Source organism: Streptomyces sp. NPDC059443 (genome assembly GCF_042750105.1).
Taxonomy (GTDB): Bacteria; Actinomycetota; Actinomycetes; order Streptomycetales; family Streptomycetaceae; genus Streptomyces.
Window position 1 is genome coordinate 108,027 of sequence record NZ_JBHYVM010000013.1, and the last position, 54,348, is coordinate 162,374.

57 protein-coding genes and 5 pseudogenes (2 of these 62 running past the window's edge) are annotated in these 54,348 nt (G+C 68.1%); 35 read left to right on the plus strand and 27 right to left on the minus strand.

Translation table 11 applies throughout. From position 1 onward, the window contains the following. Positions 1 to 267 carry the 5' portion of a sensor histidine kinase gene (locus tag ACFXDJ_RS15385; RefSeq protein ID WP_384659257.1) on the minus strand. The gene continues 948 nt to the left of window position 1, outside the view, so only the first 267 of its 1,215 coding nucleotides appear in the window; the start codon lies at positions 265 to 267; the stop codon falls past the left edge of the window. A 498-nt stretch (positions 268 to 765) separates the two neighbouring features. Between ACFXDJ_RS15385 and ACFXDJ_RS15390 the strand changes: the two genes are divergently transcribed. From ACFXDJ_RS15390 to ACFXDJ_RS15415, 6 genes are all read left to right on the plus strand, one after another. After that, positions 766 to 1,509, plus strand: coding sequence for a response regulator transcription factor (locus ACFXDJ_RS15390; protein WP_384849195.1), 744 nt, complete (start codon positions 766 to 768; stop codon positions 1,507 to 1,509). 373 nt (positions 1,510 to 1,882) lie between these two features. Then, entirely contained in the window at positions 1,883 to 3,397 is a 1,515-nt protein-coding gene (locus ACFXDJ_RS15395; protein WP_384659263.1) for a peptide MFS transporter, read from the plus strand. A gap of 148 nt (positions 3,398 to 3,545) precedes the next feature. Then, positions 3,546 to 4,862, plus strand: a complete 1,317-nt coding sequence (locus ACFXDJ_RS15400; protein WP_384659266.1) for a peptidoglycan-binding protein — start codon at positions 3,546 to 3,548, stop codon at positions 4,860 to 4,862. Positions 4,863 to 4,873: 11 nt separating this feature from the next. Continuing rightward, positions 4,874 to 5,086: a hypothetical protein gene (locus ACFXDJ_RS15405; RefSeq protein WP_384659268.1), complete on the plus strand. Its 213-nt coding sequence runs from the start codon at positions 4,874 to 4,876 to the stop codon at positions 5,084 to 5,086. Positions 5,087 to 5,278: 192 nt separating this feature from the next. Next, the gene (locus ACFXDJ_RS15410) at positions 5,279 to 7,069 is read left to right on the plus strand and encodes a galactose oxidase-like domain-containing protein (RefSeq protein ID WP_384659271.1); all 1,791 of its coding nucleotides are present in this window, start codon (positions 5,279 to 5,281) and stop codon (positions 7,067 to 7,069) included. 464 nt (positions 7,070 to 7,533) lie between these two features. Beyond that, on the plus strand, positions 7,534 to 8,223 hold the full coding sequence (locus ACFXDJ_RS15415; RefSeq protein ID WP_384849198.1) for a response regulator: 690 nt from the start codon (positions 7,534 to 7,536) through the stop codon (positions 8,221 to 8,223). Between the two features lie 29 nt (positions 8,224 to 8,252). Here the strand turns inward: ACFXDJ_RS15415 and ACFXDJ_RS15420 are convergent, their stop codons facing one another. From ACFXDJ_RS15420 to ACFXDJ_RS15435, 4 genes are all read right to left on the minus strand, one after another. Beyond that, entirely contained in the window at positions 8,253 to 9,764 is a 1,512-nt protein-coding gene (locus ACFXDJ_RS15420) for an SDR family NAD(P)-dependent oxidoreductase (protein WP_384656467.1), read from the minus strand. A gap of 152 nt (positions 9,765 to 9,916) precedes the next feature. After that, positions 9,917 to 10,636, minus strand: coding sequence for a WbqC family protein (locus ACFXDJ_RS15425; RefSeq protein WP_384656465.1), 720 nt, complete (start codon positions 10,634 to 10,636; stop codon positions 9,917 to 9,919). A gap of 12 nt (positions 10,637 to 10,648) precedes the next feature. Further along, positions 10,649 to 11,380 (minus strand): PIG-L deacetylase family protein, encoded by a 732-nt coding sequence (locus tag ACFXDJ_RS15430; protein ID WP_384656462.1) that lies wholly within the window; start codon positions 11,378 to 11,380, stop codon positions 10,649 to 10,651. 67 nt (positions 11,381 to 11,447) lie between these two features. Next, positions 11,448 to 13,424, minus strand: a complete 1,977-nt coding sequence (locus tag ACFXDJ_RS15435) for a glycosyltransferase (RefSeq protein WP_384656459.1) — start codon at positions 13,422 to 13,424, stop codon at positions 11,448 to 11,450. 280 nt (positions 13,425 to 13,704) lie between these two features. Here ACFXDJ_RS15435 and ACFXDJ_RS15440 point away from each other — a divergent pair, with 280 nt between their 5' ends. From ACFXDJ_RS15440 to ACFXDJ_RS15465, 6 genes are all read left to right on the plus strand, one after another. Beyond that, entirely contained in the window at positions 13,705 to 15,840 is a 2,136-nt protein-coding gene (locus ACFXDJ_RS15440) for a hypothetical protein (protein WP_384656457.1), read from the plus strand. Positions 15,841 to 15,901: 61 nt separating this feature from the next. Beyond that, entirely contained in the window at positions 15,902 to 16,060 is a 159-nt protein-coding gene (locus ACFXDJ_RS15445) for a hypothetical protein (RefSeq protein WP_384656455.1), read from the plus strand. A 200-nt stretch (positions 16,061 to 16,260) separates the two neighbouring features. Beyond that, the gene (locus tag ACFXDJ_RS15450) at positions 16,261 to 16,749 is read left to right on the plus strand and encodes a hypothetical protein (protein WP_384656453.1); all 489 of its coding nucleotides are present in this window, start codon (positions 16,261 to 16,263) and stop codon (positions 16,747 to 16,749) included. A gap of 42 nt (positions 16,750 to 16,791) precedes the next feature. Continuing rightward, positions 16,792 to 17,487 (plus strand): hypothetical protein, encoded by a 696-nt coding sequence (locus tag ACFXDJ_RS15455; protein WP_384656450.1) that lies wholly within the window; start codon positions 16,792 to 16,794, stop codon positions 17,485 to 17,487. Continuing rightward, a complete protein-coding gene (locus ACFXDJ_RS15460) occupies positions 17,487 to 18,464 on the plus strand; it encodes a hypothetical protein (protein ID WP_384656447.1) in 978 nt (325 codons plus the stop codon). Before ACFXDJ_RS15455 ends, ACFXDJ_RS15460 begins: the two co-directional genes overlap by 1 nt. Before the next feature lie 144 nt (positions 18,465 to 18,608). Further along, the gene (locus ACFXDJ_RS15465) at positions 18,609 to 19,052 is read left to right on the plus strand and encodes a hypothetical protein (RefSeq protein ID WP_384656445.1); all 444 of its coding nucleotides are present in this window, start codon (positions 18,609 to 18,611) and stop codon (positions 19,050 to 19,052) included. Between the two features lie 26 nt (positions 19,053 to 19,078). Here ACFXDJ_RS15465 and ACFXDJ_RS15470 read toward each other — a convergent pair whose 3' ends face one another. The 4 genes from ACFXDJ_RS15470 to ACFXDJ_RS15485 all read right to left on the minus strand — a co-directional run bounded on the left by ACFXDJ_RS15470 (position 19,079) and on the right by ACFXDJ_RS15485 (position 21,798). Further along, the gene (locus ACFXDJ_RS15470) at positions 19,079 to 19,747 is read right to left on the minus strand and encodes a DUF6518 family protein (protein WP_384656442.1); all 669 of its coding nucleotides are present in this window, start codon (positions 19,745 to 19,747) and stop codon (positions 19,079 to 19,081) included. Positions 19,748 to 19,884: 137 nt separating this feature from the next. After that, the gene (locus tag ACFXDJ_RS15475) at positions 19,885 to 20,325 is read right to left on the minus strand and encodes a lactococcin 972 family bacteriocin (protein WP_384656440.1); all 441 of its coding nucleotides are present in this window, start codon (positions 20,323 to 20,325) and stop codon (positions 19,885 to 19,887) included. Positions 20,326 to 20,512: 187 nt separating this feature from the next. Beyond that, positions 20,513 to 20,866: a ribosomal protein L7/L12 gene (locus ACFXDJ_RS15480; RefSeq protein WP_384849201.1), complete on the minus strand. Its 354-nt coding sequence runs from the start codon at positions 20,864 to 20,866 to the stop codon at positions 20,513 to 20,515. Between the two features lie 72 nt (positions 20,867 to 20,938). Beyond that, positions 20,939 to 21,798 (minus strand): IS5 family transposase gene (locus ACFXDJ_RS15485; protein ID WP_384656436.1). Its coding sequence is split into 2 segments (ribosomal slippage): positions 20,939 to 21,447 and positions 21,447 to 21,798, totalling 861 coding nucleotides; the frame shifts between segments, so codons are not numbered across the junction. Here ACFXDJ_RS15485 and ACFXDJ_RS15490 point away from each other — a divergent pair. Continuing rightward, positions 21,797 to 22,027, plus strand: coding sequence for a DUF6354 family protein (locus ACFXDJ_RS15490; protein ID WP_384656434.1), 231 nt, complete (start codon positions 21,797 to 21,799; stop codon positions 22,025 to 22,027). The two genes, ACFXDJ_RS15485 and ACFXDJ_RS15490, sit on opposite strands and share 2 nt — an antisense overlap. 80 nt (positions 22,028 to 22,107) lie before the next feature. Beyond that, complete coding sequence (locus ACFXDJ_RS15495; protein ID WP_384656432.1) at positions 22,108 to 22,236, plus strand: hypothetical protein; 129 nt, start codon at positions 22,108 to 22,110, stop codon at positions 22,234 to 22,236. A gap of 242 nt (positions 22,237 to 22,478) precedes the next feature. Here ACFXDJ_RS15495 and ACFXDJ_RS15500 read toward each other — a convergent pair whose 3' ends face one another. Both ACFXDJ_RS15500 and ACFXDJ_RS15505 read right to left on the minus strand, forming a co-directional pair. Continuing rightward, positions 22,479 to 24,800: an ABC transporter permease gene (locus ACFXDJ_RS15500; RefSeq protein WP_384849204.1), complete on the minus strand. Its 2,322-nt coding sequence runs from the start codon at positions 24,798 to 24,800 to the stop codon at positions 22,479 to 22,481. Positions 24,801 to 24,984: 184 nt separating this feature from the next. Next, positions 24,985 to 25,731, minus strand: a complete 747-nt coding sequence (locus ACFXDJ_RS15505) for an ABC transporter ATP-binding protein (RefSeq protein ID WP_384656426.1) — start codon at positions 25,729 to 25,731, stop codon at positions 24,985 to 24,987. Positions 25,732 to 25,873: 142 nt separating this feature from the next. On the opposite strand from ACFXDJ_RS15505, the gene ACFXDJ_RS15510 reads away from it, so the two are divergent. Continuing rightward, positions 25,874 to 27,085: a sensor histidine kinase gene (locus tag ACFXDJ_RS15510; protein WP_384849207.1), complete on the plus strand. Its 1,212-nt coding sequence runs from the start codon at positions 25,874 to 25,876 to the stop codon at positions 27,083 to 27,085. Then, positions 27,082 to 27,765 carry a response regulator gene (locus ACFXDJ_RS15515; RefSeq protein ID WP_384655424.1) on the plus strand — a complete coding sequence of 228 codons (684 nt, stop codon included), beginning with the start codon at positions 27,082 to 27,084 and terminating at the stop codon, positions 27,763 to 27,765. The genes ACFXDJ_RS15510 and ACFXDJ_RS15515 overlap by 4 nt, the downstream gene beginning before the upstream one ends. Positions 27,766 to 27,835: 70 nt before the next feature. Here the strand turns inward: ACFXDJ_RS15515 and ACFXDJ_RS15520 are convergent, their stop codons facing one another. The 5 genes from ACFXDJ_RS15520 to ACFXDJ_RS15540 form a co-directional block, all read right to left on the minus strand. Beyond that, on the minus strand, positions 27,836 to 28,744 hold the full coding sequence (locus tag ACFXDJ_RS15520) for a GlxA family transcriptional regulator (protein ID WP_384655421.1): 909 nt from the start codon (positions 28,742 to 28,744) through the stop codon (positions 27,836 to 27,838). A gap of 7 nt (positions 28,745 to 28,751) precedes the next feature. Continuing rightward, a complete protein-coding gene (locus ACFXDJ_RS15525) occupies positions 28,752 to 29,351 on the minus strand; it encodes a cysteine hydrolase family protein (protein ID WP_384655419.1) in 600 nt (199 codons plus the stop codon). Between the two features lie 212 nt (positions 29,352 to 29,563). Beyond that, positions 29,564 to 29,698, minus strand: a complete 135-nt coding sequence (locus tag ACFXDJ_RS15530) for an LPXTG cell wall anchor domain-containing protein (protein WP_384655416.1) — start codon at positions 29,696 to 29,698, stop codon at positions 29,564 to 29,566. Between the two features lie 262 nt (positions 29,699 to 29,960). Then, positions 29,961 to 30,101, minus strand: coding sequence for a hypothetical protein (locus ACFXDJ_RS15535; RefSeq protein WP_384655413.1), 141 nt, complete (start codon positions 30,099 to 30,101; stop codon positions 29,961 to 29,963). 138 nt (positions 30,102 to 30,239) lie between these two features. Beyond that, positions 30,240 to 30,968, minus strand: coding sequence for a terpene cyclase (locus ACFXDJ_RS15540; protein ID WP_384655410.1), 729 nt, complete (start codon positions 30,966 to 30,968; stop codon positions 30,240 to 30,242). A gap of 194 nt (positions 30,969 to 31,162) precedes the next feature. Between ACFXDJ_RS15540 and ACFXDJ_RS15545 the strand changes: the two genes are divergently transcribed. Beyond that, positions 31,163 to 31,582, plus strand: coding sequence for a DUF5959 family protein (locus ACFXDJ_RS15545; protein WP_384655407.1), 420 nt, complete (start codon positions 31,163 to 31,165; stop codon positions 31,580 to 31,582). Between the two features lie 32 nt (positions 31,583 to 31,614). Here the strand turns inward: ACFXDJ_RS15545 and ACFXDJ_RS15550 are convergent. Beyond that, a pseudogene (locus ACFXDJ_RS15550) lies at positions 31,615 to 31,761 on the minus strand (ATP-binding protein); the annotation flags it as partial. Positions 31,762 to 31,906: 145 nt separating this feature from the next. Between ACFXDJ_RS15550 and ACFXDJ_RS15555 the strand changes: the two are divergent. The 5 genes from ACFXDJ_RS15555 to ACFXDJ_RS15575 all read left to right on the plus strand — a co-directional run bounded on the left by ACFXDJ_RS15555 (position 31,907) and on the right by ACFXDJ_RS15575 (position 35,892). Then, positions 31,907 to 32,971 carry a tyrosine-type recombinase/integrase gene (locus tag ACFXDJ_RS15555; protein WP_384655404.1) on the plus strand — a complete coding sequence of 355 codons (1,065 nt, stop codon included), beginning with the start codon at positions 31,907 to 31,909 and terminating at the stop codon, positions 32,969 to 32,971. Then, positions 32,968 to 33,282, plus strand: coding sequence for a helix-turn-helix transcriptional regulator (locus tag ACFXDJ_RS15560; RefSeq protein ID WP_116156759.1), 315 nt, complete (start codon positions 32,968 to 32,970; stop codon positions 33,280 to 33,282). Before ACFXDJ_RS15555 ends, ACFXDJ_RS15560 begins: the two co-directional genes overlap by 4 nt. Positions 33,283 to 33,861: 579 nt before the next feature. Continuing rightward, complete coding sequence (locus tag ACFXDJ_RS15565) at positions 33,862 to 34,932, plus strand: tyrosine-type recombinase/integrase (protein ID WP_384849210.1); 1,071 nt, start codon at positions 33,862 to 33,864, stop codon at positions 34,930 to 34,932. 32 nt (positions 34,933 to 34,964) lie between these two features. Continuing rightward, positions 34,965 to 35,429, plus strand: a complete 465-nt coding sequence (locus tag ACFXDJ_RS15570) for a DUF6228 family protein (protein ID WP_362373593.1) — start codon at positions 34,965 to 34,967, stop codon at positions 35,427 to 35,429. A 1-nt stretch (position 35,430) separates the two neighbouring features. Further along, a complete protein-coding gene (locus tag ACFXDJ_RS15575; RefSeq protein WP_384849226.1) occupies positions 35,431 to 35,892 on the plus strand; it encodes a hypothetical protein in 462 nt (153 codons plus the stop codon). Positions 35,893 to 35,959: 67 nt separating this feature from the next. Here the strand turns inward: ACFXDJ_RS15575 and ACFXDJ_RS15580 are convergent. The 3 genes and pseudogenes from ACFXDJ_RS15580 to ACFXDJ_RS15590 form a co-directional block, all read right to left on the minus strand. Then, positions 35,960 to 36,058 (minus strand): annotated as a pseudogene (locus tag ACFXDJ_RS15580) (AAA family ATPase); the annotation flags it as partial. A 115-nt stretch (positions 36,059 to 36,173) separates the two neighbouring features. Further along, a complete protein-coding gene (locus ACFXDJ_RS15585) occupies positions 36,174 to 36,404 on the minus strand; it encodes a hypothetical protein (protein WP_384655395.1) in 231 nt (76 codons plus the stop codon). A gap of 29 nt (positions 36,405 to 36,433) precedes the next feature. Then, positions 36,434 to 36,640, minus strand: coding sequence for a group II intron maturase-specific domain-containing protein (locus ACFXDJ_RS15590; RefSeq protein ID WP_384655393.1), 207 nt, complete (start codon positions 36,638 to 36,640; stop codon positions 36,434 to 36,436). A gap of 600 nt (positions 36,641 to 37,240) precedes the next feature. Here ACFXDJ_RS15590 and ACFXDJ_RS15595 point away from each other — a divergent pair. After that, positions 37,241 to 37,537: a hypothetical protein gene (locus tag ACFXDJ_RS15595; RefSeq protein WP_384849213.1), complete on the plus strand. Its 297-nt coding sequence runs from the start codon at positions 37,241 to 37,243 to the stop codon at positions 37,535 to 37,537. 310 nt (positions 37,538 to 37,847) lie between these two features. Continuing rightward, positions 37,848 to 38,825 carry a ricin-type beta-trefoil lectin domain protein gene (locus tag ACFXDJ_RS15600; RefSeq protein WP_384655386.1) on the plus strand — a complete coding sequence of 326 codons (978 nt, stop codon included), beginning with the start codon at positions 37,848 to 37,850 and terminating at the stop codon, positions 38,823 to 38,825. 252 nt (positions 38,826 to 39,077) lie between these two features. Here ACFXDJ_RS15600 and ACFXDJ_RS15605 read toward each other — a convergent pair. The 3 genes and pseudogenes from ACFXDJ_RS15605 to ACFXDJ_RS15615 all read right to left on the minus strand — a co-directional run. Then, positions 39,078 to 39,299 (minus strand): annotated as a pseudogene (locus ACFXDJ_RS15605) (DUF6233 domain-containing protein); the annotation flags it as partial. A 757-nt stretch (positions 39,300 to 40,056) separates the two neighbouring features. After that, positions 40,057 to 40,791 carry a translation initiation factor IF-2 gene (locus ACFXDJ_RS15610; protein WP_384655383.1) on the minus strand — a complete coding sequence of 245 codons (735 nt, stop codon included), beginning with the start codon at positions 40,789 to 40,791 and terminating at the stop codon, positions 40,057 to 40,059. A 741-nt stretch (positions 40,792 to 41,532) separates the two neighbouring features. Beyond that, the gene (locus ACFXDJ_RS15615; protein WP_384655380.1) at positions 41,533 to 42,684 is read right to left on the minus strand and encodes a HEAT repeat domain-containing protein; all 1,152 of its coding nucleotides are present in this window, start codon (positions 42,682 to 42,684) and stop codon (positions 41,533 to 41,535) included. A gap of 182 nt (positions 42,685 to 42,866) precedes the next feature. Between ACFXDJ_RS15615 and ACFXDJ_RS15620 the strand changes: the two genes are divergently transcribed. The 6 genes and pseudogenes from ACFXDJ_RS15620 to ACFXDJ_RS15645 all read left to right on the plus strand — a co-directional run bounded on the left by ACFXDJ_RS15620 (position 42,867) and on the right by ACFXDJ_RS15645 (position 46,413). Continuing rightward, positions 42,867 to 43,145, plus strand: a complete 279-nt coding sequence (locus ACFXDJ_RS15620) for a DUF6959 family protein (protein WP_384655378.1) — start codon at positions 42,867 to 42,869, stop codon at positions 43,143 to 43,145. A 41-nt stretch (positions 43,146 to 43,186) separates the two neighbouring features. Continuing rightward, on the plus strand, positions 43,187 to 44,620 hold the full coding sequence (locus tag ACFXDJ_RS15625) for an ISL3 family transposase (protein WP_384655375.1): 1,434 nt from the start codon (positions 43,187 to 43,189) through the stop codon (positions 44,618 to 44,620). Beyond that, positions 44,551 to 44,775: a transposase gene (locus tag ACFXDJ_RS15630; RefSeq protein ID WP_384655372.1), complete on the plus strand. Its 225-nt coding sequence runs from the start codon at positions 44,551 to 44,553 to the stop codon at positions 44,773 to 44,775. The genes ACFXDJ_RS15625 and ACFXDJ_RS15630 overlap by 70 nt, the downstream gene beginning before the upstream one ends. A 208-nt stretch (positions 44,776 to 44,983) precedes the next feature. Further along, a pseudogene (locus ACFXDJ_RS15635) lies at positions 44,984 to 45,079 on the plus strand (DUF6225 family protein); the annotation flags it as partial. Between the two features lie 266 nt (positions 45,080 to 45,345). Then, positions 45,346 to 45,597: a hypothetical protein gene (locus tag ACFXDJ_RS15640; RefSeq protein ID WP_384655428.1), complete on the plus strand. Its 252-nt coding sequence runs from the start codon at positions 45,346 to 45,348 to the stop codon at positions 45,595 to 45,597. Between the two features lie 174 nt (positions 45,598 to 45,771). After that, entirely contained in the window at positions 45,772 to 46,413 is a 642-nt protein-coding gene (locus ACFXDJ_RS15645) for a histidine phosphatase family protein (RefSeq protein ID WP_384655369.1), read from the plus strand. 6 nt (positions 46,414 to 46,419) lie between these two features. Here ACFXDJ_RS15645 and ACFXDJ_RS15650 read toward each other — a convergent pair whose 3' ends face one another. After that, positions 46,420 to 46,593, minus strand: a complete 174-nt coding sequence (locus tag ACFXDJ_RS15650) for a hypothetical protein (RefSeq protein WP_384849216.1) — start codon at positions 46,591 to 46,593, stop codon at positions 46,420 to 46,422. Between the two features lie 554 nt (positions 46,594 to 47,147). Here ACFXDJ_RS15650 and ACFXDJ_RS15655 point away from each other — a divergent pair. Beyond that, entirely contained in the window at positions 47,148 to 48,266 is a 1,119-nt protein-coding gene (locus ACFXDJ_RS15655) for a hypothetical protein (protein ID WP_384655364.1), read from the plus strand. Between the two features lie 169 nt (positions 48,267 to 48,435). Then, the gene (locus ACFXDJ_RS15660) at positions 48,436 to 48,900 is read left to right on the plus strand and encodes a barstar family protein (protein ID WP_384661667.1); all 465 of its coding nucleotides are present in this window, start codon (positions 48,436 to 48,438) and stop codon (positions 48,898 to 48,900) included. Between the two features lie 7 nt (positions 48,901 to 48,907). Here the strand turns inward: ACFXDJ_RS15660 and ACFXDJ_RS15665 are convergent. After that, positions 48,908 to 49,473 (minus strand): annotated as a pseudogene (locus ACFXDJ_RS15665) (IS5 family transposase); the annotation flags it as partial. A gap of 110 nt (positions 49,474 to 49,583) precedes the next feature. Between ACFXDJ_RS15665 and ACFXDJ_RS15670 the strand changes: the two are divergent. From ACFXDJ_RS15670 to ACFXDJ_RS15680, 3 genes are all read left to right on the plus strand, one after another. After that, on the plus strand, positions 49,584 to 49,796 hold the full coding sequence (locus ACFXDJ_RS15670; protein WP_384661670.1) for a hypothetical protein: 213 nt from the start codon (positions 49,584 to 49,586) through the stop codon (positions 49,794 to 49,796). Between the two features lie 189 nt (positions 49,797 to 49,985). After that, complete coding sequence (locus ACFXDJ_RS15675; protein WP_384661672.1) at positions 49,986 to 50,480, plus strand: RICIN domain-containing protein; 495 nt, start codon at positions 49,986 to 49,988, stop codon at positions 50,478 to 50,480. 942 nt (positions 50,481 to 51,422) lie between these two features. After that, the gene (locus ACFXDJ_RS15680) at positions 51,423 to 52,973 is read left to right on the plus strand and encodes a hypothetical protein (RefSeq protein ID WP_384661674.1); all 1,551 of its coding nucleotides are present in this window, start codon (positions 51,423 to 51,425) and stop codon (positions 52,971 to 52,973) included. A gap of 49 nt (positions 52,974 to 53,022) precedes the next feature. On the opposite strand, the gene ACFXDJ_RS15685 is transcribed toward ACFXDJ_RS15680, so the two are convergent. Both ACFXDJ_RS15685 and ACFXDJ_RS15690 read right to left on the minus strand, forming a co-directional pair. After that, positions 53,023 to 53,766, minus strand: a complete 744-nt coding sequence (locus ACFXDJ_RS15685; protein WP_384661677.1) for a hypothetical protein — start codon at positions 53,764 to 53,766, stop codon at positions 53,023 to 53,025. Positions 53,767 to 53,945: 179 nt separating this feature from the next. Continuing rightward, positions 53,946 to 54,348: the 3' end of a TniB family NTP-binding protein gene (locus ACFXDJ_RS15690; protein ID WP_384661679.1), read on the minus strand. 542 nt of this gene lie beyond the right edge of the window; 403 of the gene's 945 nt are visible here — the last part of the coding sequence; its start codon lies beyond the right edge, outside the window — the gene reads right to left on this strand; its stop codon occupies positions 53,946 to 53,948.

Below are 54,348 nucleotides of genomic sequence, written 5' to 3' on the forward strand. Positions count from 1 at the left end.
GATCAAGCCGCCCGCGGCGAGGAAGGCGACCAGGAGAGGCGCCTGGCGACGCCACAGGAAGCCGGCGGAAACGACGAGGGCGACCACGATTCCCGGGACGGCGCTGCGGATCAGTCCGGTTTCGGGATCAAGGGCGCTGCTCGTCGATCCGACCGCCACCAGGCCCACGATCAGCAGGTCGGCACGCAGCAGCCACGTGCGTCCGACAGGGGTCTTGAGGTTGGCGTAGCAGCGCTCGAAGGGGTCCGGAGAGGCGAGGGCGGTCACAGAGATCCTTGATCGATTCGGCCTGTTCCATCAGAAGAGCGGCAAACCCTACCAGAAAGGACTAGACCAGTTGGTGTCGGGCGTCACATTCGGGGCCGAAAGTACGAGGCCTGCCCGGCCGGCGTATGCCCGCCGCCCCGCGTGCAGGGGGCACGCCCGGCATTCACCTTCGTCGACAACGGAGCAACGAAAGCGGACCGAAACTCCTGGTAATTCACTTTCGACGACACAAGTGTCACCGAAGGTCCCCGATCGGCCGGGCCTTGTTCAGTTGCGCACCAAACCCGCTTTAACCTGTCCTCTCCAATACATGAATCCAGCTTGCAAGAGAATCTTTCGTGCCTGCTGGGACTGGCCGCCCGCGAACCCAAGGGGTTGACCGCTATGCCTTCCTCCCAATGTATCCGAGACGCCGGTCCGAGCCACGTGCCAGCAGCCCGCAAGGTCAGTCGGTTCGCAGGGATGGCGAGTGCCAATTCGGTCCGCAGCCCCTTGCGAATGGGTGAAAGGCGCCCCAGGGCCGTCCGTGTTCTGCTGATCCAAAACAATGCCCCCCTCGCGCATGCGCTGCGAACGGGGCTGGAGCCCGAAGGGTTCCATATTGAACCAGCCTTCGACGGGCGCTCGGGGCTGCGGCGTGCACTGGACGGCGACTACGACCTCATCGTGCTCGATGTTCTGCTGCACGGGCTGTCCGGCTACGAGATGTGCTCCCGGATCCGTGCGGCGGGCCGGACCACCCCCATGCTGATACTCAGCGCCAAGAACGGCGAGCACGACATCGCCCGGGGCCTGGAGAGCGGCGCCGACGACTACCTCGTCACCCCGTTCGCGTTCGTCGTGCTCGTCGCTCGGCTGCGGGCTCTGATGCGTAGGAGCGGGCAGCATGCGCCGGCCGGGTGGCTGGTAGGCGATCTGCGCGGGGACCCCGCCTCCATGAGGGTGTGGCGGGGCGAGATTGAGGTCGAATTGACGGCCAAGGAGTTCAGCGTTTTGGCATGTCTGGCCGAGAAGCCCGGCCGGGTCGTCACCAAGCCCGAGATCATCGATCGGATCTGGGAGAAGAGCTCGGGACGACATCCGAACGTGGTCGAGGTCTACGTCAGCTCTCTGCGTCGCAAGATCGACGCCCCCGTCCGCCAGACGAGCATCGTCACGGTCCGGGGCGCAGGCTACAAGCTCGTCTCCAGGAAGCAGGCCGTCGCGCGCTACACGGCTACGTCCGTTTCCGCCCCGTCCTGACGCTTCCGCATCACTGTCGAGCAGGGGCAGGTGGGTGGGCAAGGTAATGCCGGGGCAGTCTGGAGATTTCGCGATAACCAGTGGCGCAGTCGCGAGTGAATGCGCCCGAGCTGTCCCGTAAAGGATTTAGGAAGCTGAAGGCGGCCTCGGCAGGTCGTGAGGATTCCTGAAGGGGCCTACAGGATCCGAGGCCTTTTTTCTTCCTCAGATATACGTTTCGATGCGAGATCACCGATCTACGGCTGAGGCTCTGCGGATCCAGAGTGGCCACAGGAGCAATATGCCGGGATGCGGTAAGAGCCAATGCGCATGGATTTCCGGGGCGCTGCCTCCGGAAGCCGGTGGACGACCGCCAACCCAGCAAGGAAAGAGCATGACGTCACACCTGACTCAGGACCCGGTCCGAACCCCTCCGAAGACCTTCCTCGGTCACCCCCGTGGCCTGGCCACTCTGTTCATGGCCGAGATGTGGGAGCGCTTCTCCTACTACGGGATGCGTGCGCTCCTCGTCGTCTACTTGATGTCGGGCGGCATCGACGCCGCGACCGGCAGCCAGGGCGGCGGCCTCGCCTTCACGACGGCCACGGCCACGGCGATCTACTCCGTATACGTGGCCATGGTGTACCTGATGGCCGTGCCCGGCGGCTGGTTCGGCGACCGTGTCTGGGGCGCCCGCAAGACGGTCGCCATCGCGGGCGGCGTCATCATGGCGGGCCACTTCGCGCTCGCCGTGCCCGGTCAGGTGATGTTCTTCGTCGGTCTGGCTCTGGTCGCGGCCGGTTCGGGTCTGTTGAAGGCCAACATCTCCACGATGGTCGGCCACCTCTACGACGGTCCCGCCGACCCGCGCCGTGACAGTGGCTTCACCCTCTTCTACGTCGGCATCAACCTCGGTGCCTTCGTCGCACCGTTCGTCGTCGGCACCGTCGGCCAGAGCGTCAACTGGCACTTGGGCTTCGCCCTCGCCGGCGGCGGCATGGCGCTGGGCCTGCTCCAGTTCCTGCTGGGAACCAAGCACCTGAGCCCCACCAGCAGTCTGGTCCCGAACCCGCTGTCGGCGCGGGAGCGCAAGGCGATCGTCATCAAGGTCGTCGTTGCCGTCGGCTTCACTGCGGTGTTCTACGCGGTCATCGGCTTCACCGGCGCCTTCACCCTGGACTGGGCGCTCGTGCCCCTGTCCCTCGCCGGTCTGCTGATCCCGGTCGGCGTCCTGGCCCGCATCAAGCGCGACAAGGACCTCTCGGCCCCCGAGCAGTCGAAAATGAACGGATACATCTGGTTCTTCGCGGCCGCGGCAGCCTTCTGGATGATCTACGACCAGGGCGGTTCCACCCTGGCGGCCTTCGCAGAGAAGAAGACCGCCAACACGGTCTACGGTTTCGACTTCCTCTCGACGTGGTTCCAGTCGCTGAACCCGCTCTTCGTGATGTCGCTGGCCCCGGTCTTCGCCTGGCTGTGGATCTGGCTGGCGCGCAAGGGCCAAGAGCCGACGACCGCGGTGAAGTTCGCGATGGCCCTGGTCCTGGTCGGAGGCTCGTTCTTCGTATTCGTCGTCCCGATGGGCATGGCGCAGGGCGGCGACAAGGTCAGCCCGATGTGGCTCGTCTCGATCTACATGATCCAGACGATCGCCGAACTCTGCCTCTCCCCGGTGGGGCTATCCGTCACCACCAAGATGGCCCCGCAGAAGTACGCGAGCCGGATGATGGGCGTCTGGTTCCTCACGGTCACCGCCGGCGACTGCGCCGCCAGTCTGCTGTCGATCGCTGGAGTCGACCTGAACGGGACCGGGATCATCGCGGACCAGGCCTTCCTGGCCTCGCTCGCGGGCTTCGCGCTCTACATGTACCGCAAGAACGTGCAGAGGATGACGGGCGAAATCCACTGACGTGACGGTGCCTGGGCCCCGTGGACCACCGGGCCCGCTCGGGGCCTGCCGGACCGGACCCACCAGCAGGCCCCGAGCGCGTCGCCGCTCCCGTCGTCCGGCCCCCGTCACCAACCTGCGACCCCACCACTCCGCGACAGGAGACTCCATGCGCAACACGCCACGGTTCATCGATCTTTCCCCTCACCCGGACTGCCCGTGCACGGGCTGCCGCACCCAGCGGACCGAGCGCAGGCAGCGCAGGGAAGGCTGCGAATCCGTTCCCCTCGTCCTGGGCACCCGCACCGCCGCAGTCCTCGTAGCCGCCGCCGGAGTGGGGCTGTCCGGAGTCGGTCCGGCCTCAGCCGCGGACAGTGCGAGCACCCCGACGGCAGTCAACTCCCGGCAGGACTCCAAGGGCGCAGACCCCCACACGCCGCAGGGCCGGGTGGCAGGCCTGCAAGGCGCCCCAGAAGAGAGCTCGGCCACCTCGGCCCGCCGCTCCATAACCCGCGCGGAGGTGATCCGCCGTGCGCGCGGATGGGTGGACCAGAAGGTGCCTTACCACATGGGCAAGTACTGGTCGGACGGCTACCGGCAGGACTGCTCGGGGTTCGTCTCCATGGCCTGGAACCTCGGCAGCAGCCAGACCACATGGACCTTGCCCGACTTCGCCACCCGGCTCTCCAAGAGCCAGTTGAGCCCCGGCGACATCCTCGTACGCAACAACCCGGACAGCCCCGCCAGCGGTTCCCACGTGGTGATCTTCGGTGGCTGGACCGACAGCTCCCGCACGAGGTACGTGGCGTACGAACAGACACGTCCCCACACGCTGAAGCGCGACACGCCGTACGCCTACTGGAACCATTCAGGCTCCTACGTGGCGTACCGGTACGACGGGATCACCGGTGGGAACGGTGAGGGCCGCCAAGGAGAACAGGACGCTTTCCCCGGCGCTGGTTCGTTCGGCCCCGGAGCGCGCAACGAGCACGTGACCCGTCTGGGGAAGATGCTCACCGTACGAGGAGCCGGTCGCTTCTACACGTCCGGGCCTGGCCCGCGCTGGTCGGCCGCGGACCGGGACGCGACCGCTGCCTTCCAGCGTGCCCAGGGCTGGACGGGCGCCGACGCCGATGGCATTCCCGGCAAGACGACTTGGGACAACCTGATCCACGGCAAGGGCAGGGACATCCCCTCGACGCCGAAGGACCAGGAGCAGGACCGCACTCCCGGAGGCGGTAGCCGCAAGCCCGCGTTTCCCGGGACGGGCCACTTCCGCCCCGGCCGGGTCAACGACCACGTCCTGGACCTGGGACGGCAGCTGGTGCGGAAAGGCTTCGGCCGCTACTACGCGGTCGGCCCGAGCCGCGACTGGGGCGAGCCGGACCGCCACAACGTCGCCGCCTTCCAACGTGCCCAAGGCTGGACGGGCGCGGACGCGGACGGCTACCCCGGCCCGCAGACCTGGAGCAGGCTGTTCAGCTGACCCGAGACCGCATGAGCGGACGCGCCGTCCTCGCCCTGTTGCGCAGTTTCGCGAACCACTGTGGGCAGACCGTGGTCCCGGCGACCCACGACCCAGCCGTGGCCTCCCACGCCGACCGCGTGGTGTTCCTCATGAACGGCCGGGTCGCCGGCCAGCTCGGCGACCCCACCCCGCAGCAGATCACCCGCGAGATGACACGCTCGGAGAGCCAAGGCTCGGGGTGACGGCTAGGCGGCCCAATCCCGGATCGCCATGGGGCCAGGTCAGTGGTGACTTCTGTCGCAGACGGCCGATCGACACCGTTGCCGGGAAGATGCGCCGCCTCACATACCGTCATAGAAGTGTACTCAGGGGCGACACCCATCCCAGTGCACCTGCGAGGATCCATGCCACGTAAGAGACGGTCCGTGCGACGGGTGGCGGCTCGTGCAGCCGCGTCCGTGCTGGCGGCGGCAGCCGTCTTGGCGGTGACCTGTCCGGCCGCCGCCCATGACGGGTCCGCCCAGCCGGACGAGGCCAGGGCCCTGGGGCAGGAGCACGCCCTGGAACACGAGCGGGTCCGGGCGGACCTGCAGGCCCTGGACGGGTATTCGCAGCTTGCCCGGCTGGAAAGCCTGAAAGACCTGACGAACTCCCAGGCACTGGCCAACTCCAAGTTCCACCCCAAGGCGTACGGGCAGTTCGCCGACTACTTCCCGTCGCCCGACTTCGCCGCGCACATCGCCATGCTGCCCACGGGCAAGGTGCTGATGTTCTCCTTCGAGCGGATGGAGACCAACCCGACCCAGGAGCCCGCGCCGACCGGGACGACCGGCAAGGACAATGCAGGACGTGCCTTCGTGTGGGACCCGGCCAAGGGCACCGGCTCCTCCGCGTTCAAGAAGGTCACACCTCCGCAGGTCGTGGTCCCCGACGGCACCCGCGAGCGGCGCCCAGCACCGTTCTTCTGTTCGGGGCACGCCTTCCTGCCCAACGGGATGCTCGGCGTCTTCGGCGGCAACCTCGGCTTCGGGGGAGGCGCGGGCGCCAGACTGTCCCTCGTCTTCGACCCGTGGACGGAGACCTGGGCGGTGAACAAGGACATGGCGGTCGGCCGGTGGTACCCATCGGTCGTCACCGGCCCCGACGGCCGACTGCTGATCATGTCCGGGCACTCCGAACGGGGCTGGGGCACCGCGACCTCGCTCATCGAACGCTTCCCCGCCACCGGCCACCCCGTGCCCTTCGACAAGCACGTGATTCCACGGAACACGCCCACCGAGAGCCTGCGGATGGACGCCCCCTTCGGAGCGGACAGCGACTACCCCCACCTGTTCACCCTCCGCGACGGCAAGGTCTACGGGCTCGGGCGCAACGCCACCACCCAGTTCGCCTTCGACCCGATCGCGCAGACCCGTACGGACCTGCCCGCGCGCCCCGACGGCATCCACCGCGGCTACGGCTCCGCAGTGCCCCTGCCCGCCGGGTTCCGTGGCCCGGACTCCGTACTCGTACTGGGAGGCGACCGGGACGACCCGAACACCTACCGCTTCGCGGACGGCACGTGGGAGAAGCAACAGCCGCGGGCCTTCGGCCGAACCCAGGACAACACCCTGCTCCTACCGGACGCGAGTCTGCTCACCGTGAACGGCGGCTATTCGATCCGGGACTACGGCAACGGCCCCTACAACCCCAAGGCCGACCTCAAGTACCGGCAGACCGAAACCCGCGACGCGCTGGGCCAGTGGAGACTCGGGCCCGTGCAGCGCCTGCCGCGCGGCTACCACTCCAACGCGGTGGTACTGCCCGACGGCCGGATTCTGGTCACCGGTGATGAACTCCAGCAGCTCGCCAACGACCCGGACATCAGCGACGACATGAACGGCAGCATCGAGATCTTCGAGCCCGCCTACCTCCACCAGGGCAGCGGCCGCCCCGCACTCGACAAGGTCCCCGACCAGCCGCTCACGTACGACTCCCGCTTCAAGGTGTCCACCTCCACCCCGGACCGGGTCAAGAGAGCCGTCCTGCTCGCACCCACGACCGCGACGCACTCCGTCAACACCAGCCAGCGCCACCTGGACCTGCGCATCGTCAAACACCAAGGCCGCGTGCTGGAACTACAGGCACCGCCTTCCGCAAGCGCCGCGCCCCCCGGTTACTACATGCTGTTCCTGCTCGACGAGCACGGTGTTCCCAGCACCGCCAGGTTCGTGTCCCTACGATGACCCCGTCCCACTGACGCTGGTAGGTGCGCCGACGGTGTCCAACGACTTGTGATCGTCGGGGGGGGCAGGATCAATGCTTCGCATTTAAGGTCAATGGATAGTATCGTGGTAGATTTCAGTCAAACCTCTTCAATCGGTCAAGGAACCCTGTGTTTTCCCCTGCGCCCCCGACGCCATTCGAGCGCTGGCACGCCGCCCTCATGGAGCCGGTGGGACGGAGTCGCTTGCTGCGCCTTCAAGCCGGGGGAGGGGTCCCTCCCGGACGTTCTCTTCTTGGTCTTCCCGGTGATCCTGGGCCTGGGCGGCCGACCGAGCTAGCGCAGCTTCGCGGCCCTGCGCGAGGAGCGTGAAGGGCGGGTGGCCCATACCTGCCCCGCTGGCCCCGACGTGAGGTGACGGGATCGGGATGATCGGTCGAGTGTCATCGGTGGCATGACAGCGACGAAAGCAAAAGGGGATGACGCATGATCCGGGTGATCATCGCAGACGACGAGCCATTGATACGATTCGCCCTGCGCACTCTGCTGTCGGCGACGGAGGACATCGAGGTCGTGGGCGAGGCCTGCGACGGTACGGAGGCCGTCGCGCAGGCCCGTGCACTCGCGCCCGACCTGGTCATCACGGACCTGCGGATGCCCGGCATGAACGGGATCGAGGCCACGAAGCGCCTACTGGCACTGCCGAATCCGCCTTCCGTCCTGGTGCTGACCACCTTCGACGCCTACGACGGTGTCATGGACGCACTGAACGCCGGCGCCAGCGGATATCTGCTCAAGGACGCGCCGCCCGAGCAGGTGACCGGCGCAGTCCGTGTGGTGGCCGTGGGCGGTGGCACCGTGCTCGCCAAGTCCCTGACGACCCAGCTCGTTGGCAGCGGCTGGCGACAGGGAAGCAGGGATTCCCGGCTCACGGGCGAACAGCGCCGCCGCCTCGACGGCCTCACCGAGCAGCAGCACGAGCTGCTGATCCAGCTCGGACGCGGTCTGTCCAATGCTCAGATCGCCCAGGAGCTGTATTTGACCGAGGGCACGGTCAAGACGTACGTCTCGAGACTCCTGTCTCTCCTCAAGCTGGAGAACAGGACCCAGGCCGCGATCCTCGCGCACGTAGCGGGGTTCCTCGAACCGCCGGACGGTCCCACCGCGGGAACATAGGTGTGCGGTGGGACCGTCCGGCGCACACCTCACGCCGAACGCTGAGCGTCGAGCCGCATGGAAGCGGGCGGCACCTCCTGGGCCATGGCCGTGATGAGCGCGGCGTACCGGTCCACGGCACGGGCCGCGTACTGCACCGGATCCTGCTGGCGTACGTCGATCACCTGCCCGGTCAGCTGTGACACCAGCACATCCAGGGATGTCTGTGCCACTGCCTCGGACGTGAGGAGCGACCGTTCGGGTTCGTCACCGAACGCCTTGAGACGCATCGGGGTCCGGGTGCGCTCGGGGTTGATGCAGTTGATGCGGATGCCGTCCGCAGCCCACTCGTCGGCCAGGGCCTGAGTGAGGTTGACCGCGGCGGCCTTCGCCGAAGAGTAGAGGCTGTACCCCGCGCGTCCCCGGGTGTAGCTGCTGGAGGTGAAGAGCAGCAACTGCCCTCGGGTAGCAGCCAAATAGCGGTGTGAGTACCGCGCGATGTGCACGGGGGCGAGGTAGTTGACCCGTGTAGCCTCCTCAATGGCTTGCTCGTCCGTCTCAGCGAGCTTGCCGATGCGCAACACGCCGGCGGTGTTGACCACGTAGTCGATGCGTCCCGCCCGCCCGTGTGCATCTGCCAGGGCCTTTTCCACGTGCTCGGGTACCTCGACGTGGGTGCCGGACCCGGACCGGCTGTACGAGAAGACCTGGGCTCCGTAGGCCGCCGCGCCGGCGGCGATGTCGGCGCCGATCCCGTAGCTGGCACCGAAGACCACCAGCACCTTGCCGGTCAGCAGATCCCGGTGGCTGGCCTCGCTCGGGCACGGGGCGGGACTCACGCCCGAGGAGATCTGGAAGAGCTTGTCGGCGATGAAGATGTCCACTGGATGAGTGATCTTCACATTGTGCTCGTCGCCCCTGACGATGTGGATGGGAACGTCCGGGAGGCAGCGCAGAACGACGGAACAGTCGTCGCTGGCCGCGCAGTCCGGGTCGGTGGCGGCGATCTCGTAGGCGCGGCGAATGGTGGACAGTCGGAACCCCTGGGGAGTCTGGCCGCGGCGCAGCAAGGACCGATCGGGGATGTCGTCGATGAACTCGCCCTCGCCAGGGCGCTCATTGCTGACCACGATGGTGTCCGCCGAAGGGATGGCCACATCGACTGCCCGGTACTTCTCCAGCGCCGCGATGCAGTCCGCGATCACCCGCTGCGAGAGCAGGGGCCTCACCGCGTCGTGGAACAGCACATCGATGTCCTCGTCCGCACCGATGTCCTCGCTGAGGAATTCGATGGCGCGCCGGGTCGTCTCATTGCGGGTGGCCCCGCCGGCCAGCACCCTCCGTACCTTGGTCAGGCTGGCGTCCGCGACGATCTTCTCGACGTCCGGGATGAAGTCCTCGGTCATCAACACGAGGACGTCGTCGACTCCGGGAGCGTCCTCGAAGATCTGCAGGGTGTGCTCGATGACCGCCTTTCCGGCGACCTTCAGCAGTTGCTTGGGCACAGCGAGTCCTACACGCCGGCCGGTGCCCCCGGCCAGTACGACGGCTACGGTGCGCAGGCGTTCGGGGCGTCGGTCGACGGGCCCGGGCGAGGGGAGGTAACTGCGGGTCGCCCGTTGCCCCGTGTCGGTATCCATCATGCCGCGCACACTGCTCATAGCTCTTCTCGTGGTGGGTGTTCGGGGACGGGGCGCGCCCGGTCGTGTGCCGGTCACGGCCGCCACTCCGAGAGCGGAACGTTCCGGGCTCCCCGCTCCAGCACCTGCCGGGCGCCGGGACCCTCCTGGAGCACGAGGTCCAGGGCAGAGCGGTTGGGAGCGGAGGAACCGGGCTTTCCGTACGGGGGGTTGGTATAGGTGCAGACCTCGATCTGCGTACCCGTCTCGGCGACCTTCTGCGTGTCCAGGTACGTCATGGTCCCGGTGCCGATGCGCATCACGCGCGCATCGGTGAGCCGGCACACTTCCACGACCAGGTCGCTCTTGGCGCCCTGTGGAGCCAGCGTGCTGGTGCGTACGATCTCGACGTCGATGCCGAACGCGTCGCAGAGGAGCCGTATGAGGGCTTCGTCCACGTCCACCAGCCGTTCCCAGGGGTGGGTGTAGATCTCCTCCAGCCGGTCCTTCCACTCGGACCAGTAGGGCGCACGCGCGTAGTTCATGCGCAGGCTGGCCCAGTGCTTGGCCTGCCACCTGGGGTTCGAGAGGACCACCTCGTTGATCGGCCGGAAGTTGCCGCGGCCGACGGGAATCGTCAGGAGCGTGTTCCCGCCCCGTCCGTCACTCACGTAGTTCCGATTCTGCCAGTTCTGACTGGAGTACTGGACGTGGTCCGCCAGGAGCAGCTGATCGGCGCCCAGGAGGCGGGAGAAGTATCCGCACCAGGGGAGGTAGGCGGGCTGTTCGGGGGCTATGACGAGTTGTTTCTTCATTCTCAATTCGCTTTAAAGTGTCGATGACTGGGGAAGCCGGCCGAAGTCCGCGCCGAGCGCGGGGTCGGCGACGACTTCCAAGCCGATGAGGAACCGCCGGGCGTAGAAGGCCTCCGCGAAATGGGCCTTGGCCGCGAAACCATGGACGCGCATCTGAGCGTGGATGATGTCCGGATCGACCTGTCGGCTGCCGGCCGTCTGCGAGCCGTGGGCCGCCAGGGCGTGCAGTTTCGCCTCCACATGGGGACCCACGTCCACGAAGAGGCGCGGTTCGAAGTCGAGTGAAGACGGCGATTCGAAGTGCAGCACCTGGGGGACGTGCCGGGCGGCGGAGATGGCCGCCTTCGCCGTGGCCCGGTGGTCCTGGTGGGAGTCGCGCGGATAGTGGGTGTAGACCACGTCCGCGCCGATCTCCCCGATGACGTCCTCGATGACCCTGATGGTCTCGTGCCCGTCCACCAGCTCGCCGTCGGCGGCGCCCGCCCAGCGCAACTCGACGCCGAGGCGGCGGGCCGCTTCCATCTGCTCGGCCTTCCGCGTGGCGGCGTGCAGTCCGGGCCCCTGCGCGCCATCCGTCAGTACGAGCATGACCACCTGGTCCCCGGCTGCCTTGTGAGCCAGCAGCGTTCCACCGCAGCCGATCTCGATGTCGTCGGGGTGGGCGCCGACGGCCAGCACGGAGCGCCTCTTGCTCCAGACCAGGGAATGCTCGCCACGCGAGTCCGGCTCGGTTGTCTTTGGCACTGTTCCTTCGTCCTTCTGGAGGGGTTTGCCATGGTCGTGCAGGGTGGGTGCGGCCATCGGATGCGACCTAGTTCTTCTTGACGGGCCGGTGGCGCAGGGACAGCCAGTTGCCGGTGCTGATGTACGGCTGGAGCCGGCAGGGGCCGCCGACGGCCCAGGGCAGCTCCAGGCTCGGGAAGTGCAGGGTGCGGGCGTCGCGCACGTCTCCGTCGAACGACCCGATGCGGATGAGCTCCGCACCGCTCCGGGGGATCAGGTGCAGGTCCCACAGCAACTCACGCCCGGAGTCCGCCGAGTCGAAGAGCGCCGCGGGGACGGAAAACGTCACCGCATTGTCCGGGGCCGGTTCGCAAGGGATGCGGAGGTTCAGTTCCTCGCTCGTGCGGGAGCGGGCGAACGCGGTGAGGGAAGGATCCGCATGTGCCCCCATCACGGTGGCCATCACGTGGATGGCGGAGCCGTCGACAACGATCCGGCGGACCTCGGCGTGCTGGGGGAAGGTCCGGCTCTCGAAGGCCAACGCGTCGGCCTTGTGCCGGAACGGATGGCGGAAGTGGGCCGGGCTCTGCGTGAAGTCCTTCACCTGTCCGCCGACGAGTGCGCGGGTGTCGCAGCGATCCACTCGGACGGCGCGGACGGCACCGTCGTCGAGGCGGCGCACGAAGACCTTCCAGAGACCGGTGGCGAAATGGTGTCGCCGGGGAAGCACGGCGCGCTGTCCGGGGTGTTCGCCGACACGCTCGAACGGGAAGTCCACGGACTCCCTGTCGGGGTCCTGCGTGTTCACGCAGACCAGCCGGTGCTCTTCTCCGGGCAGGCCTCCGCCCTTCGTGTGGATGAGCGTGTTGCCGGCGTGGTCGACCCAGCAGTCGGCCACGGGCCGCAAGGACTTCGCCGATTCGAGCTCTCCGATGAGCTTGAGGAGCGACGTCGCGGCGTGCTCGGGGAGGTACCGCTGGGCCGTGCGCAGGGCGGCGCCCCCGAAGGAAGCGCGCAGCTCGTGACTGTGCATGAGCTTCATCAGGTACCGCGCGTACTGCTCGACATCGCCGACCGGAGTGATGAAGCCGTTCGTCCCGTGCTCGACGATCTCGCTGGGGCCGGGGCCCGGCGTGGTCACCACCGGCACGCCGCAGTGCATCGCCTCGGCGATGGTGAGTCCGAACGCCTCGCCGACCGAGGCGGACGCGGCGATCGAGGCCTTGGCCCATTCCGTACCCAGGGAGCTGTGGGCGCCCATCAAGCGCGCGTTGTTGTGGATCCCGAGGTCGAGGATCAACTGCCGCAGGCTGTCGTGCGCCTCCCCCCGGCCGTACAGGCGTAGCTGCCAGTCGGGGAAGTGCCGCACCGCCTCGGCGAACGCCTTGACGATGACGTCGTAGTGCTTGCCCCCGACGAGACGGCCGGCCGCCATGACGATCTTGCTGTCGAGCGATGACGGCGTGACACCGGGCGAGGGCACACCGTTGGGTACGGTCGCGATGCGCGTCTCCGGCAGGAAGATCTTGGCCCGGTGGAGTGCGGCCTCCTCCTCCGTCACCGTGGCCAGGGCGTCGATCTCGGCGTACGCGGCGTGGAGCACCGGCTTGAACTTGCCCGAGCGCTCACGGGTCTCGTACACGTCGTGCTCCTGGCCGATCCGTATGTACCGGTCCGATCCGAGGTGCGCGAGCAGCACGATCAGCCCGGCGTGCGTCGCGATCACGACGTCCGCCTCCGTCTCCCGTAGGTACGTGCGTACCTCGCGTTCCACGAGCCTGTCGTACTCGGCGGCCAGTCCCTTGACGCCCGTGGGGAGCAAGGAGGACGGCCCACCGTGGTCCGGGTCGCCGGCCAAGCGGTCCGCGGCGCTCGGGCGCTTGTCGACCAGGGGTACGACGGGCACGCGATCGTCGAGGTCGAGGAACGGGGCGTCCGCGGTCTGGAGGACGCTGGCGATTTCCACGTCCTGCCCTTGGGCGACGAGCTCCTCGGCCAGCGTGAAGGTGGCTTGAGTCGCGCCGCCGAGGCCGTAGGCGCTGTGCATCAGGAAGGAGATCTTCATGGGGGGTTGCCTTCGTCGAGTCGTTCTTCGTACTGAATCCCCGCCCCGGATTCCGATGCCCCTAACATTCAACGGTGAAATGAGCCGACGGCAGCAGTGGAAGGTGAGCGGTGGTCTCAATCTAGCGGGCCGACAGGCTGAATTTGGTGGACGTTCGTGACGGTGAACGTAAATCACATAGGTCTATCGGCCAGTTGACGAAGGATATCGGCGGAACTCGATAGTGGATTCAAGAAATGACATTCGAGGCGGATCCCGGTGAGATCCTTGTCCACTGCCGATGGAATTTGCCGAACCGGGTGCGCCGTTCGCGCCGGTGTGTCAGCCGGTGGGTTTCTCTCGATCGAAGGGATCTGCTGTGCACGTCACAAGTGAGCGTGGTCTGCGCATTCACACTCTGAAGCAGCGCTGGAGTGTGCAACGCCTGCGGGGTTGGATCGCCTTGGTACTGCTGGGCGCCACGATCGTGGTCGGCCTGGTGTCCGCGGTCCTGCCGCACCTGCCGCTCTTCGCGACGTGCGCACTACTGGGACCCGGCCTCGACCTCTACCTGCACATCAGGGAACCCAGGATGATGCGCCGGCTCGGCCAGTACCGTGGCGGCGTGACCCAGCGGGCGCTGGTGAGATGCACGCTCCTGTTGGTACTGGCGGCCCGGACCGGGCTGGGCGGTCACCCGGTGTTCATCCAGCTGACCATCCTGATTCCGGTCTTCCTCGGCACGATCGTCGGCACCTCGGCGATCACCGCGGTGATCCAACGGCATCGCCGGCTGCCGGTCAGCGCGAGGAACATCGAGCTCGGATGGCTCCGTATCGGTGATGCGCCACCAGGGTGGCTCGTCAACGGGCCCGGCCGTCGCCTCATCTACTTCGAGCTGCTGTGTTCCTCCGGGATCCTGGCATACACCGTCACCGGGGTGCGGACCTGGCTCGCTCTCGGGCTCGGCATGGCGGTCGCCCTAGCTTTGGCCGTTCTGCTGCTGCTCGTGCCCCATCTCCACCGTGCCCTGCGCGTCGCCCCTTCTGGTCGGGTGCTCAAGCGGGTGGACCAGTGGCTCGGCCGGTACCGGCCGAAAGTCATCCTGTATTTCAGTGGCGGCAGGGATTCCATTTACCAGGTCAATATGTGGCTCGAGTCCGTGGAGGCACTGAACGTCCCAGCATTGCTGATCATGCGCGAGCGCGGGCTCATGCAGAAGCTGGCCCCCACCCGCTTGCCCGTTCTCTGTGTGCCCAGTGCGCCGCATTTGATAAATTTGAACTTCTCGAGTGTGCGGGTGGTCCTCTACGCAGCCAACGTCGGCAAGAACATCCACATGCTCCGACTTCCGACGCCCAAGCACGTATTTCTCGGCCACGGAGACAGCGACAAACTCGCCAGCGTCAATCCCTACAGCAAAGTCTATGATCAGGTCTGGGTGGCCGGTCGCGCCGGGCGTGACCGCTACGCCCTCGCCGATGTCGGCGTACGTGACGAGGACATCGTCGAGGTCGGGCGCCCTCAGCTGGACGCCATGCCCCGAATGCCGGATCCGCATGTGCGAGAGGTTCCGACCGTGCTCTACGCACCGACGTGGGAAGGCTGGGACTGCGCTCCTGGCAACACCTCGCTGATCGAGGCGGGTGAGAACATCGTGCGCTCGCTCCTTCGCAGCAACCCGCCCGTCCGCGTGCTCTACCGTCCGCACCCGTTCACCGGACTGGTCAACCCCCGGGCACGCAAGGCGCACGAACGCGTGTGCAGGATGCTGGAGGGCGCCAACCGGGCCCGGGGCGACCGCAGGGAGCGGCCGGCCGGCACGGAGTCCGCCGGGTACCTGGAAACCCTCGACGCCGAGATCTCGGACCTGCTGGCGTCGTTCCGTGAGGCCGGCGCGGACGAGGCCCAGCAGACCAGGGACGCGGCTGCGCCCCGCCCCGAGGCACTCGCGCGTCTTCGCTCCCTCCAGGAGGAGCGTGATGCCGAGTACTGGCTGTCGCTGGGGGACTTGGAGCACCGGATGGTCACGGCCGTCGACTCGGGCCTCTACGCATGCTTCGCCCAGGCTGACCTGATGATCAGTGACATCTCCAGCGTGGTCTCCGACTTCGTGGAGACCCTCAAGCCGTACGCGCTGACCGACACGGCCAGGCTCGGTGCGGACGAGTTCCGGCGGCAGAATACCGCGGCCAGGGCCGCGTACATCCTGACTCCGGACGCGAAGGGCGTGCCCGACCTCGTGGCCATGCTCTACGGCGAACACGCGGATCCTCTCCTCGATCACCGGAACGAGCTGGCGACCTATCTGCTGGGGTCCTGCGATTCGAGTCCGACCGATCGGTTCGCGACGGCGGTGGAGAGGCTCGTCACTCAGGGAGACGCCGAGGATCTCGTGATGCACGAGGGCCCGCCGTCCCGCTCGTACGCCCTGTAGAAGCCGTTTCAGGGACGCTGCGCGTGCGGATCTTGGCCCGTCCGTCGCATAGCGAAGCGCCATGACCACCGAGGGCTGGACCATCCGCGCCGAGGGCCTTGCCGCGATCAGCCCCCACCGCAAGGCCAACGTGCTCCGCTTCGGTGACTACTACACCACCACCCTCCACATCCCACCCGGCCCCCATCACGCCGGCCTCGATCTGGGAGCCCCACAGTGATTCCTCCGCGGCACCGATGCTTGTCCACCGCCTCTCGTAGGCGTCCGGTACGACGCGCTCAGCGATGGGTCGTCGTGGCTGCTCTTGCCGGGCTCGCGCTGGCAGGCTGCAGTTCCACGAAGCAGCCGGCCAGCCAGGCATCAGACTCGCCTACCGCGAGGAGCGGTTCTCCCACGGATCCCCCCGCGCGGCCGTCTCTCATGGACACGCCGTCGGTATCGCCGAGTCCTACCGCGATCGATGGCTGGACGGTGCCGCGCGACGACCGGGCGGACTGGCACACCAAGCCCCGCGGACTGGTGACACCCGGCGCCGAGGCGATCCATGGCAAGTCGGTGAAACTGATCAACGATCTGGAGCCGGTATGGGGCTCGGGCGCGGGTTCGACGTGCTGGCCGCTGCACCGCTACGCCCTGTCCGACAGCTGCCTCAAGACAGCCGACAAGGCCGAGCAGACCGCTCGAACCGCGCTCTCTTGGATCACCCGCGAACCCTCGAACTCCTTCGGGACGCTGAGGGCGAACGCACAGGACATCGTGAACGCCACCGCTTCCTATCGCGCCCACGGCTGCGCGAAGGAGCCCACTGGCGTCGCGGCGCGGAACGCCTGCCACACCGCCGGCTACACGATCGCCCAGACCTACATCACTCTCCGAGAAGGCTTCAACGCTGCCCTCGAAGGCCGCTGACCAGCGGTATCCCTATCGATCCCCGTTTCAAGGAACAGCGCCATGAACATGTGCCCCCTCCGCATCCGCACTCTTGCAGCCACCTGCACGCTCACCGCTCTCGCCTTGCTCGGGGCCGGACGAGCCGCTGCCGCCGGCGCCGGCGGGCAGCCGCCGCGCGACCCCGATCCGCTCAGCGCTCAGCACCAGCTCGACCTCGCGGACGGCAAGCTCAGCGCCGAACACCTCCAGCACAAGGCGGCCAAAGACGCCGAGGAACAGCGCCTGGGCATCGCCCCGCCGAACGACAAGGGCGGAATCGTTCCGACGATCACTGTGATCAAAGACGGCAAGAAGTACTACGCCCCGGCCTCCATGGGAGAGTCCGCAGCGATCGCTGCGGCGAACTCCGTCCTGGGTAACAACCTGTGCGCCGCCGGGCAGATCTGCCTCTACTACAACTCCGGCCTGAAGAACGCGAACTACCCCAAGAACGGCCCCGACGCCCGGCACTACAACTACGCGGGCCACACCTTCAACAACGGTCAGGGGATGCCCGGGTACGGCCAGAAGGTGAAGAACAACACCGCCTCCATCATGAACGGCTACATGGGCCAGCACGCCTTCGTCCTGTTCGTGAACAGCGGCTACAAGGGTGACCGGGAATGGTACGTCCAGAACGACGGCTACAACCTGAACGAGACGCTGAAGAACGACAACGCCTCCGGGGCGTGCGGCGGCCTTGGCGAGGCGTGCTGATGGCCCACCCCCGTACGCTCGCCGGTATCGCCACCCTGGCCCTGGTGGCTGTCACCGGTTGCTCCTCCTCCAGCGGAGCAACCAGTCACCCGTCCGGTACCGCGTCACCGACACAGGACGCCAGCACGGTGTGGGAGCCCCCGGCCGGAGGCCCGGAACTGCCCGCAGGGATGCGGCTGCCGTTCGAGGACTACTCCCCGTCCAACTGGGACCACCACAAGATCGAGGTCGCCTACTACGCGGTGCTGTCCAGCTGCCTGAACCGCTACGTGGATGACACCGGCCTGGTCAAACCCTCATTCCACGGGCCCGCCTCGATCCTGACCCTGCGCTACGGCGTCCACGATGACGGCTGGGCCGGTCAGCACGGGTACTGGTGGCCTGGTGACGACATCGCCGGCCCCAAGGGCTCCGGTAGCCAGATCACCATGGACCCGGTGCTCATGAGCGGCACCGCCCCCACCTACAAGGGGAAGCCCGTCCCGCCCGGCGGCTGCGCGCAGGAGGCCAACGACAATATCTTCGGGATCCCGGGTATCAGCCAGAAGGACAAGGCGCGGATCGTCATGGATACGCAGGCCATCTCCTCGGGCCTTCTCAGGAAGACGAACGATGACCCGAAGACCCAAGCCGCCCAGCGGGCGTGGACGACGTGCATGGCCGGCAAGGGGTACCGCTTCCCCGACAGCCGCACGAAGGGCAACTTGAACTTCGCCGCCTCCGATTCCCTGAGCGAAGCACTCGGCAAGACACGGCCCGACCCCGGCCCGGGATCGGCGGAGGCAAAACTGGCGACCGCCGACGCCCAGTGCACGACCAGCAGCGGCGTCGTCACCGTCTCCTACGAGACGGAGTCTCGCCTGGAACGCGAGACCATCGCGAAGGACCCGGCCAAGTGGGCGGACATCAAGCAGTGGTACCAGCAGCGCATGGCCGCGGTCCAGAAGACCCTGGACGAACGCCGCCTCACCCCATGACACGCAGCATCACAACGTCGCTCCGTCAGAACACCGAGCTCCCCCTGGAAGCGCGCAGCTACCGCACCGCCAAGTAACGAGAGCGGCCCCCCGAGGGGGGCCGCTTCGCGGATGTCACCTCCAACGGCCGGCTACAGCACGTTCATGTACGACAAGACCGTGCCCGGCACGGTGCCGGTCGTTGACGTCCTCAGGCCGCAGCGGGTCGACTTCGGGATCGACACCCTCGGACAGTGGTGTATCGAGGTACGTGCCGAGGACAGCACACTGCTCGACTGGCTCCCGCGTCCTTTGTTGGCATCGAGGCGTGTGGGGCATTCGGGTGCGGTCCGGAACAAGGATGGGAGCGGGACCCGTTACGGCTCGCTCACGCCGAGCTGGACGGGCACCTCGTGGAACGGGCACTGCGTGCTGGTGCTGCCCGACTCCGAGTGGATCGTGGACGCCACGCTGGAGCAGTTCGAGGCTGCGGCTGGACGAAGTCCTGCTGCCGCCGACCACCTCGGCCGCCTGCCGCGCTCGCAGGCGGCCGGCCGTTCCTCTGAGCGTGCGGGGAACGGACGGAGCGGACGTGATGATCGTGGCTGATGGCCACCAGCTGGCCAAGGCCCAGTTCAGCGCGGACCGGAACCCACGTCCGTACCCCCGCGTTCCGCGCCTCCGTCCCGATCGCGCCTCGTGGCGACGACCGCCGTGGCGACGAGGACGAGGGCGACCGCCACGGCCAGGAGGCGGGTGACGATCCAAACCGGGCGCACCACCGCACCGTCCTGCCCGTCAGGCTCGTGGATCAGCCGAAGGCTGGTCTCGAAGACGACCACGGCCGGGACCAGGAGCCGGCAGGGCAGCCGCAGGAGCGGCCGAAGGGTCCGGGACCCCGTGCGGGAGAGGTGGCCGGCGAGTCCGCAGAGCGGCCCCAGCAGGACGGCGAAGACGCACCACACCACGATCACGGACAGGAACTCGTTCCATGCGAAGAACCCGTCCGCGTTGGCCGGGTCGTCGAAGTCCGGAGCCCTGAAGCCTCCTTGGGCCGCCTTCGTCCCGTAATAGGCGACGACGGCGACCACCAGCGTCGCCAGGGCCGTGAGGGCGGCTCCTCTCTTGGACCGGGCCGCCCACCCGACACCGAAGGCGATCAGTGCGTACATCCACCCCGCGACGAGGGCGATGCTCGCCACATGGCTCACCGGATCGCCCATGGACTGCAGGAGCGGCCCGGACGTTCCGACGGCCAGTCCGACCGCGAGGGAAAATGTGATGTTCGAGATTGAAGAGCGCACGAAGGGGATCCACCCGTCCTGTCTGAGCCTGTCTGAGCCTGTCTGAGCCTGTCTGGGATGCGGGAAACGGCGAAGGCCCGACTGCTCGCGTGATCGGCGCGAGTGTCAGACCTTCAGTCCGTGAGGTACGGGTGTTTTTAGTAAACACCCCAGTAGGCGTTGCACTTGTAGGCCCAGCCGCTCGTGGCGTAGGCCTTGGCCCAGATGTCGGGGTCCTTGATGTCCTTATCGGTCTTGTCCGCGATGGCAACGCTGGCCGAGTGCTTCTTCTTGGGGTGGATGTAGTTCGAATAGCACCCCTTGTAGCCACCGTCAGCCACCGTGCCGCGGTGCCACGTGCCACCGCCGACGCTCTCCAGGGCCGGAGACCCGGAGTTCGGGTCGAAGGCCGCAATGCCCCACTCGACGGGCTTCTCGCCGTTCGGGCCTATGAGCTCCGCGGGCGGGGTATCACCGTTGGCCGCACTGTAGGTACGGGTCTGCGGGGCGGCCGGGGTGGCCGGTCCGGCGGCGACCAGGGCCCCGGCGGCAACCATGGCCGAAACAGCGCCGAGAACGAACTTCGCAGGCTTCTTCATCTGGCTTCCCACTCATCTCCGTTCGACACGCCCAGCCGCACGTGCAGCTGATGGGGGCGCGAGGCGATACGGCGAAAGCGCCCCCGGCAGCAGAGATTGCCCCATTCGATCAAGAATGGGCCGACAGCCTGAAGCCGGCTGAAGAATTGTGGCTAGGGCCTGTCTCTCAGACCGAACTGGGCCGATTTCAGATCGTTGTGGGCAGACCATTTGCCCAGCAGATCTCCAGGGGCCGCGGGTCTGTGCACTGCGCCGAGGTGAGGGGGAAGGCTCCACGTCTAATGGGGCGGCCGCAGCAATCGCAGAGCAGCCTGGTGCGGGCGCCTGCGTCCTCAAGGGTCCGAGCCGCCTCGACAGCGGCTTCGAACCAGCCGGCTGCCTCGACCTCTACGGGTGCGGCGGCAAGCAGAAGCTTGCTGTTCCACAGGCTGAGGCCGGTGACCGTCCGTATCGCACGGACTGCCTCCATGTTCCGGTCGCCTGCTTCTGTCAGCAGCACACGGAATCCTGGCTCTTCCACACACCCTCCCCGGCCGTCCACGAGCTGTCCGGCAAGTGAACCATCACGGCAACTGCTGAGTGCCGTGGGCGGGTGGACGAGAGGCCCAGCAGGCTATCGCCGGACCCAGATCAGGATGGCGGCGAGGTGAAAGGCGGCTTGGTAAGCCATGGCGAGCTTGTCCGTTCGCATGGCCAGACCTCGCCACTGCTTGAGCCGGTTGATGCATCGTTCAACGGCGTTCCGCTGCTTGTAGGTATCACTGTCGAAACAGGGTGGCCTGCCTCCGGCACGGCCCCGCTTCAAGCTGTGACCGACCTGGTCAGCGGGCTGGGGAATGACCGCCTTGATGCCGCGTCGACGCAGATGTCGGCGAATCGCACGGGATGAATAGGCGCGATCTGCAAGAACAGCGACCGGTCGGGTTCTGGGTCTCCCAATGCCGCTCCGCGGGACCCGGATCCTTGCCATGACAGCCTCGAAGGCTGGCCCATCACCGGCCTGACCTGCGGTGACGTGGAAGCCTAACGGCCGGGCACGGCTGTCGCTGGCCAGATGAACTTTCGTACTCAGGCCGCCGCGGGAGCGTCCGAGTGCATGATGGTCGGGTTCCGCCCTGCCGGGCGCCCCCTTTTCCTGGCCCCGGCGGCATGCTGATGGGCCCGGCAGACGGTGGAGTCCACCGACACGGTCCAGCCGATGTCGTCGCCAGCGTCGGCCGTCGTCAGAACGGCGGTGAAGATCCGTTCCCAGGTGCCGTCGACGGCCCACCTGATCAGCCGCTTATGAGCTGTCTGGAACGAGCCCAGTTCGTCCGGCAGATCTCGCCAAGGCGAGCAGGTGCGGTACTTCCACGCAACGGCCTCAAGAGTGCGACGGTGGTCAGCCCACCGCCGCCCCCGGACCGGATCGGCCGGCATCAACGGCTCGATCCGAGCCCACATCGCATCAGTAATCACTAATCGGACAGACATGTCCGATCAACTGACCGACCCACCCAAGAGACAGGCCCTAGCGACCGACACGGACCCGCACTACACCGCGCTGCTGGCCGCACTCACCCGCGTCCACCACCCGGCCGCGACCCCGGCTGACTACGCCCACGCCGCCTGGACCGTGCTCGGTGCCGGTGCCGGTGCCGGTGCCGGTGGTGGTGGTGGTGGTGCCGGCGCCCGCACCGCAACGGGGTGCGTAGATGGCTGACACCGGCCACGACCTCATGCCGCTCTCCGAAGCCTTCGCGCACCCTCCCGCCGGTCGCCCCGCCCGGAGCCCAGGAGGCCATGTGCCGCGGCTACGTCGACGCCTACGGCCTGCCAGCCGCCGCTGCCGAAGCCCTCGCCTCCGGGTACGGCCACCTCGTCGAGATCCCCGCGCCCAACCACCCCCGTGCCGGCCGGGCTTCTTCGTGAGCAACTCGGTGATCAGCACCCGCGGGGCCCGGCCGAGCCCCCGGCCCTGCGTGGCAGTCCGAAGAGGTACGGCCCGACGCAGCTGCACGTAGGCGCCTGCGCAGGGCTGGAGGCGAGGTCGTCGATGCCCCGGTCCGCTACATCACCCTGCGCCAGCCCATCGGCCCCTTCCCCGCCGACGATGGCGGGGCGCGGGGGACCGCGGGCCGTTTTGCTGTGGCGACCGGCGGCTCTGCTCGGTGCTACTCGGTCCGCAGCGCGGTGGCGGTCCGGGTCCGTGCAGCCCAGCTGGCCGGTAGCAATGCGCCGAGCAGGGCGATCACGATCCCGCCGGCCAGCAGGGGGATGAGCAGCCCGGCGGTGTAGACGTGGGACACGCTCGGCGGCAGGTGCCGGCCGATCGCGTTCCCCATCGAGGTCAGCGTCGCTTTCTCCACCGCGACCCCGAGCGGGACCCCGATCAGCCCGCCGATCAGGCCGGTGAGTGTCACCGAGGTCAGCACCATCGCAATGGTCTGCTTGGGCGTCATCCCGAGGGCCTTGAAGATCCCCAGGTCGTGAACCCGCTCCCGGGTGTCCTGCACCACCATGCTCAGCACCCCGAGCGCGGCGACCGCGATCATCATCAGCGTGAGCGTGGCCACCAGGGCGCCCATGGTGATCACCACGATGTTCTTGCCCCCGCCCGAGTTCGACTGGACCGAGGCGTTCAGCGGGGTCAGCGCGGCGGCGGCCGAGGTGGACCAGTCCGGTCCGCTGACGTTCGAGGCCAGCTCGACGTTGAACTGGTCGATGTGCGGGGTCAGACCGGCGGCGGTGAAGGTGGCCGCATCCGTCATGACCGTGTAGTCGCCCACGTTGGTGTCGAAGTTGATGCCGACGACCTTCAGCAACAGTTGCTTGTTCTGCTGCACCACGGTGACGTCGTCACCGACGTGGATCCCCACCGCCGAAGCCAGCTTGTCGCCGACCACGGCCTCGCCGGGCGCCGAGTACCAGCGGCCGGACAGCAGCTCCAGGTGCGTCCAGGAGAAGTCGCCGGTGACCGTGAACACCCTCGCCGGTTCGCCGCCAGGCGGGGCGGCGACCATGGTCGCGCCGCTGTCGCCCCAGCCGAACGCGGTCTTCGTGCCCGGGATCTCGGCGAGCGCGGCGGCCACCTTGGCGGCGTCCAGGTGCGGGTTGCGCGGGTCGTTGGGACCGTAGAGACCCCAGGGCACGCCCACGTCGGCTGTGGGTATCACGAACTCCGGCCCGACGTTGAAGCCTGAGGTGCTGGTGTCCAGGTACTTGTTGAACCCGGTCTCCAGCCCCACCGCGAACGTGACACTCACCACGCCGAACAGCACCGCCGCACCGACCAGTACGGCCCGGGCCGGCCGGGCGAACGGCTGGGCCAGCCCCAGCGACATGGCCCGGGGCAGCGGCAGCCGCGAGGCCAGACGCTGCGCCGCCCGACCGCCCCCGGCCTTGGGGGCGCGGCCGACCACCAGAGCCCGCACCGTCGGCATCCGGCCGGCCCGCAGTGCCGGGATCAAAGCCGTGACGCCGACGATCAGCAGGGTGCCCAGCGGCACCACGGCGCTGACCCACAACGGAATCGTGGCACTGGCCGCGCCGAGCTCCTTGGTGGCCCCGTCCAGGATCGGCACGGCCAGGAGGTTGCCGAAAACCGTGCCGAGCACCAGGCCGAGTGTCGCCGGGATCATGGCCTGCGTGGTGTAGGCACGGGCCACCTGCGAAGGGGTGAAGCCCAACGACTTCAGAATCCCGATGCGCCGGATTCCCGAGGTCACAGCCCCGCTGACCACGATCGAGATGATCAGCACCGACATGAACAGCCCGAGGATCCCGAAGCCGATCAGGAACGGCACGTAGGTCTTGGCGTTGCCGGTCGCCTGCTGCTCCGAGGTCAGGTACGACTGTCCGCCCTCGACCGCGCCGGCCGGCGCGACGGCGGCCACCGCCTGCTTGTCGGTGGCGATGTCGGCGGCGGTCCCGGCCATGGCGAACCGGTAGAGCATCTGGACGTCGGACTTGGCACCGGCGGCGGTGAGCCGCGCGAAACCGTCGGAGGTGGCGAAGGCGGTCGCGCTGTTGGTCACCGAGCCGCCGAAGCCGACGACCTTGAACGACGGCTTGCCCGGCAGGGAGGAGAACACCACCGAATCGCCGAAGCAGTCGGCGGCATAGTGCTGCCACGGCAGGGCGATCTCGCCCGGGCTGGTCGGCCAGCGCCCCTGGGTCAGCACGAGTTGGTCCATCCCGGAGGTGCTACCCAGGTAGGGCCGGGTGGTGACGGTGATCGGACCGTTGTCGTGACCGGCCCGATCCTTCTTGGAGCAGTCCGTGCCGATCGTCGTGTCCAGGGCGGCGGCGACCGGGTAGGGCCCGGCTGCCTCGGTGACGCCGGCGGCGTGCGCGGTGGCGGCGGCCTGCGCGGCCGTGGCCTTCGAGCCGTCGAACTGGACCGCCAGGTGCGCCCCGTTCCGAGCACTGAAGGCGTGCTCGAACGGGTCCTGCACGACGGCCAGCAGGCCGAGGGAGAGTACTGAGGACGTCACCGCGGCAAACGTGGTCAGGGCCATGACGAAGGACTGGGCCCGACGGCGGCCCACGCCGGAACGTACGACCTTGCCCAAGGCGCTCACCGGCTCACCGCCGGCAGCAGGCGGGCCACGGCCCGGCGGCGAACATCGTCAGGGCCGACCTCGAAGACGCGCCGGGGCATCGGCGGCTTGCGCAGTGTCATCGGACCTCTCCCACCGCACGGGTCAGCGGTGTGCGGGCGGCCAGGTCGGCACCGCTGCCGTCGTTGACGACGTCCCGCTCGACCGCGCCGTCCACCAACTCGATCGTGCGGCGCGCGGTGCTCGCGGCCAACTGCACGTCGTGGGTGACCAGCAGGATGGTCTGGCCCTCGCTGTTCAGGTCCAGCAGCAGCTCGCGCACGTCCTCGGCCGAGCCCGAGTCCAGAGCGCCGGTCGGCTCATCGGCCAGCAGCAGCGCCGGCTTGTTCATCAGGGCCCTGGCCACCGCCACCCGCTGCCGTTCCCCGCCGGACAGCCGCTGCGGATAGGCCTTGACATGCCGGTCGATGCCCAGCGAGTCGAGCAGCTCGACGGCCCGCCGCTTCGCTTCGCCCTTGCCCATCCCGGCCAGCTGCGCCGGAACCATGACGTTGTCCAACACGGTCAGGTCGTCCAGCAGGTTGAAGAACTGGAAGATCATGCCGATGGAGGCCCGGCGGTACTTCGCCGAACCGGCCTCGCCGAGCTGGTCGACGCGGGTGCCGTCGACGGTCACGGTGCCACTGGAAGGCTTGTCCAGACCCGCGATCAGGTTCAGCAGCGTGGACTTGCCGCTGCCGGAATGGCCGAGGATCGCCACGCACTCACCAGCTGCCACGGACAAGGTGACGCCGGCCAGTGCGGGCGGGCCGTCGTCGTACTTCTTTGTCGTGTCGCGAAGATCGATCATCGGTGCATTCGTCATGACCATGAACCTAGGAACGGACCACGATCCACCGCGTCGGCCGGCGGATGTCACCTCTTCCCAGGCCATCGCCCCGGGGGTGTATCCGACGTACATCCCCGGGGCGACGCGCAGAGCCGACGCCACTGCATACGATCTCCGTATGGAACAGCTTCTCCAGCGTCTGTCGACATCGAAGCGCGTGACCTGGCTGATGTCACAGGCCGTGGTGCTGGCCACCGCATGCTTGTACGCGCTGGTTCTCGCCTTGACGATGCTGCCCACTGATTGGGCGCACTACGACGGCCTGTTCCGGTTCCCCGCCCTCGGGGCCTTCCAGATGCTCGGTCTCTGCGTCGTGCTCGCCCTGCCGGTTCTACTGGTGCGCCGTCTGCCGGCGGCGGTCTTCGCGGCGGTCCTGGGCGAAGCAGTCCTCGGCGACGCCTTCGGCGCGAGGCCCTTCATCGTGTTCGTCCTGCTCGTCGGCTTGGGCGGGTACCTCGCCGTCCGGCGGCCCAAGGCTGCCGCCGTCGGCTCCGTCGCGGCCGTCGCGGCCGCGTTCTTCAACGACATCCACATCAGCGGGCAGAACGTCGGCGACGCGTCCCAGTGGGCCGGGCAGTTCGCGTTGTGGTTCGCGGTCGCGTGGGTCTTCGGAGGGGTGTACCGCAAACGCCGTGAATACCAGGAAGCCCTGCAGGAGCAGACCGCGGCCCGCGTCGTCATGGCCGAGCGGCTGCGGATCGCCCGCGAGCTGCACGACAGCGTCGCGCACAGCATCGGGATCATCACGGTGCTGTCGGGAGCGGCGGCGCGGGTCGTGGAGACCAAGCCCGAGCAGACGCGGCAGGCGCTGTGCGGCATCGAGACCACCAGCCGGGAGACGCTGCTCGAACTGCAGCGCATGCTCGGGGCGCTACGCCGCGCCGAGCCGGACGACGCCATGCCGCAGGCCGCTCCGCTGGCGCCAGCGGGCAGCCTGGCCGACGTCCCTCAGCTCGCCGAACGCACGGCCGGCGCCGGGGTGCGGGTCCATGTGACCTGGCGGGGCGAGCGGCGTCCGCTGCCGCCGGAGATCGAACTGTCGGCGTTCCGGATCATCCAGGAGTCGGTGACGAACGTGGTGCGGCATTCCGGGGCGCGGACGTGCCGGGTCGCAGTCGGTTACGAGCTGGAAGGAGTGACGATCGAGGTGGTGGACGACGGGAACGACGGGCTCGGCGGGCCCGGCCGTCCGAGGCCCTCGGCAGCGGCCGGCGGGAGCGGCTACGGCCTGCTCGGCATGCGCGAGCGGGTGACGTTGCTGTCCGGCCAGTTCAGCGCGGACCGGCGTCCGGAGGGCGGCTTCCGGGTGACGGCGAGGCTTCCGGCATGAGCGTACGGGTACTGCTGGTCGACGATCAGCCGCTGATGTTGGTCGGGCTCGGGATCCTGATCGGCGACACCGACGACCTGGAGGTGGTCGGCGAGGCCGGCGACGGCCGCGAGGCGGTGCGCCTGGTGCGTGAACTGCGGCCGGACGTCGTGGTGATGGACATTCGGATGCCGGGCATGGACGGGATCGAGGCGACCCGACAGGCGACCGCCGAGCCGGACCCGCCCAAGGTCTTGGTGCTGACGACCTTCGACCACGACGAGTACGTCTACGGTGCACTGCGCGCCGGGGCCAGCGGATTCCTGCTCAAGAGCATGGCCCTGGACGCGATCCTGGAAGCGATCCGCGTGGTGGCCGCGGGCGACGCGCTGATCGCGCCGAGCGTGACCCGACGGCTGATCGCGGACTTCGCCGGAACGTCCGGCCCCGCGGCCCCCGAACCGGACGCCGGGCCCGCCGCGGACTCGAGTCCCATCGCGGGGATCACCGGCCGGGAGCGCGAGGTGCTGGCACTGGTCGGACAGGGACTGTCGAACACTGAGATAGCCGAGCGGCTGGTGATCAGCGCGGCGACCGCGAAGACCCATGTCGCGCGTCTGTTCGCCAAGCTCGAGGCTCGGGACCGCGTCCACCTGGCGATCATCGCCTTCGAAACCGGACTCGTGCCGCGTAGACGGTAGGGGCAGGAAAGGGCTGGGGTGCCGGAACCGAGGGAGGATTGCGGTGCCGGCACCCGTGGGACCCGACGGGTTAGGCCGTGCGGGCGCGGAGGCGGCGCAGCATGCGGGGGTCCTCGAATCCGACCGCGCGGGCAGCAGCATCGATCGTTGCGCCTTGGCTGATGAGGTGTTGGGCGCGTTCAAGGCGGAGGGTCTGCTGGTAGCGCAGGGGGGTGAGCCCGGTGGCACGGCTGAAGAGGCGGGTGAGGGTGCGTTCGCTCACGCCGACGGCCGCGGCGAGGGTCGGCAGGGGGAGTGGTTGGTCGAAGTGGGTGTCGATGAGGTCTTGGGCTCGGTGCACGGTGTCGTCGAGGTGGGACCGGTGTCGGAGCATCGCGCTGGACTGCGGGTCATGGCCGTTGCGGCGGGCGTAGACGACCATGTCCCGGGCCACTTGGGCGGCGGCGGCCGGGCCGTGCCGGGTCGCGACCAGGTGCAGGGCCAGATCGATGCCGCTGGCGATACCGGCCGAGGTGATCACCCGGTCGTCGGCGGTGAACAGGACGTCGCGGACGACCACCGCCCCGGGGTGGCGCAGGGCCAATTCGTCCTGCAGCTCGTGGTGAGTGGTGCAGCGGCGGCCGTCGAGCAGGCCGGCCTGGCCGAGCGCATCGGCTCCGGCGCAGACGCTGGCCACCGTCCCACCCCGTGCGTGGTGTTCCCGGAGGACCAGGAGGGAGGCCGCGCCGATGGCGGGGCCGTCGGCCAGGACACCCGGCCACCAGCCGGGCACCACGATCAGATCTTCGGGACCGAGCTCGGGCCACTCGAGCCCGGCCAGCAGCGGCAGACCCTGGGCGGTGGAGACCTGCGGCTGCTCGGCGACGTAGGAGAGCGTGTAGGCGTGCCCGAAGTCGGCCGCAGTGGAGAACACCTGCGCAGGGCCGGCCAGGTCCAGCAATTGGACTCCGGGAACCAGGAAGAAGACGATGAGGCTCACGATTCGGTCATCGTACGGGTTCCGCCGTGGCCTCCAGCTCGTCGATCGTCGCGATGGTGGCGAAGCGTCCGGCGAGCGCGTACTCGGTGCGCCTGATGACCTCCGCGGACGGCAACGTGCGGGGGTCGGCAAGCAGATCGGCGACGCTCTGGTCCGCGGGGGCGTCGCGGTGGGGAATGGGATGCGTCGCGGTCGCGTCGATCACGAAGGTGACCTCGTAGCCGAGGTCGCATGCGACGCGGGTAGTCGTCTCCGCGCACTGCTCGGTACGGATACCGCAGACGGTGAGCTCGCGGATGCCGTGCCCGGTGAGGAGCTGCTGCAGGTTGGTGGTGGTGAAGGCGTTGTGCGAGGTCTTGTGGATCACCGGCTCCCCCTCCACCCGCTCCAGCTCCGCCATCAGCCGGACATGGCCGAGGGCCGGGTCGAAGACATCGCCAGCGCCGGGCTCGGAGTGCAGCACCCACACCACCAGGTCCCCAGCCTGCCGGGAGATCCGGACCAGGCGATTCACTTTCTCGGCGATATTCGGGTCGGAGATCGTTTCCCACAGCGGCTCGGCGCGGAAGGACTCCTGGACATCGATGACGATCAGTGCTCGGTTCATGTCCCCAAGTCTGCCCCGCGCGGGCGGCCGGGAGACAGGCCGCATCGGGTCCGCCAGCGGACTGATCCGGTCATCAGGGGGTTAGGCACTCAAGCAACGCGGGCAGGGGCGCGAGACACTGTTCGTCATCCGCGCGTGTCAAGTTCTCCTAGTTGTTGGCAGATTCTGCGAGTTCGGCCAGCAATTTGGGAGGTCGCCTGGTCTGGCGGTGCTCACCGGGCACGACGGCGACGGCTCAGCAGGGAGCTGCCTGCGAGTACCAGGCCGACGGCGAGGACCTTGGCGGCCTGGTAGTAGCCGGTCGCCGGGTTTTCCGGGGCGCCGGGAAGCCGGAGGAAGACCCACACTGCCCAGAGAATCCCGAAGACGACCAGTCCGATGGCCCCCCACGTCCCGAGGCCCGCCCACCGGGGCCCCGGGCCATCAGTCCGTTCGTCGGTCCGCTCAACGTCCTTTTCAATCAACGGCCTCTTCTCCTGCGCGTGTAGGGACAGTCGAGCGAGAAGACGCAGGCACGGTACGGGAGGTTCACCGGGCTGAGCGTTCCCGGCTGGGAACAGGGATCCTGCCGGCCGACGGCGTAAGCCCCGCCGCTGCGCGTGGATGCGGCTAGGTGCCGAGGACTTGTTCGAAGTGGCCGGGGCCGGTGTGGGGCAGGACGTGGGGTGCGTTGGTGTAGCGCCGGGTTTGGGTCTGCCAGGCGTGGTAGCCGCTCATCCACGCGCCCATGACCTCCACGTACGTGTCCACGGCACCGGCCTCCCGGTCGGTCAGGCCCAGATCCGCACACAGCCCGGGGACCTGGAGGGCGAGTTCCCGGAACCGTACGACCCGACGGCGGACTTCCTGTCGGGCTCCGGCGATGGCTTCCTCACGGCTGCACGGTTGCTAGTGTTCGATGACGAGGACGAGGATGTCCATATCGCCGCGGGCTTCTTCCTTCTCCAAGGAGTAGACGTCGTTGCACATGAAGGTGACGTCTATGGCGGCCTGGCGCATGATGCGCAGCTGCGGACTGTGGAAGGCCGCCGCCGGTATGTGGATGCCGGCGGCTCTCTCGCCCAGCGAGAGCGGCAGGTCGGTGCCGGCGATGCCGCGCCTCACCTGCAGGTAGGTCTCCATGTCGGCGGGCGTGCCGCGCAGGCGGCCTATGGCCTCGTGGGCCTGGGTGGCGAAGTAGTACTCCCACTCGTGCGCACACCGAACGACCCAGCCGGGATGCGCGCCGTCAATGCTGCGCGCCCAGATGTCGGCGAACGCCCGCGAGCACGCGTCCGCGCCCGGTCCGGGGAGGGTGCCGTGGACGATGTCGGTCATCGTCTGGCACACGGCCGCGGCCCGGGCAGGGTCCTGGCCCAGCGCCCCGTCGAACTGGTCGTCGAAGACGAAGAACAACGCCATCGAGTCCGCGCACAAGTCCAGCGCCGGCCCTTGGGCGTAGGGCACTCCGGCGGCGGCCAGACGCGGCATGTCCCAGGAGGCGTACCACTCCAGTGAGCGGCCCTCCCCGACGAGGCCCACATCCTGCACCCAGGCCAGATTCCGCTCCCGGGCGGCTGCCAGGTTTGGGTTGAGCGCGGTGGGGAAGGGGAGGTGGAACTCGATGTCCTGCGGCATGTGTCCTCCGTGAAACGAGCTGGTCTGGCTGCGTAGGTGACAACGAGGAACGATTGTCGAGGGGTTTCGGCAGCGGCAGGTGATCAGCAGGCTGCGGAATGTTGGTGAGAATCAGCAACACCCACCTCGGCGCCGTGCTTGCCGAGGAGCTCAGGAATGATGCCTCTGTTCGAGGTCGACGGAGAGGGGCTGTCATGGAAGACGAGCTGGGCGAGCTGATTCATCTGGCGGATCCGCCGGGGACGAGCGGTCACGTTGTCTCTCTGCGTGTGTTGGAGCTGCCAGCTCCTGGCAGGGACTGTCTGGACTGCGAGTTCGTTGTGGAGACCGAGACCGTCAAGGGCAGCTTCCCCGTTTATGTCATGTCCGATGACCTCGATGACTGGCAGGAGGCCCTTGAGGAGCTCGCCGCAGGTCGGTTCGTGTCGTGGCTGAACTCGGGTCGGACGGTCCAGTTCAAGATCAAGCCGCTGAGCCCTGGTGTGATCGGGGTGTCGCTCCATGACGGCCCGTCGTCGCAGGTGACGGTCAGCTTTCCCCTCTTCCCGGCGACCGGCTGGATCGATGATCAGCGTGCTCGTCTCGAAAAGGTGCGGCGAGTGTTTGCCAGCTGACCGTCCCGACATCGATGGTGTTCGGTTCGTGGTCAGCCGGCGGCTTGTTGTTCGGCGCGGGCGCGGGTGGTGGCGAGGCGGTAAGAGTCGGTGCCGGTCTCGATGATGTTGCCGCCGAAGGTGAGTCGGTCCACGATGGCCGCGCAGAGCCGGGGGTCGGTGAAGGTCTTTGTCCAGCCATCTGGGGCTGGCACATGTTCCTTTTCGTGGATCGCCGCTGCCACCGGCCCGTATCCATCTTCTGCTGTCCTCGTTGGTCTTCGTGGTGGTGCCCGGATTCTCCAGGTGCTGCCTTGATCGGTCAGGTGCGAGGAAGGTGTGCCGGTGACATCCCAGTTGAGGGTGGTCCAGGGTGGTGCCGTCTTGCTGGAGCCGGTGACCGCCGATCCGTGGGAGTTTCAGGCCGACTGCGTTGAGGCGTTCGTTGCCTCGTGGCGGGCGCGTGGGTTCAGTCCGGTGACGGTCGAGAACGACATCGGCTTGTTGGAACGGACGCTCACCGCGCTGGGCCGGCCCGCCTGGGACGTCACCCCCGAAGACATCGACCGTGTCGTCGGCAACCTGGCCCTTGCCGGGCGGGCTGCCTCGACCCGGCGCGAGTATGTGCAGATCTTCAAGGGCTTCCACCGGTTTCTGCAGGTCCGCAAGGCCGTCGAGATCGAAGCCGGTTTCGGCGTCCGCCTGGTCTGCCCGGTCGATGAGTTCAACGCGTCCCGGCATGTCGGGGACGACTCCCCGGCCCAGCTGCCGCCACCGACCCCCGAGCGGGTCGCGGAGTTCTTCGACTTTCTCAAGGCCCGGATCGCCACCGCCCGGAAGTACGCACCCGCTGCCCGTGACTATGCGATGTTCCGGACCCTCTATCACGCCGGCCTGAGGTCCGAAGAGGTGTCGCTTCTGGACCGCCCGGACCTTCACTTCACGCGGGGACCGTTCGGAAAACTCCACGTGCGGTTCGGCAAAGGCGCTCGCACCTCCGGGCCCCGGCCGCGCTGGGTGCCGATGCTGGACGGACTCGACCTCGTCCTGCACTGGTTTCTCGACGACGTCCGCAGCAAGTTCCCCGACTCACCGGTGCTATTCGCGGACGAGTCCGGTGGCAGTCTGCACCGCGGGACGATCCGCAACCGCCTGCGGTATCTGATGGAACTCGAAGGCCGCCCGGCGACGGACCGGTTCAGTCCGCATGCTCTGCGGCGGGCCTGCGCGACCCACAACTACGAGCGCGGCGTGGACCTGGTGGCGATCCAGCAACTCCTTGGCCACTGGACGGTCAGCTCGACCATGAGATACGTCCGTCCCTCCGCAACGTTCATCGAGGATGCCTATCGCCGTGCAGTGACAACCACGCTCAGCGAACTCACCGCCGAGGGGGACAGCTCCGCATGAAGATCCGATGGCGTCTGCGGATGGCCGCCGCCCAGCGCGAGATCTGGACCGGCACCCAGCTGCAGCGGCTGCTGGCCGAACGCGCCGGACTGCAAATGTCCTCCGCGTCGGTGTCCGCGCTGTTCAGCAAAGAGCCATCCCAGGTGAAGATGTCCACGCTGATCGCGTTGTGCACCGCGCTGGACTGCACTCCCAACGACCTGTTCGAAGTCGACACCACCCCCGTCGAACGTCCCGCGGCCCCGATTCGGCCGGTCGCCGACCTGCCGAAGGCAGTCTCCGCGCGGGGCCGTTCGATGCCGCCTCTGTGACCTGGAGAGGGCGGAATCGTGGGCGTCAAACAGAGCGACTGCACCGGCTGCGGAGCCCCGGTCGGATTCATCGACCGGCACTACTGCTGCCGCTGCACTGCCCAGCAGAGGGAGGCCGCGACCCGGTCCGCTTGTCCCCGGTGCGGCCAGCAGCGCGTCCTCCAAGCAGACACCGGCCGGTGCATCACCTGCTCACGCGTATGCACCGCATGCGGACAGCCGGTGCGGAGCAAATCCTCGGCTCTCTGCCGCACTTGCCTGCGGGAGTCCGAACGCGACGCCGCCAAGGCCACGTGCCCTCGCTGCAGCCGACCCGGATATCTCCGAGAGGACACCGGCTGGTGCGGGCACTGCTCGCGTCCCCGGCAGGCCAAACAGCCACCCCGTGCCTGCGAGCAATGCGGCAGAGTACGGAAGCACGCAGGGCTGGGACTGTGCTCAGCCTGCTGGCAGCGCCACCCCGACCGCCCCTTCGTCCGAGCCGAGAACCTCATCGCCGAACTCGACAATCCGCCCGACTGGCTGCAGGACTTCACGACAGATCTCGCCGCCAAGTACTCCGTCGGCCGGGCCTGCACGATGATCACTTCCCTCGGGCGGCTTCTCCTGGACAGCCAGCCCAACCTCCCCCAGTCCGTACTCGAACGCTCCCGCCGCCCGGGCCGCTCGATGGGCTCCCTCGCCCGTGCTTTGGAGACCTTCTTCACCAGTCGCGGTCTGGCCATGGCCACCGACCAGGCCGAGCGGCTCGCAGCCGGCCGCCGACAACGCCGCATCCTCGCGGTGCCCGACCCCCTGCAACCCGCAGTGGAGGCTTTCGCCGACTTCATGATCCGTTCGCGTGAGCGATCCCGGCGTGCCGGAACGCTGCCTCGCACCGATGCCACCATCGAAACCGCACTTGCCACCGTGCGTGATCTCTCCGTGTTTCTCGCCGGTGAGCGCGGCAAGCGGGACTGGGCACTGACCGACGTGCACGATCTCGAAACCTTCCTGGCCGGCACACCCAAGGCCCGAAAGCGACGCCTGGTCGTCCTCAGGCAGTTCTTCCGCTTCGCGCGTTCCCGGAAGATCGTCCTCATCGATCCCGCCCAAGGTCTGACAGCCCGAGGACCGAGCGGCTTCACCGGTGCGACGCTGACGCTTGACCAGCAACGTGTGTTGTTCCGCCGCTGGACAACGGATCCGGCCGTCCACCCGCACGAAGCCCTGCTGGGCATGTTCGCGCTGTTGCACGGCGCCTCAAGCCGAGAGGTCAAGATGCTGCAGAGCGACGCCCTCGACTTTCGTGCACGGACCGCCCGGCTGGGCGCCCGCCCGCATCCAATTCCTCTGGATCCGGCGTCCTGGGCAGTGCTGGAACGCTGCCTGGCCCACCGTGAAGGTCAGCGGACGGACAACCCGCATGTGATGGTCACCCGCCAGACGAAGTCCGGCCGGGGCCCAGCGTCCACCGCCTATGTCAGTCACGTCCTCGACGCGTGCGGCTTCCCGCCCCGCATGATCCGCTGCACTCGACTACTTGATCTGGTCAACACCATGGATCCCAAACTCGTCGCCGCCGCGTTCGGCATGGACCCCGAGGCCACCATGATCTATCTCGCCGACCACGTCGACCCCGGCCGCCTGCCTGACCTGCAATCACGGTGACGACAAGCACCTCCTTGACCTAGTGTTTCTGGATGAGCTCCCGAGACGCCGCCCGCGAAGAACCAGCCGAATTGACCGTCCGCTGCCAGGACGACCGGGCCGTCTCAGTGAAGCTCTGCGACCTCTTCGACGAAGACGAAGACTGCGTCCACTACGCCATCGAGGCATGCGCGGCCGGCCTGAACGCTCGCCTGGACGGCGTGGCAGCCTGGAACTGGGGCGCCGACCTGGCTCCTTTCCTGGAGAAGCTCTCCGAGGACTTCCGCGGCTGGGATGGAGAGCGTGTCTGGCAGACCAACGACCGCGATCTCACCGTCAGAGCGGTCTTCCGCTCGGGCGGCCATGTTGGGCTGACCTGGACACTACGTCCTTGGAAAATATCCGTTGGTAGCTGGGAGGCATCCGTCACCACCTGGCTGGAAGCCGGCGAGCAGATGTCCACTCTCGCAGCCGATGTCCGGCACTTCCTCGGCCAGGAGGCCGGTCATCGTGGGTGACATGCAGCTCGTTTGGACTCTCAGCGGGCGGGGATGGGCCGACTGCACCATCGCCGATCATCAGGCGGAAGCCGAGGTCACAGCCTCATACATCTCCACAGCCCCCGAGGACCTACTGACGGCGTACCTCCGCCTCGTCACCGGTGAGGCGGAGGTACGCGTGCAGTTCGAGGCGGAACCCACCGCCTTCCGCTGGATCCTCTACCGCGAGGGCACCGACGTGTGGATTCGTGTGCTGGAACTGGCCGACGGCAGCAACCACGACAACGCTGGAACCGAAATCTGGTCGAGCCAACAAAGCATCGGCACTGTGGCTCGCGCTGTGGTCCGATGTTTCGACGAGGTCGCGCGGAAGTACGGCGAGAGCGGGTATCGCGGCAAGTGGGGCGAGCACTTTCCCCGCTTCGAACTCGAAGCCCTCAGAGAGGTCTGGCACAAGAGCCGTCCCCTGGAGAAAACCTGAGCCTGGCCGAACCTGGATGGTTTCGGCGCCGCCTGGCACAGGTTCGCCGGAACATGTGCGCTTTGCCGAACGACTCGTTCGAGGCGATCGCCACACTGTTCTTTTCCTCCCGCTCCGTCAAAACTTGGAAGAGGAGTTCGGCGCCGCGGCGGTCGAGTTCCATGTGTTGGGTCGGGGACGGGACGCCGTGCACCCTTTCAGGTGTCGGTTTTCCCATCCCCGCCCGCCGAACCGGACGTGCCCGTTGGCCGAGCATCCGGCTCTCCACGTGACTCAATGAATCAGGCGAGGTATTCGCTAACCTGGCCGACGAAGGCCACATCGTCGTGGGTGGTCCGGCGGAAGCGTGCTCCGTCTGGATTGACCTCGTCGATGTTGTAAGGCGTGCTGATCTGCGCTCCGCGGAAGCGGTATCGCTCGACCCGCATCTTCGCCGGGTTGTAGAGGACGAGCCCGCCCTCAGCGATGCGGTCCGCTCCGTAGTAGCGGTGGCGCAACTGTTTCCAGGTCACACGGGGATGCTTGTAGCGAATCCAATGGATCAGTCTCCACCACGCGTACCAGCCGAGTAGGAGAACGTCTTCTTGGATGCGCCGTAGCGGAAATAGGTGGACCAGCCCCGAAGGACCGGGTTGACCGTCCGCAGCACCTCCTCCAACGAGAGCGACGTCGTGCTTCGCCCCGTCAGTTTCTTGCAGCTGCGCTGCGTGGCCGGGGGGACGCCGATGGACTTCGAAGTCCAGACCATTCGTTAGGCGCCTGGAGGATCGGGCCGCAGGGGGGTTGGTCCTGCCTGGGAGGTCGGGTACGCGCAGTTGCACGGCGTAGTGGTGTGCGTCGCAACCGCGCGCACCCGCTCCCATCCCCCCCTCAGGCCGCGCTGACACGCGGGCCTGGTCGGACGTGGCGAAAGATGCTCGGCTCTCGGAACTCGGCGACATTTCAGGCTGGCTCCGTACGCGACAGGGAGCTGCGTTTTGGCGGCAGTTCGGGAGGCGGTACGGCTGCCGTCCCTGCGGGGATGTTCACGACGGCGGCCGGCAGCGCGGACGCCGCTGGGCCGTAGTTGCCCCTGATTGTCCAAGGTGGATGGTTCCCGGGCGTGCGCAGGGCTGTTTGCGGTAATGACAATCGTTTCTGCGGTGAACGTGCGTGCCGGCCGGGGGTGGGAACGCGGGTTGTGTGTGGGGGCTGGGGTTGGGTGGGCGTGGGTGGTGCCGAGGGTGCGGTACCCGCTCTTCTTTTCCCGTTCGAGTGAAGGTGGATCGCTGTGCTGAAGAAGTCGTTCGTGGCCGCTGCAGCTGTCGTGATGGTGTTCGGGGGCGCTGGTCTGGCGCAGGCTGACGATGTGGTGCGTGTGGTAGAGGGCGCGGAGGTCACCATTCCGCCGGCTGCCGGTGGCTACCCGGGGCGGGCGGCGGCGGTGGCGGAGTGCCCGGCGGGGGAGACCCGCACCGGGGGCGGGGCCATCGTGACCGCGGGGAACTCCTACGCCGACCGTTACCACTTGACGGCGAGTGCGCCGATCAGCGGGGAACGCTGGTGGGCGTTCGCGACGAACGCCGACCCCAGCAACGCGGGAACCCTGAAGGCGTACGCGATCTGCGCGAAGGTGGTCAAGAACCCGACCCTCACCACGCCCTGACCTGAGGTGTCAGGCCCGGTTCCGGAGGTATGCCGGAGTGCTGAGTGCTGAGTGCTGAGTGCTGCGTCCGGAGCCGGTGGCCACCAGGTGCTGTGGGGTGGGCCGGGCAGACGATGGCAAGGCCCGCGCCTCCTCGCCGCACGGGAACGCAGGAAGGCGGTCACAGCGACACGTTCGGATCAATCCGTGCGTGACCTCAACGCTCCCGCCCCCCAGCAGACGTCCAGTTTGATCATTCTTCGCAGGGCGGCCTCGTCAGAGGTCTTCGACGTCCACGTCCCCCTGCGCCGCAAGGAACGGAGATGTGTCCGTGAATCATTCGACGACCAGGCTGGCCGGTCTGACGGGAAGCGTCCTGGCCGCATTGGCCTGGGGGATCCTCGCGGCTTCGCCGGCCGCCGCGCAGCCCCTGGTCGGCCGGGATGTGCCGACGCTGGTGACGCTTGCCCGTGGCGAAACCGGAGCGGTGCCCTGGACCTACCAGAACACCGGGGGGAACTCGACGGTGCCGGCGAGCGGTGTCCAGATCACCTTCACCGCCCCCGCCAACACCACTTTCCCCGCGCAGAGCATCGTGCCCAGCGAGTTCGGCGTCCCTGGATCCAGCTGGGCCCCCAACAACCTGGGCCTGCGCAACTGCGTACGCAGTAACTCCGACACCACGCTGACCTGCGACGGCTACGGGGTCAACGGTGGAGTCAGCGGCTGGCCGACCAACACGTACATGCGGTTTTCGCCGCAGGTGACGGTGGCGCGCACGGCCCCGGCGGAGACCACGCTGTCCCCCGGTTCCGGCAGGCTCAGCTACACCGACGCGGCTGCCGGCGTTCCGCTGACGGCCGATGCCACGCTGAACGTGCGGACCGCGCCGAGCAAGCCGATGTGCGTGTCCTCCGATTCCCGCGCCACTTTGAGCAGCATCCGGATCTGGGAGTGCGCCCCGGGTGACGTCAACCAGCGCTTCGTCATCGACGGCGGAAAGATCATCAGAGGTGACACGTTCGGCACCAGCCAGGAGATGTGCCTGACCGCCATGGAAATCGAGGACGGCAAGTACGTCGATCTGGAGCCGTGCGGCACCGGTGCGTTCCTGCGCCACCAACTGTGGGTCGTACGCGACGGCCGCTTCGTCTTCAGGGACACGATCGGCACGAGCCGTGAGACCTGCCTGGACATGGGACCGACACGCAACAACGACGACAGAGTGCGCGTGTCGCAGTGCAGCACCTCCTCGGACCAGGAGTTCGTCGTCCAGGGCGGCGTCATCAAGGCCGAAGACACCCTGTGACCCCACAGGCGGCGGCCTCCCCCCTGCGGACCGGCCGCCGCCGTCGAGGACGACGAACGGCCCGAGCCAACGTCCTGACGGGCCTGAGCCTGGACATTCCGGTCGAGGAGTGGCCGCGCTGGTCAGCGCGGCCGACGCGGGAGGGCGGAGGATCGGCGAAAGCGAACGGGCTGGGTTCTTCACACGGCAGCCCAAGGACGCTGCTTTCCGCCCTCCGGGTCCTCGGTCCGGCCAGCGCACTCCGAGGGTGATGTGAGGACGGCACTGCGGGCAGCCGGGTATGCCCTTGGCCAGGGCCCGGCGCGCCTCCTCGGTGCTCAGGGGCGAGAAGCGGCTCGCCGTGTCCCAGCGGTCCCTGGCGTGGACGCGGACCGGCAGCCGGCCCGCGCCGACGCCGTCGATCCGTGGGCGCCGCCCGTCAGCGTGGACGCGAAGTGTTCCTGGCGCCCGTTGACCCGGGGCTTGGCCGTGCATTGGGATCTGGACCTCGGCGACCGCGCGAAGGCGCTGGAACAGCTCGGCGCCAACCGGCTCGCGCACGCGGCGATCGTCGGAGTCGTCAAGGACGTCCTGCCCGAGACGGGGGCGGGCATGCTGGTCGGCTCCCGCCCGTGGCCCCTGCTCGCGGCCCGCATGGCCCGGATTCGCGACCAGGGCGGCACCGGCCTCCTCGCCGCGCACCTGGCCCGCCTCCAGGCCGACACCTCTGGGAAAGACGGCCCGTCCTCCACCACCCTGGGGCGCCTCGTGGACGCGACCCTGCACTGCCTGACGACACCGCCCTTTGCCCCCTCCGCGCCCGCGTCCCGGGTAACGGTCTCCCCGGCGGCCCGTTCCCGCTCCGCCACCACGCCCGCCGCAGCGGGCCGCCTCGCGTGGTTCTCGGTGAAGCCAGCGTCGGCGGTGGGGGCTGCGGGCGGAAGGGCAGCGCCGGCCGGAGCGGAGCACTGCACGGGCGCCACCGGTCCGCGGGGGAGACGTAGGGGAGCGTGCCGCACGTCGGGTAGGCCCGGCTCTCGACGTGTTGCTCCGGGCGGGGGTCTGTGGGTGGTGCCGCGATGGCCGTGGTGTGTGTCAGCGGCGGCTCCACGCGCGCCGCCGCTGCCGTGCTGCAGGTTGTAGCCCTCGCCGCGACCTCCGCTGGAGACCTCGGCATCACCTAGGAGACCCCTGGCCGCGCCTGATGGCGGCGGTGCGCAAGCCTGTGGCCGGGGAGTGCCAGGCACCCCGTTCAGTGCGGTGAGGGTTTCGGGTCCAAGGCGTTGGAGACGGTGCAGCCGCCCTCTCCGGGCATCCGGTGGATCCGGGGCGGCACCCACACCGCAGTGTCGCCGGGGCTCACGCGGGCAAGAAGGCAGTCCTGCTCGTCGAAGCCGTTGCCCTTGACCAACAGGAGAACGCCGACCCTGCCGCCGTCCGCCTTCACCTCCGTGAGGATCGCCGGATCCAGGTCCAGAGCGGCGAGCGTACGCCGCACTTCGCCCTCATCCGCCAGGCTGCCCTCCGGTACCTGGGGAAGCTTCGTGCGGAGCTCCTCGTAGGGCAGTCGGGGTGGTTTCGGTGGCGGGGCGAAGGTCAGCGCGGGCCCGTCCGGGCAGTCCACGTCACGGGGAACCTCACCCCACTCGGACTTGGGCGATACCCGTACCGCGAAACAGCGCCGCACGGAGACTTCTTCAGGGGCGAGCCATCCTTTGTACCCCGAGCCGGAGGTGCGGACGACGACAACGACGCCGTCCCTGTCGTGTGTCGACGTACCTTTCACCCGCAGTACCTCCACCCCGTCGATGCGGGAAGCGGAGCGCCCGACCTCCTCCGCGGTGCGCGGACTCTGGCCGTAGAGCCGCTGGCCCGCCTTCCTGGCCACCTCCCGTGCGACGTCCGTCGCTTTGCCATCGGAGGAGTCCACCACCCCGCAGCCGACGGTGAACAGCAACAGCGGAGCGAGCAGCAGGAGTCGACGCATACGTCCACCCTTACGGCTCCGCACCCGGCAGACAACCCGCTCTCGTACTCAGACTGGTAAGCGCTGCCACGCGTGACCGTCTGACCCTGCTGGCGGCCGAGAACAACACGACGATCCGCAAGGGTCGAGGCGCCCGCCGAGAGCCGGCCGACCCAGTCCGAGTTCAAGGAGCGCGCTGCTCAGGCCCGCTACGAGCACGTCTCCCTCCCGGGCACCCGTGCCCAGCGCGGAGGCCGAGGCGAAGGCCTGGGTCGCTCGTCACGCTCGCTTTGGCAGCCCTTGCAGAGGGGGTTCCCACCCACCCGGTAGCGGCATATGGGCTGGTGGCAGCGTGCGCAGGATCCGGTTTGACTGGGTGCCCACGTGGCCAGGGCTGGGCGCGGGCGGGTGGCGGTGGGGGTCTGCTCGCTCATGCTGCGCTCCGGTCCGTGGCGGCGGGGGTGTGGGTGCGGGCGGTGCGGCGTAGCTCGGCGCCACCGGTCCGACCACTGGGCGGGAGAGGCCCAGTACGGGTGGGTGGCGAGGCGGAAAGTCCGGGAGGACCAGGGCGCGCCGCAGGGCGGCTGTGCCGGCCCCGGCGGGGGTGTGCGCGAGCTGGGCGTAAGTCTTCTCCCGTGCCCGTTGGAGGGCGAGGAGGTCGGTGGGTTTACCGATCGACCTGATGACTAGACGAGCTCTGAGCTGCGGCAATGAGTTGCGTACATGTTCGCGACGACGCGTGAGGACCCTGAAGGGCCGAGCTCAGGTCGATGCGGTGCGCGCGCGCATGCGGTGCGCGGTCCGCAGTCCCTGCTCGGCGGCGGTTGCCACGAGGCCGCCGAGGGTGGTTCTGGCGAGGTCGTGGGCGGCGAGGTGTTCCAGTGCTGGCAGGGCCCGGTCGTCGGCGGTGGAGCCGAGAGCGCGGCAGGCCAGTGCTCGGAGGTCCGGGTCGGGATCGGTGGTGAGGGCGATCAGGTCGTCCACCACCGGCGGGCCGAAGGTGGCGATAGCTGAGGCGAGATGACTGGCCTTCGGGTTCCGGCGTTCGATCATGGCCTGCCAGAGCGCAGCGAGTGCCCGGTCGCCGCCGATTTGGCCGAGGGCCAGGGCGGCTCTGCTGCGTACCCAGTTGGTCTCGTCGTTCAGCCGGGCTGTCAGGGCGGGTACGGCGGCCTGTTCCTGAAAGAGGCCGAGCGCCTCGCAGGCACCCTCGCGGACCATCGGATCGTGATGCTCCAGCAGGGCGGTGATCAGCGGAACGGCCCGGCGGAAGCCGAGTTCGGCACAGGCGAGCGCCGACCACCGCACCCCGCGGTGCCCGGTGTCGGCGAGCGCGCGCAGTAGGCCCGGTTCGACGCTCGCGTCGCCGAACAGGGAGATCCGGTTGAGTGCCTTGGTCCAGACGGTGACATCCTGCGTCCGGTGGTCGGAGGCGACCTCGGACAGGGCCGCCCGGGCCTGCGGATGGCCGAGCTCGGCCCACTCCAGCAGGGCGTCGATCGCCCGCAGCCGGATCATACGGTTCCCGCTCAGCTCGGAGGCGTGGACGGTGACGAGGGATGTAGGACCGTCCGGCAGGTGGCCGAGCGCGTCCCCGATCAGGCCGGCGAGCGCTGGTTCGAGCTCGCCCAACCGCAGGGCCAGTGGGCCGATTCGGGTGCCGACGTCCGCGTCGTAGCGGCCGTCGCCCCGCAGGTTCGCGGCCAGCTTGGCGACCGTACGGAACAGCAGCTGTGCGTGGTCCGATGGGGAATCAGCGAGGGCGTCGAGTCGGCCGGACATCGCCGCGGTGGCGGCGTGCGGCGGGCGCCCGGTGGCCTCCAGGACCGCCTCCGCCCAGGCGAGTGGCTCGCCCTGACGCTCGTAGAGCTGGCGACCCCACAGGCGGAGGACGGCGTCACGGTGGTCGGTCATCCTAGGATCGTTCCAGCAGGGAACACCGACAGCCAACGGGTTTCCGCGCGGTCGGTCGGGTGCGATTGAGCGCCGCCCGAAGAGCGTTCACGAAATCCCGGACAGAGCCGGAAACGGCTGTGACCGCGCTTCCGTGATGGCTACGGTTGGGTGCGGTCCGGCGTCTGCTGTTGGATGGCCCGATGGAACTCATTGAGGCTGAGCTGTTCACGGATGCAGGCAACGACGCGGTTGTGCGTCTGCCCCCACGTCGCTTCCCGGGGGTGCTCGTCCAGGGTGACTCGCTGTCGAGCATCCGCAGCGACGTTGCCGAAATAGTAGCGGCGTGCGCCCAGGGCGACGTCGATGAGGCCCACGAGGTTGCCACATTCCTCCTGGCCAACTTCGATGAACTGCTGGACCGCTACGAGAGTGCGTTGGAGGCGCACGGCATTCAGCGACCCTACGGGCCGCGCGCGTAGGGCCGGCATGCCGGATCGTTTCCTCGCGGCACAACTTCTGTATGGGGTTGCGTGGGCTGTCGGGCGTCCTGTTTCCGGGGATTGAGCTGAGGATCGAACGAGTGCATGCTGCGGGCCGGATCCTGTTTGTCGACGCGGTTGGTACCGCTCCTCCTGGCCGTTGTCCGGACTGCGGAAACGGTGCACGACGGGTTCACAGTCGGTACTGGCGGCGGCTGGCTGATCGGCCTGTCGGCGGTCGAGAGGTGCTCGTCCGACTACGGGTGAGGCGGTTCCTCTGTGACGAGCTGAGGTGCCGCCGACGGACTTTCGTTGAGCAGATCGAAGGTTTCACGAGGTCACACGGTCAGTCGTCGGTGGCCATGCGTGATCTTGCGCGATTCGTGGCCGTCGAGCTTGGGGGCCGCCCGGGAGAACGTCTCTGCCGACGGCTGGCGTTGTCCGGCCGGCGGACTTCGCTCATCCGTCTGCTGTCGGCGCCGGTAGTGCCGACCCGGTCTCCTCGGGTCCTGGGAGTTGATGACTTTGCCTTCAGGCGTGGCCACACCTACGGAACGGTGCTCGTGGACGTGGAACGGGGCAAGCCGTTCGACGTTCTGCCCGACCGCAGCTCGGAAACTTTCCTTGCCTGGCTGGAGGCGCATCCCGGAGCGGAGGTCATCTGCCGTGACCGGGCCACCGGCTACACCCGCGCTATCAAGCAGGCCGCCACCGGGGCGATCGAAGTGGCCGACCGGTGGCATCTGCTGCAGAACCTATCCGTTGTGGTGGAGAAGACATGTCACCAGCACCGCAGCTGCCTGCGGAAACACGCTCAGGAGCTGGCTCGACCTGACGCCCCGGTCCCCGACACCTGGGTGCCGGATCAGCCGGCCACGCTGCCGAAGAGCGCCATCGTCGAGCGGACCCTCAACCGGCACGCAGACATCCTCGACCTGGTGGACAAAGGATGGACGATCAGCGCGATCGCGCGCCGCTTGGATATGGACCGCAAGACAGTGCGGCACTTCCGGGACACCGACCTCGCCGTGCTCATTGAATCCGCCCGGCATCGCCGAACGGGGCTCCTCACACCCTTTCACCCTTACCTCCAAGCCCGCTTCCACAACGGCTGCACGGACGCGAGCCGGCTCTTCCGCGAGGTCCGGGAGCGTGGATTCGGGGGCACGGTTCAGACGGTCCGCCGCTACGTCGCGACTCTTCGGGACGGCACTGCGATACCCGCGCCGGCGCCGATTCCGAGCCCCCGCGCGATCACGTCCTGGATCATGCGTCACCGTGAGTCGTTGAGCGAAGACGACGAGGTCCGCCTCGGCGAGGTCTGCCTGGCCTGCCCAGACATCTCCCGCGCCCGGGAGATCGCGCAGCGGTTCACCGAAATGGTCCGCGACCGCACCGGCCATCTGTGCCCGACTGGATCAGCGAAGCGGAGCGTGACGCACCTCAGCCGATCCGCGGGTTCGCCCGGTTCATGAAGTTCGACATCGACGCTGTGACAGCCGGCCTGACCTTGCAGTACAGCTCCGGCGTCGCAGAAGGCCACGTCAACCGCATCAAGACGATCAAGCGGCAGATGTACGGCCGAGCCTCGTTCCGCGTACTGAGAGCCCGAATCCTCATCCAGCCATAGCCATCACGGAAGCGCGGTCACAGCCGCGGAGGCTCTGGCCGGAGTTCCGTGAAATCCCAGATCAGAACGACTGCGGGGTCGGCCACGGCTGGCCGTCAGGTGTGGTGACTGAGCGGCTGGCCAGTACTGCGCCGAACGATTCGGCGGGCGGACGGGTTAGGCAGGGTGCCGCCGGGCGTACGGTCCGGCAGACGGAGGAGAGCAGAGGATGAGCAACCGTCGTATCAGCTCGGAGGGCTACCACCACACCGTCGAGGCATGGACGGTAGGCCGCTTAAGGAGAGCCTTGGCGGATGTGCCAGACGACACGGTTATGGCCGCGTCTATCCCACAGAGCCTGGCCCCACGCCCGAGCGGGTCAGCGCCTGGGGAGGACTGCGACTGGGGAGGACTGCGACTGGGTTTTGACCGACATCGAGGAGCCGCCGCCAGGCGCACCCGAGCCCATCATGCTGGTACTCGACCGGCCAACTGGACGGTACATCCATATCCACCGGGTGGAAGAGGAGGAAGAGTTGACGGACTGAGCAGCAACTGGGCACCGAATCATTCTGAGCGGCGCTCAACGGTATGGAGACCGGACAGTACGGCGTCGTCTCCACCGGCGGCACCAAGAAGATCGCCGAGCACGGCGGCAGCTCGGCCGACGATCTCAACGTCCCGCTGGTCATCTCGGGCGCCTCGACTCCTCGCGGACTGCGGCTGCCGGTGAAGGTCGAGACGAAGGAGATCGCGCCGACCGTCCTGAGCCTGCTCGGCCTCGACCCGTGCTCCCTTCAGGCCGTGCGCCAGGAGCACACCCGGACGCTGCTGGTCCGCTGACCCGACGGCGGCGTAGGGGAGGTCACGAGGCCTCCCCTACGCTGTCGATGTTGCTCCTCTGCGCTGATGGGACAGAGGCGCGCACCGAACGGGGAGTCGTGGGGCATGGGGTACGGGTACGAGGGGCGGTCTTCCGCGCTCAGTCGCCGCAGTGTGATCGGGGGCCTGGGGGCGATGTCGCTACTGCTGGCCGGCTGCGGCTCCAAGGGCGAGGGCGACGCCACGCCGCGGTCCGAGCAGGTCACGAGCCCGTCCCCGGGCACGACGCCCCGGGCGGACGGCACCGGCGGCAGCGGCAGCGGCGACCTGGTCGTGATGATCATCCGGCACGGTGAGAAGCCCACCGGCAGCGAGCCGGGCAAGGACGACAACGGCAAGCGGGACAGCCACTCCCTGACCGACCGGGGCTGGGCCCGGGCCGAAGCGCTGCCACGTCTGTTCGCCCCGCAGCCGGCCCCCGGCCTGGTGCGGCCCGCCAAGGTGTACGCCGCCACCGACCAGGGCCCGGACGCCGGCGGCCACCGGATGCGACAGACTGTCACCCCACTGGCGAAGCGGCTCGGCCTGACCGTCGATCTCACCTACGCCGAGTCGAAGGAAGCCGACCTGGCGGCGGCCGTCTCGGCGTCCTCCGGCCCCGTGCTGATCTGCTGGGAGCACTCCCGGATCCCCGAGATCGTGAAGGCCCTCGCCCCGCGGAGCGGGGCCCCCGCCGCCTGGCCGGACCGCTTCGACCTGGTCTGGGTGTTCACCCGCACCGCCGGTACGTGGTCGTTCAAGGAGGTCGACGAGCACCTCCTCGACTCGGACGCCTGAGTGCGGCTATTCGCGGATACCGGCCAGGTCGAGGGCGCGGGTGCGCAGGGCCAGTCGGGTAGGGACGGCGGTGGCCACCACGACCAAGACCTCCGCGGTGAACTCCACCGCCTCCAGGCGCACATCGACGTCCGGGAACAACACATCATCCAGCGAGCCGACCCCCCACCAACGAGGCATGCCCTGCCGGAACGTTCCCGCACACGAGCCCTGACCTCGGAAATCACGGAACTCCGGCCAGAGCCTTGGAAACGACCACCCCTACTCCTCGCCTCACTTGCTCCGTCTCTGAAGCGAGTGGGGAGCGAGCGCGAGCGCGGTCCAGGTGGTGGAGTCGGGGCCGACCGACTGCGGAGTGTGCGGGCCGTGCCGAGCGGTCAAGGGCGCCTTCGGCGGCGCTTCGCGCTGGGCTTCGCCCACCCTGGACAGCTCAGCCCGCCCCTGGACCTGGCTGGCTATCGGCCGGCCCCTCCGCTGTGCCGCGCGACCCCAGGTCAGCTCGCGCGTTGCTGGGGAGACTCAGTGAGCAGGTGTGGAGCCGCCCTGAGCACCGGGTGGCCGATTTCAGGAAGCGCCATCACCCCCGGCGGACGCCGGCCCGGGGTTGTGGTCGCGGGCGGTGGTGGAGGCTGCCGACCCGGAGGCGGTCCGGGCTGCGCTGCGGGGCCCGATCGGGGCCGGGGCGGCGGCAGTTCACGGAGGCCTTGGGGGCGCCGTTGCGGTGTCGGCCGAGGGTGACCGCTGCGGCGGTCGGGCACCTCGCCGGAGCTGGCCTGTTGGTCCGCCTCGGCGGCGACATGGAGTTCCCCGACGTCCACCCGGACCAGGTGGCCGCCCTCGCGCGCCGCCGGGACCTGCCCGCCCTCCTCGACCGGCACGTGCCCCTGGGCCCGTACCAGAGCGCGGTGCGCTTGGGTGTCCGTCGCGTGGACTTCGACCAGGTCGTCAGGCTCGGTTGGGTCGCCCCGGTGGGATCGGTGGAGATCGACTACAAGCGGCAGGGCGGCGTCACCACGGTGCCGCTGTACTCGGCCGAGGACGTTGCCCTGCTCCCTGTCGTCCGCCCCTGGGTCGACTGGCGGGCGGTGTACGCCGTCCCTGCGGGCCGCCGCTCCCCGCTCGCCGCCCTCACCTCGGTTGCCCCCGGCCGGGACAGGGTGCTGCTGCGGGAGGTGGCGCGGATGGCCCGGGTGGGCCGGGCCGCAGTGGCGAACTGGCGCCGCCGCCACGCAGACTTCCCCGCCCCGGCCGGCGGCACGGAGGTACATCCGCAGTTCGACCGGCCGGCGGTGGTCGCCTGGCTGCTCGACCACGACAAGATCGGGGTACCCGTGGCCATGCCGTCGGCCTCGCTGGTCCTGGTCGGCGCCGGGCACTGTACAGCTCGGTTCCGGCTCGATGACCCGCACCTGGTCCTGGCCGAGGACGCCGAAGGCGAGGACCAGCTGTCCGGGTGGTTCACGGACGCAGAGGCCAACGAGCTGGCGGCCGAGCATTTGGGGGCATCAGTGAGCCGGCTGACGGCGCCGGGCACGGGGCCGTTGGCGGTACTGGGAGAGGTGCGGGTGATCGAGCGGTTCTGGTCGGGGTCCGGCGGCCTGCGAGTCACGCTGGCCTGGCCCGCCGGCCTGCGCGGCACCGCAGAGGAGACTGCGGGCGGGGTAGTCCGGCACGGCGTGCCGTACGCCGGCTCGGCGCAGGGGTGCGCGTGCCGCCGGTACGACTGCGGGGGCCTGGTCCCGGTGTCCTGGTGCGCGGAGCACGGGGACGCAGCCGGCCCGGTGATGGAGTGGCACCCCGGGGGCGGAATCCGGTGCGCGGAACTGCGCACCCGATCGCTCACCAGTCACTGACCCGCCGGTTCAGCGGCCCGGCCGCCACCTAACTGGTGGCGGCCCGCGCTGCGTCCGTGCTGGCGCGCCGGCGGCTAGGCCGTTTCGTTTGGATCTAGACTTTGCTGCTCGCTGCCGTCACTGGCTTTGACGGCGGTGGATGTCCTGGGTCACTGGAGGGAGGACGGCCGTGGACTTCGCGCCCTGGGTGCATGTCGTTCTGGAGCAAGGTGCCCTGCCTGTCGATTTGCTGCTTCCCATGACCGGCGGGACGTACGTAGCGCGGCTCGACGGCCGGGAGATGCGCGACACGGACTCCGTCTTCCAGCAGTTTTACGACGGCTTGAAGCTGCCGGATTACTTCGGTTGGAACTGGGATGCCCTCTCCGACTGTCTGCGCGACCTGAAGTGGCTGCCCGCGGACCACTACGTACTGATCGTCGAGGCCGCGGATGAGGCACTCTCGGGCGATGCCGCCGAACGGCGGCTGCTCTTCAGGACGCTTCTACGGGCAGGACAGAGATGGTCCTCCACACAGCGGCCCGAGGGCATGGACCTCAGCAGGCTCGTAATCGTCATGTCCTGCGACGCAGCATCCGTCTCTGGCCTGCAGGCACAGCTGCGGTTGTGCTGGGAAGAGACGGTCTCGGCATAGAACGGCTTCATCTCGCAGACCAGAGGAAGATGCCTGCGACGTGGAGTCCGGCCAGGTAGATGGTCGCGGTCTTCTCATAGCGGGTGGCGATGCCGCGCCACTGCTTCAAGCGGTTGATGCACCGCTCGACGGTGTTGCGCTCCTTGTACGCCTCGCGGTCGAAAGCCGGGGGCCGGCCACCGCGGCTGCCTCGACGCAGTCGATGGCCCCGCTAGTCCGCCGGGATGAGGATCACCGCCCGGATACCGCGCTTGCTCAGGTGGTCGCGAATGGCGCGTGAGGAGTACGCCTTGTCGGCTAGGACTACATCCGGCCTGGTGCGAGGTCTGCCGCGCCGGCGTGGGACGCGCAGTCTGGCCATGATGTCCGGGAAGGCAGGTGCGTCGCCGGCCTGGCTGGCGGTGAGCACGAAGGCCAACAGCCGGCAGCCGCGGTCGGCAGCGAGGTGAATTGTGGTCAGTCCGCCGCGCGAACGGCCGATGGCATGGTCACCGGGCTCGTCGGCCGGGGCCCCTTCTTGCGGGCCCCGGCCGCGTGCTGGTGGGCACGCACGATCGTCGAGTCCACAGACACGGTTGTCCGCTCTGCGGACGTCATCGGCCTGGCTCGCCCGTCCGGCGGGAGGAGCCTGGCCGCGTCGCCGGGCAGCGTCTTCCCGTCCGGCATGGCCACAGGGGCACCAGATGAACGAGCCGAGTTCGTTCTTCCTCCTGGCCGCCTGGATGACCAACGCCCCGGCGGCGCACCCCTTGCGGGCGATGTTCGATATCACCCTGGACAGCGATGCCCCGAGCAGCTGCCTCCCTTCGATCCTCGGGGCGGTCGACAGCATGATTGGCACCCGGTCCATGTCCAGCAGCCCCTCGGACGAGCGGCGCCTACAGCGTCTCGGGTAGGGCCACCACCAGTCGGCTCGAATGAAAGCGAGAGATCGCACCGAAAGGGACGTGGATCGTTGCCGGGAAGCTTCAAGATCAAGTTAGGATGTGGTTGATCGTTGAGGGCTGGAGGTGCCACCCTCATGAGGTGGGGGGAGTATTATGCTGAGTATTTCACGTTGGGTTCGCCGGGTGTGTGGTGTAGTTATGGCGGTGGCTGCCATAACTGTATTCCTTCCGGCTTCGTCAGCGTCCGCGAGCTGGACCGTTGAAACACTGTATGCCTCACACAGTTCGAAATGTCTTGAGATTGCCGACTGGCGTAGCGACAATGGCGCTCCTGCTCGGCAGTGGAACTGTGGTGGCGGGGGGCAGGCAAATCAGGCCTGGGTTTTCACTTATGTAGGTGATTCCGCGAATCATGTTGTGACTCTGCGGAACGTAAACAGTGGCAAGTGTCTTGAGATTGCCGACTGGCGTAGCGACGATGGCGCTCCTGCTCGGCAGTGGGATTGTACGGGTGGGGCGAACCAGCAGTTCTATCTCTGGCCGAACCCCAAGGGATCTGGGTATGCCCTCCTTGCGCAACACACTGACAAGTGCCTTGAAGTTGCCGACTGGAGTCAGGCTAATGGGGCTGAGGTAAGGCAGTGGACGTGTGGCGCGGGTCCGCAGTGGAACCAGCTTTGGCAGACCCAGTAGCCCTGACGGACAGGTGGGTGATGGTAGGCGACTCTCTGACCCCGCATAAAACCTGATGCGAGGCGAAGGGTGGTTCCGGACCAGGCTGCCCGCATAGCGGGCTGGCCCTGGAGGCAGAGCCGGAAGAGCCGGGGTGGGGGGAGCGAAGCGGACCCCACCCCAACGGGCCGGAGGCCCGGACCCCGTGAAACTGGGTCACCCTGGCCCGCGTAGCGGGCCGTTCGGGGTGTAGCGAAGCGAAACCCCGAACCTGTCCGGAGTGAAGAGTAGGTGGGGGAGCGGAGCGAGACCCGTCCCATCGGGCCGGAGGCCCGGACCCCGTGAAACGGGGTCACTTCCCGCGCGAAGTGCGGGAGCCTGGGCCGCGCACCGGCTCCGCTCTGGTGGAGCGCAGCGGAACCAGAGTCAGTCCGGAGCGTAGGACATCCCTACAGCTGCTCGCCGCCGGTGTGACCGGGCATCGGTGTAGTGACTGTGCCGGGCATTGGACCTGGGGGTGTTCAGTTTGACTGGTCCTGCTGTCGGCTGGATTGGTTGGAGGTGCTGGGTCGTGGCCCCTCGGGTTGATGTTGCCTGGCTCGGCCTTGAGGGTGTGAACTGCGGTTTTCGCAGGTTGGGTGAATTCCGCCGTTGTGCTCAGTTGTGTTGGATTTCTGTGCAGGTGTACTGGGCGCCCTAAAAGAGCATTCGTCGTCATCTGCTGCACGCAGCGGCTCATGCTTCAGATGGCTGCTGGCTGCGTGGGCGTCCTGAGATGGTGTGGTGGTGAACGCACACCGTCGATTGAGTGAGCACCCCAAGCGAGCTGCTCTTGATCCGTCCGCGACGACGTTTCAGTCCATAGCTGAGACCGAGTGGCCTTCGGTCGTGTCTCTCTGGGGACCACGTGCTATCGAGAACGCCATCGCCCAGTGTCCGCTGCCGGGCGGCACGATGACTCCGTTGGAGGCAGGCCAGTACTTCACGTCCGTACGCGAGGCCCTGGAGGCGGATCTGTGTGCTCTGGCGCAGTCGTACTCGCCCGTGCAGTGGTTGTGGTACCTACGCCGTCTGCCTGATCTCTTCGATGGCGCCCTGGCCACAACCGGCCCGTACGACCGGGGTCTGATGGAGATCATGGCGGCCACCAGCCGTAAGACCTGCCCGGGTCTTCCTCGTGAGCAGCAGCAGATCGCGTTCCCGGTCACCGATGGCGTCGTACGCCGGGTTCTGCGCTTTGCGGCAACGACGGTTGTCCTCAGCGATGTCCACTCCCGGCTGCGCCAAGCAGGCAAGGGAATGTCCTTCGAGCCAGCTGGCGCCCTGCTGCCTGCGCATCTTCCCGATCGGGCATTGAGTGACGCGATCGCGCTATATGACCAGCGGGTGGCCGAGCACGGTGCCGGCTTGCTTGCCCCGGGTACAAGGGTCCTGTCTGGCGATCACCGAGACGGGGACCCGCTCCTGGCCCTCGTCGCCCGCAGTCTGCCTGCCTGGCAAGGAGTTCCTTCATGGCAGGGCGTTCCTCGTGACAAGAAGCCGATCACGGTCTGGGGCCGCTATGTCCCTGACGGTTTGTCTCTCGGGAATCTGCGTGCGCTATTGGCACTCACCAACCGCCATCCTGGGCAGTGGTGGCAGCCCCAGCTTCCAGCTCTCGTCGCGTTGCTCCAGGCACTCATCATTTACATGAATGCCTACACCTCCAACGGGTGGATCAGCCTGTCCCGCTACGGCTACGTGTCCCTACGACGGAACATCCTGACCGACATGCTCACTCGTGCTCTGCCGATGCTGCGAGAGGATCTCGATGCCTGGTTCCCAACCCAGCCCCTGAGCGACGCGGATCAGGTGCTGGAGCTGCTGGAGGGCCTGTCGGGCACCATTTGGCCACTGACCCCATCGCCAGTCTTGTACCAGGCAGGCGAGGACGTGCTGGTGGACTTCGACGCAGCAACCCGCCATCTACTGCGCCTGTGCACGATTGCTCCGCCTGGGCAGGGCCCTGTCGTCAACATCCGCGGTGACCATTTTGAGGAGACGGTGCAGGACCTCATCAACGAGTCTCCATGGTGTCCCTCACCCAGAGTTCCACTCCGAGGACTCAAGCCCAAACTGATTGGTGGGTCCGCTTTCACTGACCTGGACGCCGTTGGCGATTGGGGCGACACCCTGCTGATCGTCTCGTGCAAGAGCCGCCCCTACACCGAGACGTACGACGCTGGGGATCACAGTGCTGTCCGTAGTGTCAGCACCCTCGTGGAGGGCGCAGTAGGCAAGTGGCAGACGGTTTTGAGCAAGCTTCGGGAGAATCCCCAGGGAGCCAACTACGACGTGCGGGGCTACCGTCGAATCCTTGGCGTGGTGTGCCTTCCCCACGTTCCCTACACGCCCCTGGGCTCATCGACCGAGGTCATCGATATCAGCCCAAGCGGGGTCTCGCTGCGGATGTCCAACAGTTACGAAGAGCTGTACAGGTGGCTCCATGGGTATGCAACGCCAGCGCGGCAATAGAGCTTGGCGTGTCTTTGACCTGCCATGAGGCTGCGGTACGGGTCTTTGCTCAGCAGGTGTGGGCGTGGATCCATTGCCAGAGGAGGTCGTCTGGTGCGGGGGTGAGGCGGGCGAGGCCGAGGTTGTGGGCGGTGTGGCCGAGGAATGCCTTCCGCGTCTTTTGGCGCGCGGTGGGGTCAAGGTGGTGGGGGAGTCGGGTGTGGGCGAGGTGGCGGGCGAGGGCGACGGTTTCGGGGTAGGTGACCGTGTCGCGTCCGGCCAGGGCCCAGGACCGGCCGGCGGCGGGTGGCGGGTTGGTGCGGGCGAGGCGGGCGAGGCGGGTGTGCCAGCGGTGGGTGAGGTGTTGCTGGTGGTCGTACCAGTCGGTTGTGATCGCTGAGGCCCAGATCCAGGCCACGAGAGCATTGGGTCGGCGCTGGAGCCGTCGGTGGTTATGGTGGGCGGCCGTGAGTTCGGGCAGCGCACTGGTGTTGAGGGTGTGGGGTTCCTGGCGCGGGGTGAACCACTGGTGGTGGCGTGGGCAAAGACGCTGGTACTCGGGGTAGAAGGCCCATGCCTGGCTGCTGGTCCCGTGTGTACGGCGCAGAGTGCACTCCCGACAGGTCCGGGTGGGCTGTGAGGCGTACTCGAGGGTGTGCCAGCGGGCCGTGGGCAAGTGCGCGGTGTCAGGGCTGGCGTGCTTCTTGTGGAGCAGGAGCCTGTCCTGCGGGAGGTGCTGGTGGGGGATACGGGTGAAGGCGGCGAGGCGGTGGAGGGCGGTAGGGGAGAGGGCGATCTCGCCGGCTCCGGGCATGCGGTCCGGATGGCCGTGGACGCGGACGCCAATCCCTTCGAGGAGCTGACGCGCGCCCAGTTGATAGCAGGTGGCGAGGCGGTGGAGGTAGGACGCGGTGGATTCGTGGGGGAGCGGTCTGACGCGTAGAGCGCCCGACGCTGGCGGCGGTGCCTGTCCCGGCGTTGCGGAGACTGTTGTCATTGCGGGCTCCGGCGGGAGGAGGGCTGCCCTCGTTCCGGCGCACCGGGTTGGGCGCGGCGTTGGCGAGCGCGGTGTGGGGATGCCGGCCGGTGGTGTTCTTCGGCGATGTGGTCGAGGACGACGGCGTCCAGGCTGGCTTTGGTGATGCGTTCGGTGCCGTTGAGGATCGCTGTGATGGCGGCCTGGCGCAGGAGCCGGGCGAGGCTCCCGATGCGTCCACCGGTCCGCGCGTGGAGGTACGGCGCCAGGCGCACCAGGCTTCCGGGCCGGTGTCCGCTCAGGTCCAGGCAAGGTTCCATGGCCGCGACGAGGTCGCGGAACGGTTGGCTGGTGCCGCGACGGGCGGGAATGATGTCGCAGTCGATGAGGGTGGTACGGCCGGCGAGCTGCACACCTCCC

What these genes read in the sequence shown, in the direction of transcription:
- ACFXDJ_RS15390 (WP_384849195.1), top strand. Translation starts at nt 766, where the DNA reads ATGGGTGAAAGGCGCCCCAGGGCCGTCCGTGTTCTGCTGATCCAAAAC.
- ACFXDJ_RS15395 (WP_384659263.1), top strand. Translation starts at nt 1,883, where the DNA reads ATGACGTCACACCTGACTCAGGACCCGGTCCGAACCCCTCCGAAGACC.
- ACFXDJ_RS15400 (WP_384659266.1), top strand. Translation starts at nt 3,546, where the DNA reads ATGCGCAACACGCCACGGTTCATCGATCTTTCCCCTCACCCGGACTGC.
- ACFXDJ_RS15405 (WP_384659268.1), top strand. Translation starts at nt 4,874, where the DNA reads ATGAGCGGACGCGCCGTCCTCGCCCTGTTGCGCAGTTTCGCGAACCAC.
- ACFXDJ_RS15415 (WP_384849198.1), top strand. Translation starts at nt 7,534, where the DNA reads ATGATCCGGGTGATCATCGCAGACGACGAGCCATTGATACGATTCGCC.
- ACFXDJ_RS15425 (WP_384656465.1), bottom strand. Translation starts at nt 10,636, where the DNA reads ATGAAGAAACAACTCGTCATAGCCCCCGAACAGCCCGCCTACCTCCCC.
- ACFXDJ_RS15435 (WP_384656459.1), bottom strand. Translation starts at nt 13,424, where the DNA reads ATGAAGATCTCCTTCCTGATGCACAGCGCCTACGGCCTCGGCGGCGCG.
- ACFXDJ_RS15440 (WP_384656457.1), top strand. Translation starts at nt 13,705, where the DNA reads ATGGAATTTGCCGAACCGGGTGCGCCGTTCGCGCCGGTGTGTCAGCCG.
- ACFXDJ_RS15445 (WP_384656455.1), top strand. Translation starts at nt 15,902, where the DNA reads ATGACCACCGAGGGCTGGACCATCCGCGCCGAGGGCCTTGCCGCGATC.
- ACFXDJ_RS15450 (WP_384656453.1), top strand. Translation starts at nt 16,261, where the DNA reads ATGGACACGCCGTCGGTATCGCCGAGTCCTACCGCGATCGATGGCTGG.
- ACFXDJ_RS15455 (WP_384656450.1), top strand. Translation starts at nt 16,792, where the DNA reads ATGAACATGTGCCCCCTCCGCATCCGCACTCTTGCAGCCACCTGCACG.
- ACFXDJ_RS15460 (WP_384656447.1), top strand. Translation starts at nt 17,487, where the DNA reads ATGGCCCACCCCCGTACGCTCGCCGGTATCGCCACCCTGGCCCTGGTG.
- ACFXDJ_RS15465 (WP_384656445.1), top strand. Translation starts at nt 18,609, where the DNA reads ATGTACGACAAGACCGTGCCCGGCACGGTGCCGGTCGTTGACGTCCTC.
- ACFXDJ_RS15475 (WP_384656440.1), bottom strand. Translation starts at nt 20,325, where the DNA reads ATGAAGAAGCCTGCGAAGTTCGTTCTCGGCGCTGTTTCGGCCATGGTT.
- ACFXDJ_RS15490 (WP_384656434.1), top strand. Translation starts at nt 21,797, where the DNA reads ATGTCCGATCAACTGACCGACCCACCCAAGAGACAGGCCCTAGCGACC.
- ACFXDJ_RS15495 (WP_384656432.1), top strand. Translation starts at nt 22,108, where the DNA reads ATGTGCCGCGGCTACGTCGACGCCTACGGCCTGCCAGCCGCCGCTGCC.
- ACFXDJ_RS15505 (WP_384656426.1), bottom strand. Translation starts at nt 25,731, where the DNA reads ATGACGAATGCACCGATGATCGATCTTCGCGACACGACAAAGAAGTAC.
- ACFXDJ_RS15510 (WP_384849207.1), top strand. Translation starts at nt 25,874, where the DNA reads ATGGAACAGCTTCTCCAGCGTCTGTCGACATCGAAGCGCGTGACCTGG.
- ACFXDJ_RS15515 (WP_384655424.1), top strand. Translation starts at nt 27,082, where the DNA reads ATGAGCGTACGGGTACTGCTGGTCGACGATCAGCCGCTGATGTTGGTC.
- ACFXDJ_RS15525 (WP_384655419.1), bottom strand. Translation starts at nt 29,351, where the DNA reads ATGAACCGAGCACTGATCGTCATCGATGTCCAGGAGTCCTTCCGCGCC.
- ACFXDJ_RS15540 (WP_384655410.1), bottom strand. Translation starts at nt 30,968, where the DNA reads ATGCCGCAGGACATCGAGTTCCACCTCCCCTTCCCCACCGCGCTCAAC.
- ACFXDJ_RS15545 (WP_384655407.1), top strand. Translation starts at nt 31,163, where the DNA reads ATGGAAGACGAGCTGGGCGAGCTGATTCATCTGGCGGATCCGCCGGGG.
- ACFXDJ_RS15560 (WP_116156759.1), top strand. Translation starts at nt 32,968, where the DNA reads ATGAAGATCCGATGGCGTCTGCGGATGGCCGCCGCCCAGCGCGAGATC.
- ACFXDJ_RS15565 (WP_384849210.1), top strand. Translation starts at nt 33,862, where the DNA reads ATGATCACTTCCCTCGGGCGGCTTCTCCTGGACAGCCAGCCCAACCTC.
- ACFXDJ_RS15570 (WP_362373593.1), top strand. Translation starts at nt 34,965, where the DNA reads ATGAGCTCCCGAGACGCCGCCCGCGAAGAACCAGCCGAATTGACCGTC.
- ACFXDJ_RS15575 (WP_384849226.1), top strand. Translation starts at nt 35,431, where the DNA reads ATGCAGCTCGTTTGGACTCTCAGCGGGCGGGGATGGGCCGACTGCACC.
- ACFXDJ_RS15590 (WP_384655393.1), bottom strand. Translation starts at nt 36,640, where the DNA reads ATGGTCTGGACTTCGAAGTCCATCGGCGTCCCCCCGGCCACGCAGCGC.
- ACFXDJ_RS15610 (WP_384655383.1), bottom strand. Translation starts at nt 40,791, where the DNA reads ATGCGTCGACTCCTGCTGCTCGCTCCGCTGTTGCTGTTCACCGTCGGC.
- ACFXDJ_RS15615 (WP_384655380.1), bottom strand. Translation starts at nt 42,684, where the DNA reads ATGACCGACCACCGTGACGCCGTCCTCCGCCTGTGGGGTCGCCAGCTC.
- ACFXDJ_RS15620 (WP_384655378.1), top strand. Translation starts at nt 42,867, where the DNA reads ATGGAACTCATTGAGGCTGAGCTGTTCACGGATGCAGGCAACGACGCG.
- ACFXDJ_RS15625 (WP_384655375.1), top strand. Translation starts at nt 43,187, where the DNA reads ATGGGGTTGCGTGGGCTGTCGGGCGTCCTGTTTCCGGGGATTGAGCTG.
- ACFXDJ_RS15640 (WP_384655428.1), top strand. Translation starts at nt 45,346, where the DNA reads ATGGAGACCGGACAGTACGGCGTCGTCTCCACCGGCGGCACCAAGAAG.
- ACFXDJ_RS15645 (WP_384655369.1), top strand. Translation starts at nt 45,772, where the DNA reads ATGTCGCTACTGCTGGCCGGCTGCGGCTCCAAGGGCGAGGGCGACGCC.
- ACFXDJ_RS15650 (WP_384849216.1), bottom strand. Translation starts at nt 46,593, where the DNA reads ATGCCTCGTTGGTGGGGGGTCGGCTCGCTGGATGATGTGTTGTTCCCG.
- ACFXDJ_RS15670 (WP_384661670.1), top strand. Translation starts at nt 49,584, where the DNA reads ATGAACGAGCCGAGTTCGTTCTTCCTCCTGGCCGCCTGGATGACCAAC.
- ACFXDJ_RS15675 (WP_384661672.1), top strand. Translation starts at nt 49,986, where the DNA reads ATGGCGGTGGCTGCCATAACTGTATTCCTTCCGGCTTCGTCAGCGTCC.
- ACFXDJ_RS15685 (WP_384661677.1), bottom strand. Translation starts at nt 53,766, where the DNA reads ATGCCCGGAGCCGGCGAGATCGCCCTCTCCCCTACCGCCCTCCACCGC.